The sequence below is a fragment of the Arthrobacter sp. SRS-W-1-2016 genome, assembly GCF_002009585.1.
Lineage (GTDB): Bacteria > Actinomycetota > Actinomycetes > Actinomycetales > Micrococcaceae > Arthrobacter > Arthrobacter bambusae_A.
The window spans coordinates 1-56779 of record NZ_MTPV01000034.1 but is presented as its reverse complement, the minus strand read 5'-3'; the positions used below and the strand labels follow the sequence as shown (position 1 = coordinate 56779).

General features: G+C 63.8%; 51 protein-coding genes, 3 tRNA genes and 2 pseudogenes (1 of these 56 cut by a window edge). 31 read left to right on the top strand and 25 right to left on the bottom strand.

Annotation, left to right across the window (positions count from 1 at the left end; genetic code table 11):
- Window positions 1-615 carry the end of a PEP/pyruvate-binding domain-containing protein gene (locus BMF89_RS08070; RefSeq protein ID WP_078106574.1) on the top strand. Its footprint begins 1968 nt before the window's first position, so 615 of the gene's 2583 nt are visible here — the last part of the coding sequence; its start codon lies beyond the left edge, outside the window; the stop codon is at window positions 613-615.
- 1 nt (window position 616) lies between these two features.
- Window positions 617-1222, top strand: coding sequence for a TetR/AcrR family transcriptional regulator (locus BMF89_RS08065; RefSeq protein ID WP_078106573.1), 606 nt, complete (start codon window positions 617-619; stop codon window positions 1220-1222).
- Window positions 1223-1270: 48 nt separating this feature from the next.
- Here BMF89_RS08065 and BMF89_RS08060 read toward each other — a convergent pair whose 3' ends face one another.
- The 4 genes from BMF89_RS08060 to BMF89_RS08045 all read right to left on the bottom strand — a co-directional run bounded on the left by BMF89_RS08060 (window position 1271) and on the right by BMF89_RS08045 (window position 4956).
- Window positions 1271-2431, bottom strand: coding sequence for a globin domain-containing protein (locus BMF89_RS08060; RefSeq protein ID WP_078106572.1), 1161 nt, complete (start codon window positions 2429-2431; stop codon window positions 1271-1273).
- A gap of 152 nt (window positions 2432-2583) precedes the next feature.
- A complete protein-coding gene (locus BMF89_RS08055; protein ID WP_078106571.1) occupies window positions 2584-3033 on the bottom strand; it encodes an Rrf2 family transcriptional regulator in 450 nt (149 codons plus the stop codon).
- Window positions 3034-3057: 24 nt separating this feature from the next.
- Window positions 3058-3510: a hypothetical protein gene (locus BMF89_RS08050; RefSeq protein ID WP_078106570.1), complete on the bottom strand. Its 453-nt coding sequence runs from the start codon at window positions 3508-3510 to the stop codon at window positions 3058-3060.
- A 27-nt stretch (window positions 3511-3537) separates the two neighbouring features.
- The gene (locus BMF89_RS08045; RefSeq protein WP_078106569.1) at window positions 3538-4956 is read right to left on the bottom strand and encodes a phosphomannomutase/phosphoglucomutase; all 1419 of its coding nucleotides are present in this window, start codon (window positions 4954-4956) and stop codon (window positions 3538-3540) included.
- Window positions 4957-5080: 124 nt separating this feature from the next.
- Here BMF89_RS08045 and BMF89_RS08040 point away from each other — a divergent pair, with 124 nt between their 5' ends.
- Both BMF89_RS08040 and BMF89_RS08035 read left to right on the top strand, forming a co-directional pair.
- Window positions 5081-7252 carry a RecQ family ATP-dependent DNA helicase gene (locus BMF89_RS08040; RefSeq protein ID WP_078106568.1) on the top strand — a complete coding sequence of 724 codons (2172 nt, stop codon included), beginning with the start codon at window positions 5081-5083 and terminating at the stop codon, window positions 7250-7252.
- Window positions 7249-8685: an MFS transporter gene (locus BMF89_RS08035; protein WP_253190753.1), complete on the top strand. Its 1437-nt coding sequence runs from the start codon at window positions 7249-7251 to the stop codon at window positions 8683-8685. Before BMF89_RS08040 ends, BMF89_RS08035 begins: the two co-directional genes overlap by 4 nt.
- A 123-nt stretch (window positions 8686-8808) precedes the next feature.
- Here the strand turns inward: BMF89_RS08035 and BMF89_RS08030 are convergent.
- Window positions 8809-8896: transfer RNA gene (locus BMF89_RS08030), tRNA-Ser, on the bottom strand.
- A gap of 140 nt (window positions 8897-9036) precedes the next feature.
- Window positions 9037-11298: a prolyl oligopeptidase family serine peptidase gene (locus tag BMF89_RS08025; protein WP_078106566.1), complete on the bottom strand. Its 2262-nt coding sequence runs from the start codon at window positions 11296-11298 to the stop codon at window positions 9037-9039.
- A gap of 59 nt (window positions 11299-11357) precedes the next feature.
- Between BMF89_RS08025 and BMF89_RS08020 the strand changes: the two genes are divergently transcribed.
- Window positions 11358-13361 carry an FAD/NAD(P)-binding protein gene (locus BMF89_RS08020; RefSeq protein ID WP_078106565.1) on the top strand — a complete coding sequence of 668 codons (2004 nt, stop codon included), beginning with the start codon at window positions 11358-11360 and terminating at the stop codon, window positions 13359-13361.
- 120 nt (window positions 13362-13481) lie between these two features.
- Here BMF89_RS08020 and BMF89_RS08015 read toward each other — a convergent pair whose 3' ends face one another.
- The 4 genes from BMF89_RS08015 to BMF89_RS08000 form a co-directional block, all read right to left on the bottom strand.
- Window positions 13482-17981 carry an ExeM/NucH family extracellular endonuclease gene (locus tag BMF89_RS08015; RefSeq protein ID WP_078106564.1) on the bottom strand — a complete coding sequence of 1500 codons (4500 nt, stop codon included), beginning with the start codon at window positions 17979-17981 and terminating at the stop codon, window positions 13482-13484.
- A 278-nt stretch (window positions 17982-18259) separates the two neighbouring features.
- On the bottom strand, window positions 18260-19039 hold the full coding sequence (locus BMF89_RS08010; protein WP_078106563.1) for a VOC family protein: 780 nt from the start codon (window positions 19037-19039) through the stop codon (window positions 18260-18262).
- 111 nt (window positions 19040-19150) lie between these two features.
- Window positions 19151-20035 carry an undecaprenyl-diphosphate phosphatase gene (locus BMF89_RS08005; protein WP_078106562.1) on the bottom strand — a complete coding sequence of 295 codons (885 nt, stop codon included), beginning with the start codon at window positions 20033-20035 and terminating at the stop codon, window positions 19151-19153.
- A 148-nt stretch (window positions 20036-20183) separates the two neighbouring features.
- A tRNA-Ser gene (locus BMF89_RS08000) sits at window positions 20184-20271 on the bottom strand.
- Between the two features lie 114 nt (window positions 20272-20385).
- Between BMF89_RS08000 and BMF89_RS07995 the strand changes: the two genes are divergently transcribed.
- The 6 genes from BMF89_RS07995 to BMF89_RS07970 all read left to right on the top strand — a co-directional run bounded on the left by BMF89_RS07995 (window position 20386) and on the right by BMF89_RS07970 (window position 24577).
- Window positions 20386-21369 carry an NAD(P)H-quinone oxidoreductase gene (locus BMF89_RS07995; protein WP_078106561.1) on the top strand — a complete coding sequence of 328 codons (984 nt, stop codon included), beginning with the start codon at window positions 20386-20388 and terminating at the stop codon, window positions 21367-21369.
- A 35-nt stretch (window positions 21370-21404) separates the two neighbouring features.
- Window positions 21405-21986, top strand: a complete 582-nt coding sequence (locus BMF89_RS07990) for a PadR family transcriptional regulator (protein ID WP_078106560.1) — start codon at window positions 21405-21407, stop codon at window positions 21984-21986.
- Window positions 21987-22020: 34 nt separating this feature from the next.
- Window positions 22021-22479 (top strand): GNAT family N-acetyltransferase, encoded by a 459-nt coding sequence (locus tag BMF89_RS07985; RefSeq protein WP_171983435.1) that lies wholly within the window; start codon window positions 22021-22023, stop codon window positions 22477-22479.
- A gap of 26 nt (window positions 22480-22505) precedes the next feature.
- Window positions 22506-23159 (top strand): bacterial proteasome activator family protein, encoded by a 654-nt coding sequence (locus BMF89_RS07980; protein ID WP_078106558.1) that lies wholly within the window; start codon window positions 22506-22508, stop codon window positions 23157-23159.
- An 8-nt stretch (window positions 23160-23167) separates the two neighbouring features.
- Window positions 23168-23620: a hypothetical protein gene (locus BMF89_RS07975; protein ID WP_078106557.1), complete on the top strand. Its 453-nt coding sequence runs from the start codon at window positions 23168-23170 to the stop codon at window positions 23618-23620.
- 117 nt (window positions 23621-23737) lie between these two features.
- Window positions 23738-24577 (top strand): aldo/keto reductase, encoded by an 840-nt coding sequence (locus tag BMF89_RS07970; protein ID WP_078106556.1) that lies wholly within the window; start codon window positions 23738-23740, stop codon window positions 24575-24577.
- 289 nt (window positions 24578-24866) lie between these two features.
- On the opposite strand, the gene BMF89_RS07965 is transcribed toward BMF89_RS07970, so the two are convergent.
- A complete protein-coding gene (locus tag BMF89_RS07965) occupies window positions 24867-25904 on the bottom strand; it encodes a LacI family DNA-binding transcriptional regulator (protein WP_078106555.1) in 1038 nt (345 codons plus the stop codon).
- A 227-nt stretch (window positions 25905-26131) separates the two neighbouring features.
- On the opposite strand from BMF89_RS07965, the gene BMF89_RS07960 reads away from it, so the two are divergent.
- The 5 genes from BMF89_RS07960 to BMF89_RS07940 all read left to right on the top strand — a co-directional run bounded on the left by BMF89_RS07960 (window position 26132) and on the right by BMF89_RS07940 (window position 31484).
- Window positions 26132-27499 carry an extracellular solute-binding protein gene (locus BMF89_RS07960; RefSeq protein ID WP_078106554.1) on the top strand — a complete coding sequence of 456 codons (1368 nt, stop codon included), beginning with the start codon at window positions 26132-26134 and terminating at the stop codon, window positions 27497-27499.
- 8 nt (window positions 27500-27507) lie between these two features.
- Window positions 27508-28467, top strand: coding sequence for a sugar ABC transporter permease (locus BMF89_RS07955; RefSeq protein ID WP_253190757.1), 960 nt, complete (start codon window positions 27508-27510; stop codon window positions 28465-28467).
- 158 nt (window positions 28468-28625) lie between these two features.
- On the top strand, window positions 28626-29414 hold the full coding sequence (locus BMF89_RS07950; RefSeq protein WP_241710608.1) for a carbohydrate ABC transporter permease: 789 nt from the start codon (window positions 28626-28628) through the stop codon (window positions 29412-29414).
- 49 nt (window positions 29415-29463) lie between these two features.
- Window positions 29464-30309, top strand: a complete 846-nt coding sequence (locus BMF89_RS07945; RefSeq protein ID WP_078106553.1) for a sugar phosphate isomerase/epimerase family protein — start codon at window positions 29464-29466, stop codon at window positions 30307-30309.
- Window positions 30306-31484 (top strand): Gfo/Idh/MocA family oxidoreductase, encoded by a 1179-nt coding sequence (locus BMF89_RS07940; RefSeq protein WP_171983434.1) that lies wholly within the window; start codon window positions 30306-30308, stop codon window positions 31482-31484. The genes BMF89_RS07945 and BMF89_RS07940 overlap by 4 nt, the downstream gene beginning before the upstream one ends.
- Here the strand turns inward: BMF89_RS07940 and BMF89_RS07935 are convergent.
- Together BMF89_RS07935 and BMF89_RS07930 are read right to left on the bottom strand one after the other, a co-directional pair.
- Window positions 31481-31975, bottom strand: coding sequence for a hypothetical protein (locus BMF89_RS07935; RefSeq protein WP_078106552.1), 495 nt, complete (start codon window positions 31973-31975; stop codon window positions 31481-31483). The two genes, BMF89_RS07940 and BMF89_RS07935, sit on opposite strands and share 4 nt — an antisense overlap.
- A gap of 207 nt (window positions 31976-32182) precedes the next feature.
- Window positions 32183-32359, bottom strand: coding sequence for a CsbD family protein (locus BMF89_RS07930; RefSeq protein WP_078106551.1), 177 nt, complete (start codon window positions 32357-32359; stop codon window positions 32183-32185).
- Window positions 32360-32556: 197 nt separating this feature from the next.
- Here BMF89_RS07930 and BMF89_RS07925 point away from each other — a divergent pair, with 197 nt between their 5' ends.
- Entirely contained in the window at window positions 32557-32760 is a 204-nt protein-coding gene (locus tag BMF89_RS07925; protein ID WP_078106550.1) for a tautomerase family protein, read from the top strand.
- Window positions 32761-33226: 466 nt separating this feature from the next.
- On the opposite strand, the gene BMF89_RS07915 is transcribed toward BMF89_RS07925, so the two are convergent.
- The 3 genes from BMF89_RS07915 to BMF89_RS07905 all read right to left on the bottom strand — a co-directional run bounded on the left by BMF89_RS07915 (window position 33227) and on the right by BMF89_RS07905 (window position 35681).
- Window positions 33227-34345 carry a hypothetical protein gene (locus BMF89_RS07915; protein ID WP_078106548.1) on the bottom strand — a complete coding sequence of 373 codons (1119 nt, stop codon included), beginning with the start codon at window positions 34343-34345 and terminating at the stop codon, window positions 33227-33229.
- A 193-nt stretch (window positions 34346-34538) separates the two neighbouring features.
- Window positions 34539-35207, bottom strand: coding sequence for a hypothetical protein (locus BMF89_RS07910; RefSeq protein WP_078106547.1), 669 nt, complete (start codon window positions 35205-35207; stop codon window positions 34539-34541).
- A 165-nt stretch (window positions 35208-35372) separates the two neighbouring features.
- Window positions 35373-35681 carry a DUF4190 domain-containing protein gene (locus BMF89_RS07905; RefSeq protein ID WP_078106546.1) on the bottom strand — a complete coding sequence of 103 codons (309 nt, stop codon included), beginning with the start codon at window positions 35679-35681 and terminating at the stop codon, window positions 35373-35375.
- A gap of 139 nt (window positions 35682-35820) precedes the next feature.
- Here BMF89_RS07905 and BMF89_RS07900 point away from each other — a divergent pair, with 139 nt between their 5' ends.
- Complete coding sequence (locus BMF89_RS07900; RefSeq protein ID WP_078106545.1) at window positions 35821-36117, top strand: hypothetical protein; 297 nt, start codon at window positions 35821-35823, stop codon at window positions 36115-36117.
- Between the two features lie 153 nt (window positions 36118-36270).
- On the opposite strand, the gene BMF89_RS07895 is transcribed toward BMF89_RS07900, so the two are convergent.
- Window positions 36271-36343: transfer RNA gene (locus BMF89_RS07895), tRNA-Thr, on the bottom strand.
- A 222-nt stretch (window positions 36344-36565) separates the two neighbouring features.
- Here BMF89_RS07895 and BMF89_RS07890 point away from each other — a divergent pair.
- Complete coding sequence (locus tag BMF89_RS07890; protein ID WP_078106544.1) at window positions 36566-37309, top strand: phosphonatase-like hydrolase; 744 nt, start codon at window positions 36566-36568, stop codon at window positions 37307-37309.
- A 309-nt stretch (window positions 37310-37618) separates the two neighbouring features.
- Here the strand turns inward: BMF89_RS07890 and BMF89_RS07885 are convergent, their stop codons facing one another.
- The 3 genes from BMF89_RS07885 to tmk are packed head-to-tail and all read right to left on the bottom strand — an operon-like array spanning window position 37619 to window position 41053.
- Window positions 37619-39214, bottom strand: coding sequence for an alpha/beta hydrolase (locus BMF89_RS07885; protein ID WP_078106543.1), 1596 nt, complete (start codon window positions 39212-39214; stop codon window positions 37619-37621).
- Between the two features lie 49 nt (window positions 39215-39263).
- Window positions 39264-40412 carry a DNA polymerase III subunit delta' gene (locus BMF89_RS07880; protein WP_078106542.1) on the bottom strand — a complete coding sequence of 383 codons (1149 nt, stop codon included), beginning with the start codon at window positions 40410-40412 and terminating at the stop codon, window positions 39264-39266.
- On the bottom strand, window positions 40409-41053 hold the full coding sequence (tmk, locus tag BMF89_RS07875; protein WP_078106541.1) for a dTMP kinase: 645 nt from the start codon (window positions 41051-41053) through the stop codon (window positions 40409-40411). Before tmk ends, BMF89_RS07880 begins: the two co-directional genes overlap by 4 nt.
- Window positions 41054-41230: 177 nt before the next feature.
- Between tmk and BMF89_RS07870 the strand changes: the two genes are divergently transcribed.
- A complete protein-coding gene (locus BMF89_RS07870) occupies window positions 41231-42415 on the top strand; it encodes an aminotransferase class I/II-fold pyridoxal phosphate-dependent enzyme (RefSeq protein ID WP_078106540.1) in 1185 nt (394 codons plus the stop codon).
- Between the two features lie 10 nt (window positions 42416-42425).
- Window positions 42426-42764, top strand: a complete 339-nt coding sequence (locus BMF89_RS07865; protein ID WP_078106539.1) for a DUF2516 family protein — start codon at window positions 42426-42428, stop codon at window positions 42762-42764.
- An 8-nt stretch (window positions 42765-42772) separates the two neighbouring features.
- Here the strand turns inward: BMF89_RS07865 and BMF89_RS07860 are convergent, their stop codons facing one another.
- The gene (locus BMF89_RS07860; RefSeq protein ID WP_078106624.1) at window positions 42773-43582 is read right to left on the bottom strand and encodes a class I SAM-dependent methyltransferase; all 810 of its coding nucleotides are present in this window, start codon (window positions 43580-43582) and stop codon (window positions 42773-42775) included.
- Window positions 43583-43712: 130 nt separating this feature from the next.
- On the opposite strand from BMF89_RS07860, the pseudogene BMF89_RS07855 reads away from it, so the two are divergent.
- Window positions 43713-44423: pseudogene (locus BMF89_RS07855) on the top strand (phosphoglyceromutase); the annotation flags it as partial.
- Between the two features lie 15 nt (window positions 44424-44438).
- Here BMF89_RS07855 and phoU read toward each other — a convergent pair.
- Window positions 44439-45092: a phosphate signaling complex protein PhoU gene (gene phoU / locus BMF89_RS07850; RefSeq protein ID WP_078106623.1), complete on the bottom strand. Its 654-nt coding sequence runs from the start codon at window positions 45090-45092 to the stop codon at window positions 44439-44441.
- 206 nt (window positions 45093-45298) lie between these two features.
- On the opposite strand from phoU, the gene BMF89_RS07845 reads away from it, so the two are divergent.
- A complete protein-coding gene (locus tag BMF89_RS07845) occupies window positions 45299-46501 on the top strand; it encodes an ATP-binding protein (protein WP_253190756.1) in 1203 nt (400 codons plus the stop codon).
- Window positions 46498-47178 carry a response regulator transcription factor gene (locus tag BMF89_RS07840; protein WP_059388662.1) on the top strand — a complete coding sequence of 227 codons (681 nt, stop codon included), beginning with the start codon at window positions 46498-46500 and terminating at the stop codon, window positions 47176-47178. Before BMF89_RS07845 ends, BMF89_RS07840 begins: the two co-directional genes overlap by 4 nt.
- 130 nt (window positions 47179-47308) lie before the next feature.
- Here the strand turns inward: BMF89_RS07840 and BMF89_RS07835 are convergent, their stop codons facing one another.
- Entirely contained in the window at window positions 47309-47887 is a 579-nt protein-coding gene (locus BMF89_RS07835) for a hypothetical protein (RefSeq protein WP_078106538.1), read from the bottom strand.
- Between the two features lie 295 nt (window positions 47888-48182).
- Between BMF89_RS07835 and BMF89_RS07830 the strand changes: the two genes are divergently transcribed.
- From BMF89_RS07830 to rlmB, 5 genes are all read left to right on the top strand, one after another.
- A complete protein-coding gene (locus tag BMF89_RS07830; protein ID WP_011690592.1) occupies window positions 48183-48665 on the top strand; it encodes a CarD family transcriptional regulator in 483 nt (160 codons plus the stop codon).
- An 84-nt stretch (window positions 48666-48749) separates the two neighbouring features.
- On the top strand, window positions 48750-49532 hold the full coding sequence (gene ispD, locus BMF89_RS07825) for a 2-C-methyl-D-erythritol 4-phosphate cytidylyltransferase (RefSeq protein ID WP_078106537.1): 783 nt from the start codon (window positions 48750-48752) through the stop codon (window positions 49530-49532).
- A gap of 23 nt (window positions 49533-49555) precedes the next feature.
- Window positions 49556-50065, top strand: coding sequence for a 2-C-methyl-D-erythritol 2,4-cyclodiphosphate synthase (gene ispF / locus BMF89_RS07820; RefSeq protein WP_139359602.1), 510 nt, complete (start codon window positions 49556-49558; stop codon window positions 50063-50065).
- Window positions 50066-50122: 57 nt separating this feature from the next.
- Window positions 50123-51586 carry a cysteine--tRNA ligase gene (gene cysS / locus BMF89_RS07815; RefSeq protein ID WP_078106535.1) on the top strand — a complete coding sequence of 488 codons (1464 nt, stop codon included), beginning with the start codon at window positions 50123-50125 and terminating at the stop codon, window positions 51584-51586.
- A 79-nt stretch (window positions 51587-51665) separates the two neighbouring features.
- Window positions 51666-52661, top strand: coding sequence for a 23S rRNA (guanosine(2251)-2'-O)-methyltransferase RlmB (gene rlmB / locus BMF89_RS07810; protein WP_078106534.1), 996 nt, complete (start codon window positions 51666-51668; stop codon window positions 52659-52661).
- A gap of 143 nt (window positions 52662-52804) precedes the next feature.
- Here rlmB and BMF89_RS07805 read toward each other — a convergent pair whose 3' ends face one another.
- The gene (locus BMF89_RS07805; RefSeq protein ID WP_078106533.1) at window positions 52805-53617 is read right to left on the bottom strand and encodes a carbon-nitrogen hydrolase family protein; all 813 of its coding nucleotides are present in this window, start codon (window positions 53615-53617) and stop codon (window positions 52805-52807) included.
- A 282-nt stretch (window positions 53618-53899) separates the two neighbouring features.
- Between BMF89_RS07805 and glgX the strand changes: the two genes are divergently transcribed.
- Window positions 53900-56008, top strand: coding sequence for a glycogen debranching protein GlgX (gene glgX / locus BMF89_RS07800; protein WP_078106532.1), 2109 nt, complete (start codon window positions 53900-53902; stop codon window positions 56006-56008).
- A gap of 5 nt (window positions 56009-56013) precedes the next feature.
- Window positions 56014-56373, top strand: coding sequence for a barstar family protein (locus BMF89_RS07795; RefSeq protein ID WP_078106531.1), 360 nt, complete (start codon window positions 56014-56016; stop codon window positions 56371-56373).
- A gap of 44 nt (window positions 56374-56417) precedes the next feature.
- Here BMF89_RS07795 and BMF89_RS07790 read toward each other — a convergent pair.
- Window positions 56418-56779 (bottom strand): annotated as a pseudogene (locus BMF89_RS07790) (DUF3417 domain-containing protein); the annotation flags it as partial.

The following is a 56779-nucleotide window of genomic DNA, read 5'->3' as shown; positions in this document are numbered from 1 at the left end:
TACGCGACCAAAGCCATCCCGCCGATCCGCCGGGCCTACCGGGAGCTAGGCCGCCGGTTGGTGTTGGCCGGCGTGCTCGATGAGCCCGACGAAATCTATCACCTGCGGTTCGAGGAACTTGAGTCCATCAAGGACAACGACGACGGCGCGCTGCCGGCTTCGCTCCGTGACCGATTCCGGCCGCTGGTGCTGGCGCGCGCGGCGAAGCGGCGCGGGCTCGAAGGCATCCCGTTGCTCGATCCGGCTTTGCTCTTCGCCCGGAACCGCAAGGTCGAAGGGGCCCTGGTCTCCGGCACTCCGGCCAGCCGGGGCCAAGCGACCGGTCCGGTCCGTGTGATCCGTGGACCGGCGGAGTTCGGACGGTTGCGCAGTGGAGAGGTCCTCGTCTGCCCGTATACCAACCCGGCCTGGACGCCGCTGTTCCAGAGGGCCGCCGCGGTTGTGGTGGACGCCGGTGGGCTCGGCTCACATGCGGCGATTGTCGCGAGGGAATACGGCATTCCGGCCGTCATGGGAACCGGCTCTGGCACGAGTATCCTGGCCGACGGCCAACGGGTATTCGTGGACGGAACCCGGGGAGTGGTCCTGCCGGCCGCTTCGGCGGAGAGGCCTTGAGATGCCGCAGCAGCGGGATCACCGGAAGCTGCCGCGCCGCCGCGGGGCGGCCCTGAACAGCGCAATCTTCAAGGCGGTCCGGGAAGAGATCGCCGAATCCGGCTACGCAGGGTTGACCATGGACAGCGTTGCCGAGCGCGCCAGGGCGAGCAAGGCGTCGCTCTACCGGCGGTGGCCCGGGCGCGCGGCCCTGGTCCTCGAAGCAGCCTACGATGCCATGCCTGGTCCGGCGTCCGCGCCCGATACCGGTAGCCTGCGCGGGGATGCCCTCGCGATCCTGCGGCTCGTGGCCCAGCAACTGGAAGGAGCAGTAGGGCAAGCCATGCGCGGGCTCTTGGGGGAGGCGCTGCAGAATCCGGCGGTGGCGGCTGAGATCCGGGAGTACGCCCGCGGCAACGTGGCAAAGATCATGCGCGCGATCATTGAGCAGGCCGCGTCCCGCGGCGAATGCGATCCGAGCGTAGCGACGGAGACCAGGATCGAGGCCGGCCCCGCCTTGTTGCGGCAGCGGTTCATCTTCTCGGGCGCGCCGATCGACGACGAATTCCTGGTGCACGTGGTGGACGAGGTGATGCTGCCGCTGCTAAAGGCCGGGCCGCCCAACTGACTCGCAGTAGGTGTCGTTTTGGGGCCTCTAAACGACACCTACTGCTTGCTAGTTGGCGAGCCAGATGTCCGGGCCGAAGACCTCGTAGTGAATCTTTGTGGCGGGGATTCCGGCGTTGATCGCTTCGTTGCGGATGTGCTTCATGAACGGCAGCGGTCCGCACAAGTACAGTGAGGCGTCGGCCGGAAGGTCCACCTCGCGCAGTGACATGAAGCCCGCTTTGGCCCCGGCCTGTGGTTCTTCTAGCCAGAGCTGCAGCTCGGCCGCGTCCAAGCGCTCGACGTCGTCCGTCATCTGGCCGCGAAGCGCCCAACTGTCCAGATTGCTCTCGGCGTGGAGCACCAGGATCCGGCGGTCGGAGCCGGAATCGGCGAGCGAACGCAGGATGGAAGCCGTCGGCGTGCAGCCGATGCCGGCCGAGGCGAGGACGACGGGACCGTTGCCATCTTTGAGCGTGATTTCGCCGTAGGGATTGGAGATCCCCAGGACATCGCCGACCTCGACGTCGTTGTGCAGCACGGGCGAAACCTCACCGCCGTCGTCGATCTTGGTCGTGAAGCTGCGGCTGGTGCCGGCGTCGCCGGAAAGCGAGTACTGACGGACCTGGCGCAAGCCGTCCGGGAGCGTGACCTTGACGCTGATGTATTGGCCCGGCAGTGCTTCGGTGATGGGGGTGTCGTCGGCCGCCTGCAGGATGAAGGTCATGGACCCGGTGCCGGCGGGAGTCTTGGACGCCACCTTCCATGGGCTCCACATTTCGCCATTGGCCTGCGCCGCGTACAGTCCCTTTTCGAGCTTGATCAACGCGTCCGCCATGAGCCAATAGACCTCTGTCCAGGCTTCGGCGATTTCAGGGGTGATGACCTCGGCCAGGTCCTCCGCGATCGCGGCGAAGAGGTGCTCATAGACCACGTGGTACTGCGGCTCGGTGATCCCCAAGGATGCGTGGCGGTGTGCAATGCGTGACAGGACTGTCTCCGGTAGTGTGCCGGGGTTGCTCACCAGATGGCTTGCGAAAGCAGCGATGCTTCCGGCCAATGCCTGCTGCTGGCTGCCGGAGCGCTGGTTCGAACGGCTGAACAGCCCGTCGAGCAGCTCGGGGTGCGCTGCGAAGAGGCGGGAGTAGAACTTGGGGGTGATGTCACCAATCCGGGAGCCGACGAGCGGCAAAGTGGCCTCGATGACGGGGAAGGACTTGTCCGAGAGCATAGGTACTCCTGTCTTAATGGCCCGCGGTTGCATGCGGACCGGCCAATACTTGTATTTGAAATGCAAGTATCTATAGCTAAATTTCTACACGCCGTAGAAGGATTTGGCTAATCGGCAGCCCACCGACCGTCGGCGGGCGCTCCAACACGGTCTTACAGTCCGGGTCGCAACCCGATCGCCTGGAATACAGGCGCCATTTGTCGCAAACGCGGAAGGGAAGAGACGACGACGTCGTCCAGCTCCCGGTAAAAGGCCTCCCTCGCGCGGGCCAGGGCGTGGCGCAAGCCGCATTCAGTGATCAGAGGGCAGTCGCCATGGGCGGATTGGCACTCGGCGGGGTCGGGTCTGGTATTCAGTTCCCGCAGAATCTGGCCAATGGTGGCTTTCTGTCCGGCGGCACTGAGCCTGGATCCACCGTTGCGGCCGCGCTCGACGTCGATGAGGCCCAGCTCCCGCAGCCGAACAATGGCCTTGCTGACATGGTGGTACGGAGTTCCCACGGCGTCGGCGATGTTTTGGGTCGTCAGGAGTTCACCTGCGGGCGCGGACGAGAGAACCAGGAGCGCACGCAGGCTCACATCCGCGAAGGCATTGATCTTCATGCCCTCAAGCTTACGGAGTAAGGTCTAGTCCACCCATACGAGGGGTTCATTGGTGTCGGCTTCGGCGTTGTCGAAAGTGAAGCCTTCGGCAGTCCGGACATAGGGGACAACGGCTGCCATCACTCGGCCGCCGCGATGCTCAGCTGCGGCGTGGATCCCGTCAGAGCCGTGTTCCGGAAGGATTACGTCGCTCGCAATCGCCACCGCACGGTATTCGTCACGGCCTTGGCGCAGCAATTCGAGGATGTCCGCCAGCATCAAGTCTGTGTCGACGCTTCCCTCATCGTCAGGCTCTCCAGGGGTTACGAAGACGATCCGAAGTTCGTCATCCTCATCGAGAGTGACACCGAATGGCAGGAATCCTCCGTTTTGCTCCAAGTGTTCCTGTGCCGTTGCCAAGGCGGCACCCAGGGTTTCACGCACTTCACGGAGTTCGTGTTCCTCAGTGCTTTCGAGGCCTTTGGTTGTGGTGCTCATGCTGCTGCTCCCTTCCGGGGCCGCCTGCTAGGACCGGACCAGCGCGAGGACGCGGTCCCGGACCTTTTCCATGGTGGCAACGTCCTTCGCCTCGGCATTCAGGCGCAAGAAGGGCTCCGTGTTGGACGGACGAAGATTGAACCACCAGCTGCCGTCTTTCGCGGTGAAGGTGCTGCCATCCATGGTGTCCACGTCGACGTCTTCGCCGTCGAAATCGACGCGGACCCGCTCAATGGCCCCTGCCTTGTCTTCGATTTCGGAATTGATTTCACCGGAAGAGACGTAAGGCTCGTACTGGCGGCCAAGCTCAGACAGCGGACCGTCCTGCTCGCCCAATGCCGCCAAGACGTGCATGGCTGCGAGCATACCGGTGTCGGCGTTCCAGAAATCGCGGAAATAGAAGTGTGCCGAGTGTTCGCCGCCGAAGACGGCTCCTTCTTCTGCCATGACGGCCTTGATGAACGAGTGCCCCACGCGCGTGCGCACAGCCCTGCCACCATCCATCGCCACGAGTTCCGGGACTGCCCGCGAGGTCAGCAGGTTGTGGATGATCACGGGGGTCTCTTCACCGGCGGCCTGTGCGCGGGCGATTTCCCGGCGGGCAACCATCCCGGTGATGGCAGACGGAGATACCGGTTCGCCCTTCTCGTCGATCACGAAGCAGCGGTCGGCGTCGCCGTCGAACGCCAGGCCGATATCCGCGCCGTGCTCGATGACTGCGGCCTGCAGATCGCGCAGGTTTTCGGGCTCAAGGGGATTGGCCGGATGATTCGGGAAGGAGCCATCCAACTCAAAGTACAGGGGGACGATCTCGAACGGCAGGGCGGGAAGCAGCTGATCGCCAAGCACTGCCGGGGTGGTCAGCCCGGCCATGCCGTTTCCGGCGTCGACGACGATCTTCAGCGGACGCGAGCCGTTCAGGTCAACCAGACTGCGCAAGTACTCCGAGTAGTCCTTCAGGACATCGCGGGTGCTGATCTTGCCCTGCACCTCTGCGGCCGGAATGCTTCCCGTGTTGAGGTACTCCTCAGCCAGTGCCTGGATTTCCTTGAGGCCTGTTTCGGACGAGATCGGCTGGGCGCCGGCCTTGGACATCTTGATGCCGTTGTACTCGGCTGGGTTGTGGCTTGCGGTGAACGTGGCGCCGGCTGCATTGAGGGCGCCGCACGCGTAGTAGAGCTCGTCGGTGGAGATGAGGTCCAGGAGCTGGACATTGGCGCCGCGACGGGCGGCGCCGTCGGCGAATGCCTTGATGAATTCGGGGGATGACGGGCGCATATCGCCGCCAACCAGCACAGTCTCGCCAGCGAGGCCGAGGGTGTCGACGAAGGCCGCGCCGACGGATTCCACGATGTGCGACGTGATGGATTCGCCGACGATTCCCCGGACGTCATAGGCCTTGAAGGAAGCCGAGAGGTCAAATGTCTTGTTCTGCTCGCTAGTCACGCGCTCAATCTTACTGTGGAGCGAGGTCGTCGCGACGCCGTGGCTTCATCTATGTGGAAAACGTTTGTCCACATAGATGAAGTCACGGGTTCTGGCTGTCTGTGGGGGCTGGAATACTGAAGCCATGCCCAACAACCCGGATGCTGCCCTACTCGCAGCAGAACAGTCCACCACCCGGCTGCAGGCCCTTGAAGTACTGAAAGAGCTGGTCGGAAACGCGGACGCCCGATTCCACGACGGCCAGTACGAGGCGATTGAGGCCCTCGTCGACGCCGGAAGGCGCGCCTTAGTGGTGCAGCGGACGGGCTGGGGCAAGTCGGCTGTGTACTTCGTCTCGTCGTTGTTGTTGAGGCGCCGGGGCGCAGGTCCCACCCTCATCGTTTCGCCGCTGCTCGCACTCATGCGGGACCAAGTGGCGGCAGCCGCACGTGCTGGCGTGAGGGCCGTTGCGATCAACTCCGCCAATCAACTTGAGTGGGACAACGTCCGGGAGCAGCTGGCCGCGGACGAGGTTGATGTACTCCTGGTTTCGCCGGAGCGGCTCACCAATCCTTCGTTTCGGGAGAACCAGCTTCCCGAGCTCATTCGGCGCACCGGTCTCCTGGTGATTGACGAGGCACACTGTATTTCGGACTGGGGACACGATTTCCGCCCCGACTACCGGCGCATCTCCGACCTCATCGAGCAACTGCCGGGCAGTGTTCCAGTGCTCGCCACCACAGCCACGGCCAACTCCCGGGTGGTCCACGACATCGAAGAGCAGCTCGGTGCCGGAGTATTGACCATCCGCGGGGAGCTCGGCCGTGAGTCCTTGCGGCTGGGGGTCTTGAAGCTCGCCGATTCGCGGGATCGCCTTGGCTGGTTGCTGACCCACCTTGCAGACATGCCAGGCAGCGGAATCATCTATACGCTGACCGTTTCGGCCGCTGAAGACACCGCCAGGCTCCTCTCCGAGGCAGGCCACAACGTCTTGTCCTACACCGGACGGACGGACCCCGCGGATCGCGAGCGGGCCGAGCAACTCCTTAAGGACAACGAGGTGAAGGCACTGGTTGCCACGTCGGCGCTCGGCATGGGCTTCGACAAGCCGGATCTCGGGTTCGTCATCCACCTTGGCGCGCCGTCATCCCCGGTGGCCTACTACCAGCAAGTCGGCCGTGCCGGCCGTGGCGCAGCAAATGCCGATGTGCTCCTTCTGCCCGGATCCGAGGACCGCGAGATCTGGCAATACTTTGCGACTGCTTCAATGCCGTCGGAGGAAAAGGCCGCCGCCGTCCTCGACGTCTTGGCCGAATCCGGCTCTGCCTTGTCCACCGTGGCGCTCGAAGCGCGGGTGGACCTGCGCCGGACTCCCTTGGAACTCCTGCTGAAGGTCCTGGCCGTGGATGGAGCGGTGGAGCGCGTAGGCGGTGGCTGGAAATCCACGGGACGTCCCTGGATTTACGACGCCGAACGCTACGCCCGTATCGCCGAGGCACGGGTGGACGAGCAGGATTCCATGGTGATCTACCAGGACACCGCCGGGTGCCGCATGGAATACATCACCGCTGTCCTGGACGACGAGTCCGCGCGTGAATGCGGCCGCTGCGACAATTGTGCCGGCAAGTGGTTTCCGGCGGACGTGGCAGCAGCAGCCGCCGACGCCGCCGGTCAAACCCTGCGGCGAGCGGGTCTTGCGCTCGAACCCAGGCTTCAATGGCCCAGCGGCATGGACCGGCTGGGCGTGAGCGTGAAAGGCAAGATCAAGCCGGAGGAGTTGCTGTCCGAAGGACGCATCCTGGCACGCCTGACCGACCTCGGCTGGGGTGGCGCCCTCCGTGAACTCTTTGCCGCCGGGGCGGCTGACCGCGAGGTTGAACCTGCCATGTTGCAGGCCTGCGTACAGGTCTTGCGAGAATGGTCTGCCGGAGACGGCCGATCCACCGGGTGGAGCGGTCAAGGGCGCCCGGCTGCCGTCGTGAGCGTTCCGTCCAGGAACAAACCGGTGCTGGTCGAATCCCTGGCCCGCGGCATAGCCGGAATCGGCCAGATGCCGTATTTGGGCTCCCTCCAACTCCAACACGGGGGACCAACGGGCGGGCGCGGCGGCAACAGCGCCTATCGGCTGGCCGGCGTCTGGGAGCGCCTTGTTGTGGGTCCCGAACTTGGAGAGAGCCTTGCCTCGCTCGGCGGTCAAGGCATCCTCTTGGTCGATGACCTGGCGGACAGCCGATGGACGATGACCGTTGCCGGCCGGGCCCTCAGGCAGGCGGGAGCCGGATCAGTGCTGCCTCTCGTCCTCGGTCAAGCAGCGTGACCGGCTCCGTCCCGGACGTCCAGTCCGAATCCAAGTGGCAGCCGCGGCTCGCTTTGCTCGTGGCCGCCACCTTTTTCATGGAGTTCCTGGACGGAACAGTCCTGACTACTGCCATGCCGAGCATCGCGGCCGACTTCAAAGTGGTCTCGGCCGACGTCAACATCACAATGACTGCCTACTTGGTGACAGTGGCCATGGGGATTCCGCTCAGCAGCTGGCTCGCGGAACGCTTTGGTGCGCGTCGGATTTTCTGCCTGGCGATCGCCGTGTTCACCTTGGCTTCGCTGCTTTGCGCCGCGAGCCAGGACCTCACCCTGCTGACCTTGAGCCGCGTGGCACAGGGTGCTGGCGGGGCCATGATGGTTCCGGTAGGGACTCTCGTAGTGTTGCGGGGCACGCCCAAGTCGGAACTCCTCCGAGCCACGGCATTCCTTGTCTGGCCTGGGTTGCTGGCGCCCGTTTTAGCGCCGCTTGTGGGCGGAGCTTTCACTACTTATCTATCCTGGCACTGGATCTTCCTGATCAACGTGCCGCTGGGCCTCGCAGCGTTCATTGCAGCCCTGAGGCTGGTTCCGCGTACGGGCGGCGATGCTGGCCGACGGCTCGATTGGCTCGGGCTCACGCTCACCACCTTCGGCGTCGGGTCGCTTGTTGTGGGTCTTGAAGGGATTGGCGGTCATGGCGGCGGTGTGGTCCCGGGGGTCGTGCTGTTGGCCGGTGCATTGGCATTGGCCGGAGCGGCCTGGTGGATGCTCAAGGCCAAGGCTCCGCTCTTCGATCTCCGGGTTTTCGCCACGCGCACGTTCCGGGCCACCTCCACCGGGGGATTCATCTATCGCCTGACCATCAGCTCGGTGCCTTTCCTGCTGCCATTGTTGTTCCAGGACGGCTTTGGCTGGGATCCGCTCAGGTCCGGAGCCATGGTGGCCGCGGTATTCGTCGGCAACATCGGCATCAAGCCCGCCACGACGCCCATCATTCGACGGTTCGGCTTCAAACCCGTGTTGGTCTTCGCCTCATTTGCCTCGGCCGTCACCTTTGCCGCTTGTGCAGCGCTCAATGCGGGGACTCCGGAGCCGCTGATTATCGCTTTGCTCCTGGCCAGCGGGGCATTCCGTTCGATCGGATTCTCGGCGTACGCCTCCGTGCAGTATGCGGACATTGTTCCGGGGGAGCTTCCCTCTGCCAACGCGGTGTCGGCAACATTGGTTCAACTGGCCGCGGGTGCCGGTATCGCAGTGGGTGCGCTCTTCCTGCGTCTCTTCGACCATGTGTCGCTTTTCGGCGGCGGCCCATCCTCCGCGTACCGTGGCGCCTTCCTCGCGATGGCTGCCGTGATGCTCCTGAGCACGGTGGACAGCCTCACCCTGCACCGGCACGCCGGAGCCGAAGTCAGTCGCAGGGTTATGAGCAAGGCCCAGAAGCGGCGCTAGGGCTGCGCAAAATTCAAGGACCTTGTCAGCGGCTTCTCGCACTCGCGGTCCCTCGGTCTCGCGGTCCGGCCAGAGGACCCGGGAACGCAAAAAGGCCCCGGTCCGAAGACCGGGGCCAAAACGCGGAGACGGGGGGATTTGAACCCCCGGTGGAGTTGTGCCCCACACTTCATTAGCAGTGAAGCCCATTCGGCCGCTCTGGCACGTCTCCAGTTGCTATTGCTAGCCAACCAAGGATACGCAGAACTGGGCATCCAGTGCAAAACGGGGGTGCGGGCCGCCGTCGGGCGCCGCGCTGCCGCCTGTCGGAGGTGGTGCGGGCCGCCGTCGGGCGTTCCATCGTTGAGGGCTCTAGTGCCCCGAGCCCTCCTTGCCGGCAAGCGCCCGCCACAGGAAGTGCTGGCTGCGGGCTTGAAGTGAGGCCGCCTGGCGGTTGTCCGAGGCTCCCGCGTGACCGCCTTCAAGGGCTTCGTGGAACCACACGTTCGGGATGCCCATTGCCTGCATCCGGGCTGCCATCTTCCGCGCTTGGACCGGGCCGACACGGTCATCGGACGTAGCTGTCCAGATGAACGTCTCCGGGTACTCCACGCCGTCGCGCAGCAGGTGGTACGGCGAGAAGGTACGGATGTACTCCCACTGCTCCGGGACGTCTGGATCGCCGTACTCGGCAATCCAGGAGTAGCCGGCCGAGAGCTTGGTGTAACGGCGCATGTCCAGCAACGGGACGCCGCAGGAGATCGCTCCGAACAGTTCCGGGTACTGGGTCAGCATGTTGCCTACGAGCAGTCCGCCGTTGGAGCCGCCCACGCAGCCGAGCCGCCGCGGACTGGTGACGCCCCGCGAAATGAGGTGCCGCGCCACAGCAGCGAAGTCCTCGAAGGCGCGGTGTCGATTCGCCTGCAAGGCTGCGCTGTGCCAGGCGGGACCGTACTCGCCCCCGCCGCGGATGTTGGCTACGACGTAGACGCCGCCGCGTGAATGCACCGCGGAGCCGTCTTCGGAGGTGATGCTTTCGGTCCGGCGCTCCAGCCAGGCGCGCCCGATGGCTCCGCTGTAGGCCGGCGTTCTTGAGACCTCGAACCCGCCGTAGCCCGAGAGCTGTGTGGGGTTCTCGCCGTCGAGGTCCAGGTCTTTGGAAGCGATCTGGAAATAGGGCACGCGCGTGCCGTCTGCGGACGTGGCGAAGTGCTGCTGAACCTCGTAGTCCGCCTCGTTGAAGAACGACGGCGAGGACTTCACCGCTGCATGCGTACTGGCCACTCCGCCGTCGTGCCCTGCGTCGAGGCTGTAACTGGCAACGCCCGGGGAAAGGGTGCCGCGCATGAGCGTGGTGGGAGTGGTGAATCCGGTGGCCACGAGCCAGTAGTCGTTGCCGGCGTCGTCACCTTCCGCTTCGTCCTCGTCGTCGACGGCGTAGGCATTCACGTCGTGCAGCGGCGGGCACGCGTCCAACAACGTCGAGGCCCACCCTCCGGCCGAGTCCTTGCTGGCCGGGTCCAGCACCCTGATTTCGGAAGAGACGTCATGCAGCAGGTTCAGGAGCAGGTAGTTCCGCGTCCAACTCCACGACTGGAGGGATGTGTGCTCATCCGGGGTGAAAAGCACCGTGAAGTCGCGTTCCCCGGACAGATAGCCCTCGAAGTCGGCAGCCAGCAGGGACCCGGCGGGGTACGTGGTCCCGTCCACGTTCCAGTCCTGCCGCGGACGGAACATGAGCCATTCACGGTGCGAACTGAGGCTGACGTCGGTGGGGACATCGATCGCAAGCCACGCGTCGTCGCGCAGCACCGACGTGGTCCGGTTGAAGAAGTCGATCCAGTCCACGGCGAAAGTGCGTTCGAAGCCCGGGGTGGAGTCGTGGGCGACGAGCGCCATCATGTGGTCTTCGGGGATCTCGAAAATCCGCTCGGCTTCGGCCAGTGACTGGCCGCGGCGGAGCTTCACACCCGTGCGCGAGTAGGACGAACTGGTTTTCGGCAGGCCGTCGGCGGTCGTGGCAACCAGCAGGGTATCGCCGTCGAGCCAGCTCACGTTGCCCTTCGCGGTCGGAAGGTCGAAGCCGCCTGTTGCAGGGTCCACGAAGGTGCGGGTCTCGACGTCGAACTCGCGGTGGCGGTTGGCGTCGCCGCCGTCGGGGGAGAGGGCGATGATGGCGAGGCGGTGCGGTTCGCCTTCGGCCGGGCGCAGGAAGTTGGCGCCGTGGAAGACCCATTCTTCGCCTTCAGCGGCCGCCAGTGCGTCGATGTCGAGCAGCACGTCCCATTCCGGGGCGTCGCTGAGGTAGCTTTCCCACGTGGTCCGGCGCCAGAGGCCCTTGGGGTTCTGCTGGTCCTTCCAGAAGTTGTAGTAGTGCTCGCCGCGCTTGTTGACCATGGCGATCCTGTCCGTGGAGTCCAGGACCTCCAGGATTCCGGCTTCCAAAGCGGCGTATTCGGCGTCATCCAGCAAGTCTTCGGTGCGGGCATTTTGCTCCCGCACCCAGGCCAGCTGTTCCTCGCCGTGAATGTCTTCGAGCCAGATATTCTCGTCGACAGGTTCGGGGGCGATTGCGGTTCCCTGGGCAGTTGCGTTGTCGGGCGCGGGCGCTTGATCAGCTGCTGTGGTGGTCATGCCTCATCCTAGGGTGACTATCTGAGGAGGAAGCAAGTCACAAGAAGTTAGGCTTGGGCGTGGGTAAATCGCAGAACATTCGGGTCGGGCTGATCGGGGCAGGTCCCCGCGGCACCAGTGTGCTGGAGCGTTTGCTCGCCAATTGGGCTGCGATGGAAACGCAAACGCGCTCCCTTCACATCGACGTCGTGGACCCGTATCCCGCCGGTCCGGGGCACGTCTGGCAGCCCCAGCAGTCCCGGCTGTACCTCATGAACACGCAGTCGTTCTATCCCACGCTCATCCCCGAAGACGAGCGACTCGCGCCGCCCCTGGCCGGGGGCTCGTTTGAGCAGTGGCGGGCGAAACAGCGGTCCGACGGCGGCCCGGGCCTGAGCCCCGAGGAACGGGCCGAACTTGCCGGACTTGCCTCCCACGACTTTCCCAGCCGCGCCCTTTACGGGCGGTACTTGCGCTCTACGCTCGAGGAACTGCTGGACCGTGTCCCGGCCGGCGTGGAGATCGCCTTCCATCGGAGCAACGCCGTGGCGGCGCATCCCCTGCCGGGCGCCCCGGCGGACGGCGCGCGTGACGGTTCGCCAGGCAATCCCGCGGGCGGAGGGTTCGACGTCGAACTCGACGACGGCGGCAAGCTCACCGTGGATTCCCTCGTCCTCGCGCTGGGGCACCTGGAGTCCAGGCTCAACCCGGAGCAGCGTTCGTTCAGGGAGGTCGCGGCCGAACTCGGGCTGCTGTACGTGCCGCCGGCCGCACCCGCCGACGTCGACTGGGCTCTGGTTCCGGACGGGGAGACGGTCCTGGTGCGGGGCATGGGCCTGAATTTCTTCGACGTCATGGGCCAGCTGACCGAAGGCCGCGGGGGACAATTCGTGCCCGCAGAAGATGGTCTCCAAGGGGAGCTCAAGTACCTGCCTTCGGGCCGCGAACCGAAGATCATCGCGGCATCGAGGCGAGGCACCCCGTACCGGGCCAAGGCCGGGCTGGACGGTTACTATCCCAAGTCCGTGCGCTTGCGGTACCTGACCGAGAGCGCGGTGGAACGCTTCGACGCGGCCGGCATCCAACCTGGCTTCGACCACGACCTATGGCCCCTTCTGCATCGGGACGCCCTGTGGGCCTATTACTCAACGCTGGTCGTGGCCGAACCCGTGGCCGTGACTGACGCGACGGAGTTCCTGGCTGCCCTCGAAGATTTGTTGCAGCCGCATGCACACGCCACAGGACGATGGGAGAACCAGGTCGGGGAGTTGGTCACCACCCATGTTGCCGCGTCGCGCCGCCTTGACCTGCTGGGTCTCGCGGCGCCCTTGGCCGGGCATTCCTTCGCGTCCAGGAAGGAACTCGACGCGGCCGTCGTGGACTACCTGGACGACGACGCCCGCCGTTCCGCGCTCGGAGAGTCTGATCCTGTGAAGATGGCCATCGGGGCCTTGCACGCCGGACGGGCAATCCTGAAGAGTGCTGTGGCCGACGGCGGGATCACGGACGAATCGTGGGTCGGTGAGCTGCGCGGCTGGTTCGAATCCTTCGTTGAGGGGCTCGCGAGCGGTCCTCCTGCTCTGCGCGCCGAACAGTTGGCCGCTTTGGCGCGCGCCGGCGTCGTGAGTTTCGTGGGGCCTGATCCGCGATTCAGCGTCGACCGCTCCAACCGTGTCTTCCGAGCGGTGTCTGCTTGGGTGCACGACCACGCCGTGGAAGCCAGGACGCTGATTGAAGCCATGTCTCCCGCGAACCGGGTGGGCATGAGTGTTTCTCCGTTCCTCCGCCAGTTGCTCGCCGACGGGTTGGTACGGCCGAAGGTCATGATGACCGCCGAGGGAACGCCCGTGCAGACCTCCGGCTTGGACGTCCAACCGCATCCCTACCGTTTGGTGGGCGCCAATGGTTCGGTGACTCCGGGGATGTACGCCCTTGGCCTGCAGCTTTCCTCCACGCAATGGGGAACGGCCATTGCCGCGGAGGCCCGGCCTTCCGAGGGCGCCAGCTACCGAAGCGGCCAACGGACCCTCCGCGACGCGGACGAAATCGCCAGGGACATGCTCGGCCTTCCGCTCCAAAAATGAGCATGCTCCACCAACAAAAATGAGCATGCCCCCCGCCCGTTCCGACGAGTGGACATAAACCTGATATGTCCACTGGTCAGGGCCGGGGGAGAGCATGCTCATCCGGGGTTGGCGCTGCGGCTAGCCCTTAAGGCACTTCTGGTACTCGAGCCACGCGAAGGCGTGCTTGATCCAGCCGATCACGTCGTACCACTTGCTCGGCGCTACCGGCGCGGTGCACTTCGGAGGCAGTGGGGCGGCAACCTTGACGGCGGCCTTCACCACGGTCCCGGACTCGACGGCGGTCAGCACCAGGGTTCCTGTTCCGGCCGCCGCTCCGGCGGGTACCTTGAGGTTCACCGAGGCAGCACCGGAAGCTACGCCGACCGTTCCCAGTTGTGTCGCGAGCCCCTTGGCATCCGTGAAGACTGCCTTGAGCGAGGCGTTTTGCGGGCTGCCGAGCGAGGTCAGGTTCAGCTTGGAGACGGCCAGGGTCATGGCGTCGCCCCTCTTCACCTCCGCCGCCGTGGTGTTCACTACGGCAACCGAACGGCGGGCGAAGTCCGGTGACACCGGATGGTGCGCACTCAAGAACTTGATCCACGCGTCGCGATCCACCAGTCCTGAGTCCTTGGTGTTGCTGCCTTCCTTGAAGACCCGGAAGTTGTCGCCCCCGGTGGCCAAGAAGCTGAAGGTTCCGATGCGGTACGACTTCGCGGGGTCGATGAGCGCACCGTTCACCCAAATGGAGGTGATCCGGTCGCCTGCGGGGCGGGCGGCGTCGAACGTGTAGTTCACGTTCTTGGACACGCCCAGCTGCAGGTACGGACGGCTCGGCACGGAACCATCGGCGTTGGTCTGCCACTGCTGCTCAAGAAGCGACTTGAACTTGGCGCCCGTCAGGGAGGTAGTCCAGAGGTTGTTCACGAAGGGCAGTACAGCGTTGGCCTCCGCGTAGGTGATGGTGCCGTCGGGTGCGTAGTAGAGCTCGTTGCGCAGTCCGCCGGGGTTCACGACGCCGATCTCGGCACCGCCCAGTTCCGGAGCCTTGAGCGTGTCCACGAGGGAATCCGCCACCAGGTTGCCGAGGGTGGATTCGCTCGCGCGGTCATCACGCTTGGGGGTCCCTCCAGCGGGGTCCGGCGTGAACGCCGTGGTGATATCCGCGGTGACAGCGCCCACCGGCTGATTGCCGACGACGGCGGCGTCGGCCAGCGCCTTGTCGACGATGGCCTTGACCTGTGCGGCACGCGGGTAGGTTCCGGACATGTCCGTTCCTGACCGCTTGACGTTGCCCGCGGTGTAGGCGGTCACGGCCATGCTCTTAGTGTCCACTGTCAGCGTGATACGGCCGATGTTTTCGCCGTAGTTTCCGGTCTGCACGATCGGGCGGGTCTTGCCCGTCGGCTGGCCGTTGGCGTCGAGGATCGGTGCGTCCCAGGCGTATTCCTTGTGGGTGTGGCCGGTGAAGATGGCCGAAACATCAGGTGTGGTTTCCTTCACGAGTTTGGCGAACGGCCCGCCCGCGGCGACTTCCTGTTCGATGGTCGCACCGTCCGCTGTACCGGCTCCGGCGCCGTCGTGGACTTCCGCGACGATCACATCGGCCAGCTTTCCGGCCTTGATCTTGGCGGCAACACGGTTGACGGCGTCCACAGGGTCACCGAATTCAAGGTCGGCGATGCCGGCCGGGCTGACCAGGGACGGGGTTTCCTGCGTCACGGTGCCGATGACGGCCACCTTGACGCCGTTCATGTCCAGGACGGTGTACTCCGGCAGTACCGGGGTGGTGGTGCCCTTCTGGTAGACGTTGGCACCCAGGAGCGGGAACTTCGCGTTGTTGCCCCCGGCGATGACGCGGTCCCGCAAGTCCGACCATCCGCCGTCGAACTCATGGTTGCCCACTGCGGACGCCTTGACTTCAAGCGCGTTGAGCACGTCGATTGTCGGCTGGTCTTTGGCCACCGCAGAGGCGAAGAGCGACGCACCGATGTTGTCTCCGGCGGAGATGAAGGCAGTTGAACCGGCCGCGGCGCTGGCCCGGAGCTGTTCGATGGTGCTGGCGAACAGGACGGTGTTGCTGTCGATGCGTCCGTGGAAATCATTGATGCCCAGGAACTGCAGGTCCACGCTGGCCCGTGTGGTCGGCAGGTTCAGGCCGACCACCACGGGATCGTGGTCGCTTGCCCGGAATTGGTCCGGGGCGTAGTAGTTGCCGACGTTGTTGTTGTACCTGCTGTACTCAAAGGCGACCGACTCCACCGAGTTGATGTTCCAGATGTCAGTTCCCGTGACCACCTCATGGGCGGCGGGAGAGGCAAGGATGTGGTCGAGGGAGCCGACCATTCCACCGAACAAGTACGAGTGCTTCCCGGTGCTTGTTTCCAGATCTGTGTAGCCTGCCCCGGTCAGGACGTTGATCGGGTCTTCTTTGGAATACGCGTTGAAATCGCCGATGAGGAACACTTTGTCGGTGCCCTTGGAGGACTTCAACTGATCGGCGAAGGCCAGGAGCGATTGCGACTGCTTGGTGCGGGCGAGGTTGGAAGCGCCTTGGCCCTTGTCGGTGTCGTCCGGTGTTACTGCTGAGCCCTTGGACTTGAAATGGTTCACGATCGCGATGAACTTCTTGTCATCGCTTGCCCCCACGGGCTTGAATACCTGGGCGAGGGGCTTGCGTGCGCTGGCGAAAGCGATGGTGTCGTTGTGGATGATCGACTCACCCAGTGGTTCGGCGCTGGCCTTCTTGAAAATGAACGCCGTACGGATCATGTCCTCGTCGCTCAGCGGGGGAGCGTTGGCAGGCGTGCGGACGTAGTCCCAGATTCCCGGGGTCTCGATGTTGAGGGAATCCACCAGCTTCGCGAGGGCATCGTCGCGGTTCTTGCCGAATTGTGCCGAGTTCTCGATCTCCTCCAAGGAGACGACGTCGGCGCCGGACTTGGTGATCGCAGCGATGATCTTTGCTTGCTGGCGCTGGAGGTTCTCGGCATTCGCCGCACCGCGGGCGTTGCAGCCGTCCTTGACCGTGATCGGGTTACCGTCCCGGTCCGTGTAGTAGGTGCAGCCGCTGAGCTGGTCACCGGTGGTGGGGAAGAAGTTCAACACGTTGAAGGAGGCGATCTTCAGGTTGCCGCCCACGTTCGCCGGGGCCTGGGGGCGGCTACCGGTGAAGCTGACAGGCTGCACCGAATCCGCGGTGGCCGGGGTCAGTTGGGAGAGCGGCTGGAATTTCCAGGAGTTGTTCCCGTAGCCGAGGATCACGTTGGTACGGAAGGCCGCAGCCGATCCGACCCGCACGGGATCGCTCGTTGCCAGGTAGGGAAGCGCCTGTGCCTTCGTGGAGGCGTCCTTGAGGAAGTTGGTGGACGCGCCGTCGTCGAGCTTGATGCCGCGAAGTGCGTTGTCCGCAACCACCGCGTTGTATTCGGCTGAGCCGTAGTTTGCGACGGCAGTGGGCTGGACCAAGGGAGAGGTCCCTGCAGCCAAGCCGATTTCGCCGTACTGGTTCAGTGAATAGTTGTCCGTCACGGTGAAGGCGCCCTGCGGTGCCACGAGCATGCCTTCGTAGCGCTCGCGGGTGGTTTCGTCGGCCGGAAGCGCGAAGTTGCTCGGCTTGACTTCAGGTGAGGCTTCGCTGAGTTTCTTCACTCCGCTTGCGTCCGCGGTGAGCTGCGTCTGGTTGGAGAACTCGCTTACCGTGCCGGTGAGTTCGAGGTAGTCGCCGGTCCGGGTGCTTTCAGCGGTGGACGGCGAGTAGACGAAAATAGCGTCCGACGCCGTCCTGGCCGCCGGATCGGCGTCGCCGCCGGTTCCCGGGGTCTGCACGTAGTAGCCGTTGAAACCGCCCGTGGCGTAGACGGCCGTGACTTTGCCCCGGGTGGTCACAGTGGCACCGGTGAACGGGCTGGCCGCCCCGGTGCCTTGGATTTCCGCGATGGTCTTGGTCCCGGCGTCGGTGGGCGGAGGGGCAGTGGCCCCGGCCGCCGTCGGGGTGATGGCGGCGCTGAGGCTTAAGTCGGCGGCGTTGTTGTTGGTGTCCGCTCCGTTGGTCCGGTTCAGGCTCCTGACATCGGTGTTGCTTGCCGGTGCCAGGGCCGCCGCGGTCTCGAAGGTATTCGTGCTGCCGTAACCGAGGAGATCGGCTACGGCGGGGTTGCTCACGACGGAACCCGTGGGGAGGGGGTTCACTGCAGTGCCCTGCTTCGCAAGGACGATGGTTCCGGCACTTCCGCTCGGGTTGAGCGTTCCGGAACCGTCGACGTCGCCAGCCGGCAATTCTGCCGCCGTCGAGCTTGCGCTGTTGCTGGCGCCCTTGACGAGGAAGAATCCCTTGGCCGGGATGGTGCCGCTGAGGGGGGTGATGAAGGTGGGCGGATTGACGTTGCCCGCCGCGCGATATTGGAGCGACCAACCACCCAGGCTGACGGCGGAGTCGGAGTTGTTGTACAGCTCGACGAACTTGTTCCGGAACGCAGCGCCGGCGCTTCCTCCGCTGAGGTAGGCCTCATTGATCACCACCGACGGGCCTGTAGCGGTGGGCGTATCGGCTGCCACGGCCGGAATGGTGGCGAGCGGGGGTGCAAGCAATCCCGCCGACACCACCAAACCGACTAGAAGTTTCCCATTTTTAAAATGCATTGGCTCTAACTTTCAATTGGCCCTGTAGGGCGCAGTGGAAGACACCCGCCGTGTGCGTCGGCGGGCGGTGAACCGGGCTTTACTCCGGTGGGGATATCACGCTCGGCATCACATCAGGCGTGGATGAATACCGGGTTGCCGACTGGTGACGGCACAAACAAGAGAGAGCATGCCCTCCCTTTGAGGCGGGGAGTGGACATAATCGCAATATGTCCATTCCCCGCGTCGTGGGGAGAGCATGCTCTCTGGTGGGTGGCGGCTGCGCCTAGCGGTTGGGCTTATGCAGCCTGGTTTTGGATGAGCTTGAAGATCGCACCCGTCGGATCGGTCAGGGTGGCCATCCGTCCGTAGGGAGTGTCCTCAGCCGCTTGGATGACGGTGGCGCCCAGGGCGGTGGCCTGCTCGATCGTCGCATCGACAGTATCCACCGCGAAGTAGACGCCCCAATAGGACGGCACCTCGGCGGGGAGGAAACCGGAGGCATCCATGATGCCTGCCTTGGAGTTGTCGCCCTCCCCGAGCGTCGTGTAGCGGAACTCCGGGGTATCGCCCACGACGGTGGTTTCCCAGCCGAAGACATTCTGGTAGAAGGAAACTGCCGAGTCGTATTCTTTGGCGAAGAGCTCGTGCCAGGCGGGTGCGCCTGTTTCGGCAGCCAGCTGATAGCCCTTCATCTCGCCGAACTGCCAGGCGCCGATTGCTGCTCCGGAGGAGTCCGCGTACATGGCCATGGTTCCCTGGTCCGGCACTTCCATGGGTTCCATGTAGACCTGGCCGCCGTTGGCGACGGCCGCTTCGGTGGTGGCCTTGATGTCGTCAGTGCGCAGGTAAGTGGACCAGACATCGGGCATCTGGCCCATGTCCGGCTGCTTCTGCATGATCCCGGCCACCATCTTGCCGTCCTTCGACGCCGTGATGTAGCCGCCGTACTTTTCCTGGTCCCCGGTCTCGTAGGTCCAGCCGAAGAGGGTGTTGTAGAAGGACTTTGCCTTCTCCGTGTCCGAGGTCATCAGGTCGATCCAGCAAGGTGAGCCGGGGGTGATGTCAGGCGTGGGCATGTTTGCTCCTGTGTAGTTACCGCGATTTCATGAGTGGGTGGTGGAGACAGACCAAACCCTATGCGGGGCCCCTGACAGTTTCAATGGCTTCGCACAATGCCGGCAGGGAACCTAGCCCATGACGAGCATCAAGACGAAGTAGATCACTCCGCCGACGACCGAGTAGACGGCAAAAGGCGTCAGGGTCCTGGTCTCAAAGAAACGAAGCAGGAACTTGGTGGCGAACCATGCGGCGACGGCCGCGCACAGTGCGCCGACCAGAAATACGCCGCGCTCGTCGGCCATAGCCGGCGTGAAGAGGTCGGGCAGTTTGAGCACTGCGGCAGCGCCGATGATCGGCGTGGCGAGAAGGAAGCTGAACCGCGCGGCGTTCTCGTTGTTCAGCCCGGACAGCAGGCCGCCGGCCATCGACGAGCCCGAGCGGGAAATGCCGGGAATGAGGGCCGCAGCCTGCGCGGTTCCGATTCCGAGGGCGCGTTTCCACGACAAAGTGGCGATCTCGGCGTCGGAAGCCGTTGCCGTTGCATTCACATGGCGCGCGGACGTGAGCTGCCTTTCGCGTGTCCGCAGTCGCTCGGCACCAAACAGGACCAGGCCGTTGACCACAAGGAAGACGGCAGCGATCAGCGGGGAACCGAAGAGGTTCCGGATGGGCTTTTCCAGGACCAAGCCGATGATCCCGGCAGGCACGGATCCGACCACCAGCAACCAGCCGAGCTTGGCATACGTGTCCGACGGAGCGATCTTCCTGTCCCGGATGGACCGGCCAAGACCCTTGGCGATTTCAATCCAGTCCCGGAGGAAGAAGAAGAACAGCACGATTGCCGTTGCCAGGTGGGTGGCTATGAGGAAGTTCAGGAATTCCGGCGCCTTCTGGTCCAGGCCCCAACCAAACAGCTTGGGCAAAATGACGCTGTGGCCGAGGCTGGAAATCGGGAAGAGCTCGGTGATTCCCTGCAGCAGGCCCATAATGATGGCCTGGATCATATTAATCATGGGTTCGATCCTAGCCAGTACCGGTTACTGAGAGATGAACGTTTGCTGGGAGCTGGCCGAGTGCCAGCCGGTGAAAGCGCAAGAGGCCGGCCATGGAATCCGAAGATTCGCATGAACCGGCCTCTCGGCTGCGCTGTGTCGCGCCACGCGGAAGGTAAGGGATTTGAACCCTTGGTGCGGGGTTACCGCACACTGGTTTTCAAGACCAGCTCCTTAGGCCGCTCGGACAACCTTCCCTGCCTAGTAGTGTTTCATAGGGAGTTGGCTGCGCCAAAAACCTGCCGCCGCGATTAACGCGGTTAAGGTGTCTGAAAGGCCAACTGCATTGAGCGAGGGATCGGGAGCACTCTATGAAAGCCGTCTTCATCTCCGAACCGGGCGGGCCCGAGGTTCTGGAAATCCGCGACGTCCCTGCTCCGGTTCCCGGCCCCGGCGAGGTTCTCATCGACGTCGTCGCCGCCGGCCTGAACAGGGCGGACGTCCAGCAGCGCCGCGGCTTCTACCCGCCCCCACCGGGAGCATCCGACATTCCGGGCCTTGAGGTCTCGGGCAGGATTGCCGCGTTCGGGCCCGAGGTCAGCAAGCCGTTTTCCGTGGGCGACAAGGTGGTGGCCCTGCTTTCGGGTGGCGGCTATGCGCAGCAGGTTGCTGTCCCGGCGGAGCAGGTTTTGCGATTGCCCGACGGCGTGGATCTGGTCACCGCCGCATCCTTGCCTGAGGTAGCCGCAACGGTTTACTCGAACCTCATCATGACTGCGCAGCTGCAGGCCGGTGAGACGGTACTGATCCATGGCGCCACTGGGGGCATCGGCACCATGGCCATCCAGCTCGCCAAAGCGTACGGCGCTACGGTCGCGACGACGGCCGGTACGGCTGAAAAGGTCGGCACCGCGAAAGCCTTCCTTGGCGCCGACATCGCCATCAACTACGCGGAAGAAGACTTCGCCGAAAGCCTCAAGGCACAAAACGGCGGCAAGGGCGCGGACGTGATTCTCGACGTCGTCGGCGCCAAGTACCTGCAGCAGAACGTGGAAGCACTCGCGGACTACGGCCGGCTGGTGGTGATCGGCTTGCAGGGTGGTGCCAAGGGCGAACTCAACCTCGGCCAGTTGCTCAGCAAACGGGCCGCGATCATCGGCACGGCGCTGCGCCCGCGGCCGGTTGCGGAAAAGGGTGTCATCATGAACGCCGTCCGCGAATCGGTCTGGCCGATGCTGGCCGACGGCCGCATCAAACCGTTCGTGGCCAAGTCGTTCCCCCTGGAGCAGGTCCGCGAAGCCCACGAATACTTCGATTCCGGCGAGCACATGGGCAAAGTCCTGCTGTTGCTCTAGCGGCGCCCGCCAAACCGGCAGCACGAAGGAGGCGTATGTCCATCCGGTACAGCATCCTGGCGTTGCTTCAGGAGCAACCTCGCTATGGCTACCAATTGCGGGCAGCGTTCGAGGAACGCACGGGAGCCGTCTGGCCGTTGAACATCGGGCAGGTGTACACCACCCTGAACCGTCTGGAGCGCGACGCTTTGGTCCGCAAGGAGGGCGACGACGGCCGCGGCCACGTGCTTTTCAGCATCACCGACGCCGGGACCGCGGAAATCCGCCGATGGTTCACAACAGCGGTGGACCGTGGAGCTCCACCAAGGAACGAACTGGCCATCAAGCTTGCGCTGGCCGTCACGACGGCGGGCACCGATGTTCCCGCGCTCATCCAGGCCCAACGTGAGATTTCCCTGCGCCAACTGCAGGCGTATACCCAGGACCGCAAGGATGTCGCAGCCAACCAAAGGGTCACGGATACCGCCCGGCTGCTCGTTCTGGACTCCCTGATCTTCCATGCCGAGGCGGAGGCCCGCTGGTTGGATCTGTGCGACGCGAGGCTGGTCCAGCAGGCCAATGGCGCCAGCAACGGCATGATGGGAACCGTCCGCGGAAACGGGACAGCCACCGCATAGACTGCTCCGCAGGGGAGGTGCTGGCATCGAAACATTGACGAATGCCGACGTCCGGATCCGGCTGATCGGCCCCGACGACGCCGACGCGCTGATCCGCCTGGCGGAGACGGATAACTTGTTCGACGAGGATCCGTCCGTCGCGCCGTCAGGGGCATTGGCGTACGACGCCGCCCGCTCCTTTCTGGGCGACCCCGCCGTTCTGTTTTGGCTGGCCGAGCTCGGTGGCGAGACGGTGGGATTCCTCCACTGTTGCGTTCAGCGCCGGCGCAACGCCGGACCTTGGGCCGAACTGCTCCTCATGGAAATGGGGACCCATGTGGAGTGGCGCCGCCGCGGTATCGGCCGGTCCCTTTTGGCTGTCATGGAGGAGTGGATGCGGGAACACGGGATGGAGGAGGTCTGGGTCCCCGCCAACCTGTATGCCACCGGATTCTATGAAAAATGCGGTTTCGCTAAGGATGAAGGCGAAATACTCGTCAAGGCTCTGGGCTGAGTTGCGGCCCATGAGAGTATGAACGCATGAGCGATCAGGACGACACTCAACCCAGTGGCGAGAGTTTTGACGACATCCCGGTGGAGGGCACAACCTTGGACGCTGGCGCGGCACAGAGCACATCGGAAGCAGGTCCCAAGGCCGACGGGAAGGCTGGCGCCAGGAAAGGCACCACCCTGCAGGACCTCGTCGACGAACCCGCCAAGGTCATGCGGATCGGCACCATGATCCGCCAGCTCCTCGAAGAAGTGAAGAGCGCCCCTTTGGACGAGGCAGCACGCGGACGCCTTGCCGAAATCCATGAACGCTCCATCAAAGAGCTGGAAGAGGGCCTCGCTCCTGAACTTGTGGAAGAACTGGAACGCATCAGCCTCCCGTTCCCTGAAAACGCCACGCCCTCCGACGCTGAACTCCGGATCGCCCAGGCGCAGTTGGTTGGTTGGCTCGAGGGACTGTTCCATGGAATCCAGACGGCGCTTGCCGCGCAGCAGGCAGCCCGGGAACACGCTGTTGCCCAGTTGCAGCTTCGCCAGTTGCCACCCGGAACCATGATCGCCCCAGGCGTCGTTATTGGCGAGAACGGTGAGCCCCAGCGTGCCCACCTTCCCGGCAAGGAAGCGGAGCCCGGCAAGCCGGCTCGCGTGGAAGATCCGGACCACGGTCCGGGCCAGTACCTCTGAGCGCTGGCTTGGGATTCTTTGGGGCCGTCCGGCAGGGGCGGAAGGATGACGCTGAACTAGGCAAAGGATTGTGGCGGCGTGCCCACGACCGTTTTCATCGAGGCCTGGATCGGTATCACCAAGTGCTGGAGGGTGTCGAAGACGAACAGCTCTACGGCGAACTCGTAGTCATTGCCAACGAACTGGCGGACTTGTCGTCCCGGGTACGTGCGGTCTGCGTGGCGGCCCAGCTCCGTTCGCCCAGCGACGGGCTGGACATTCCCGGATCGCTCGCCGGCGTCCATCGGGCCTTGTCCAAAGCCGGGAACTCACTTGCCACGACGGCGGAGGCCGCCGCGATGCTGCGTCTCGCCGTCGGGCCCGTCCCGGTAGGAGCGGCGTCGGTGCGACGACGCGCCGAAGCCGTTTACGAGCATGTCGAGGAAGCCGAACGGCTATTGAGGGCCGAAGCCGGGTCGTAACCCCTGCCGGCAAAGTAGCTGCAGGCGCGTCTATTCCCACATGGCAACTATTAAGCGCCTAGCTTAGAGGCGCGGAATCCGTAGCCCCTGCGGGTGCGCGCTGGCAGGATGGAAGCCATGACTTCGTCACCGAACCTTACTTTTAACGACGGCAACTCCATTCCCCAGCTCGGCTACGGGGTGTGGCAGGTTGAGGACGATGTAGCCGAAAAGGTGGTGCGACAGGCATTCGACGCCGGCTACCGCCACATCGATACCGCCAAGATCTACGGCAACGAGGCAGGCGTGGGACGTGCCATCGCATCCTCCGGCCTCAAGCCCGAGGAAATCTTTATCACCACCAAGCTGTGGAACGCAGACCAGAGCTATGAGTCCACTCTTGCGGCTTTCGAAGAGTCCATGAACCGCCTCGGCTTGGAAACCCTTGACCTGTACCTGATCCACTGGATGCAGCCCAAGCAGGACAAGTTCGTGGACACCTGGAAGGCCCTCATCGAGCTCCAGAAGCGCGGACGCATCAAGTCGATCGGCGTCTCGAACTTCAGCAAGGAAGGCCTGCAGCGCCTGATCGAGGAAACCGGCGTTGTTCCGGCCATCCACCAGATCGAGCTGCACCCGTTCTTCAACCAGTCGGAACTCCGCGAGTTCGCTGCCGCCCGGGGCATTTTGACCCAGGCATGGTCGCCTTTGGGCCAAGGCGGCGAGCTCCTTGAGAACGCCACCATCGCCCAGATCGCTGCCAAGCACGGGGCCACCCCGGCACAGGTGGTCATCGCCTGGCACCTGGCGATCGGCAACGTCGTGATCCCCAAGTCCGTGACCGAGTCCCGGATCCAGGAAAACTTCGCAGCACTGGGCGTCACTTTGGATGAGGCTGACATCGAGGCCATCAACGGCCTGGACCGCGGTGCCGAAGGCCGCATCGGACCGGATCCGGCAGTCTCAGACTTCGCATAGTTCTCCACCGGAAAACCCCGCACCTGACAGGTGCGGGGTTTTCTTGTCATAACTGCTACGTGGGCTGATGATCGTAGGGTGTTGGGGTTTGTCCTTGCCGCAATAGGTACCTTGATCGGCGGCTTGGCCTACAACGCTAGGAAAGTGGTGCCCTCAGCCAATAGGCGAGGTTGTAATACTTCTCGGGATCGGGTTTATCGTCCGCGACTTCCTCCGGACGGGCCGGTTCCTGGCACGCACGGACGCGATCCACTAGGTGCGGAGCGTAAGCACGGCTGGCAACGCTGGTTCACCTCGCGGGGCGGAGGGGCGGGCCCGTGGATGCCCGGATCGTCAGATGGGTGGGGAGTTCGACTTTCACGCGCATCTGGGACCGGCCCGGTCGAAGCCTGCTGACGAGCATGTCCGTTGCGACCCGTCCGGCTTGTTCGATCGGGGCCGTGAGGGTTGTCAGGGGCGGCTGGCAGAAATCAGCTCCGAAGATGTCATCGCACCCGACCACGCTCATTTCATCGGGTACGTCGATGCCGCGTTCCCTCAGCCGGACGAGGACGCCGATGGCAACCAAGTCGTTGAACGCGATGCAGGCAGTCGCCCCGCTGTTGAGCAGGGTGTCAGCGGCGGCAGCCCCGGACCGCGTACTCGGGTGATACGGGCCAAGGCGCCGGATGGTGATACCCAACAACTCGGATCGCTCCTGCAGGGCCTCCCACCGCCGGCCGTCCGACCAGGAGTTCGGCGGCCCTGCGAGATAGGCAATATCCCTGTGGCCGAGTGAAAACAGATGCTCCATGGCCTGCTGGACCCCTGAAGGGGTATCAATGATCACGCTCGGTACGCCCGGTGTGCTGCGGTTCAACGTCACCAAAGGGGATTTGGCGGCCGCGCTGATGAGCTGATCGTCGCTGAGGCGGGTCGCGGGAAGAAGGAAGCCGACCGCAGAGCTCCGGAACTCGTCCAGGTAGTTTGCTTCCAGTTCGACATCCTCTTCGGTGTCGACAAGCAGCTGGGTATAGCCGGCAGTCTTGAGCTGATGCTGAGTGCTGCGGATGAAGTCAAAAAAGAACGGGTTTGTGATGTCCGGAACCAGGACGGCGACGGCTCCGGACCTTCCCGGGGCGGTGCTGCGGGGATATGCGGACGGCACGTATCCCAGTTCGCGGGCAGCCGCTTCGATGCGTTCCCTGGTGGCTTGGTTGACGCGGTGCGGCTGAGATAAAGCCCGCGAGACCGTGGACGCCGCTACACCGCTGAGAGCGGCGACGTCCCTGATAGTCGGACCCCGCCCCAGCGCGCCGGTTCCAATGCTGGCCTCGCTAATGCTCATAGTGCTGCCCCCTCGCGGCCCCGCAATGCGTTCTGAGAGTCCATCTTCCCTCATCCGGGATGTCCCTTCCCATCTGTGACAGGCCAATCCCAAAAGCAACGATGGCAATTTTTGGCAACCGTTGCACTTGTTGCAGCAACTGTCATAGTGTTCCAGCTAACATCCGGTCTGTGTGGCCGGTTCCCCCGAAGATTTCGGGGCGACTCAACGAGGAGCATAAGAAAGACATGAACAACTCAAGGACGCGACTTATTGGCGCGGTCGTTCTCGTTTCGCTGGGAGCACTAGGGGTAACCGGTTGCGGTGCCGACAACGGCTCGTCGAGCGCGAGCGGGGGCGCCCCCAACGGCCAAGGCAAGACCCTGGATGTCCTGGTCGGTGCCAACACCAACAAGTCCGATCAGTTCAAGGCCTGGCAGGCCCACATAGCCGATGCATTCAAGAAGCAGACCGGCGCCGACCTGAAATTCGAGACGTTCGCCAGCGCCAACGATGAGCTCTCGAAGATCCAGACCTCTGTGGTCGCAGGCCAGGGCCCGGACGTCTACGCAGTGGGTACCACCTTCACCCCGACCGCGTACTCAACAGACGCCTTCGTCAAGTTCGACTCGAATATGTGGAACAAGGTGGGCGGCCGCGACCGCTTCGTTCCCGCGACGTTGGGAATTTCGGGGCCGGACACCCAGAATGAAGTGGGCGTCCCGTTTACCTCCAGGCCCTACGTTCTGGCCTACAACACCGAAATGTTCAAGAAGGCCGGGCTGGACAAGCCTGCTAACACCTGGGACGGTCTGCTGGACCAGGCCAAGAAGCTGACCACCGGATCCACCTACGGGTTCGCGACCGGATACGCGGACAACTACACGCCGTGGAAGTTTGCCTGGGCCATGGCCAACCAGTCGGGCAACCCCTTGGTGGATGGAAAGACTGCCCGCATCGATGACCCCACCGTGCTCAAGGCCTACGAAACGTACTTCGGTTGGCTCACCAAGGACAAGGTGGTCAACCCGGCCGCCGTCGGTTGGAACGATACCCAGGCTGCCGCTGACTTCGCCGCGGGCAAGTCCGCCATGATGTTGATGACCACCGCATCATCAAAGGTCACTTTCGATGCCTCCGCCGTGAAGGGTAAATACGCCTACGCCGTGATGCCGACCGTACCGCCGGGACAGACTTCCGCGCCGTCCGGTGGCCAGCCGGTCAGCTCCATCATTTCCGGCGACAACCTGGTGATTGCCAAATACTCGCAGAACCAGGACCTCGCGGCTGCTTACATCAAGCTGCTCACCAGTGAAGACGAGCAGGTCAACTACAACAAACTGTTCGGAGATCTTCCCACCAACGCTGCGGCCGCAAAGAAGGTCCAGGATGCGGATCCTTCGCTGGCGCCGATCATTGATTCAGCGTCCAAGTCCAAGACCACACCGTTCACCGGCGCGTGGGGCGACATCCAGCTGGCGATGACCAACGTCGTGGTTCAGTCCCGCCCCGATCTTGGCAATGGCAGCTTCAATGAGACCAACCTCAAGGCTGCGCTGGCCAAGGCCCAGAAGGACTCCCAGGCCTCCCTCGACAGGGCGTCGGCAAACCAGTGAGCACCACCGTGAAAAAAGCCGCCGCCTTGCGGCGCGCCCCGGAGCTTGGCGGGCAACCGCCCGCCAAGCGCCGGCGGACTGTGAGCGAACGAAACCGGCCACTATGGATGCTCACCCCTGGTGCCCTCCTGATCGGCCTGATAATCGTCGTCCCCCTGATCCTGGGCATCTACATCGCGATGCTGCAACTGGATCAGTACACGATCCGGAAATGGATCAGTGCCCCCTTCGTAGGATTGAAAAACTTCGTCGAAGCGTTCACGTCCACTGACTTGGTCCATGCCTTCGGCAACAGCATCGGCTTCTCCTTGATCGCCACCGTCATCACGGTACCGATCGGCATCTACGCTGCACTGGCGACCCAGAATGCCTATCGCGGCAGGTCCTTGGTGCGCTCGATGTTCCTTATTCCCTACGTCCTTCCATCGTTCGTCGTGGGAAGCTTTTGGCGCACCATGCTCCAACACGACGGCATCGTCAACAAGGTGCTGACCGCGTTCGGACTGCCTGCCGGTCAATGGCTCACCGGTCCGGCCAGCTTCTGGGTCCTGATCCTGGTCGAGGTATGGGCGGCCTGGCCGTTCATCTATTTGATGGCACTTTCAGGCTTGCAATCCGTGGACCAGGAAGTCCACGAGGCAGCGGCCATCGATGGCGCCTTGTGGTGGACGAAGCTGCGCTACGTGATCTTCCCGTATTTGCGCGGGCCGGTCGCCTTGGCGTGCCTTATCGCGACGCTCCACCACATGAACAACTTTTCGCTGACCTTCTTGTTGTTCGGCGTCCCGGCTCCCTTCGACGTGCAAATACTGCCGACCCTTGTCTACAGCATGAGTTTCACCAGCCTGCGGTTCGGCATGGGAGCAGCGATGGCACTGATCTCGCTTCTGCTGATCGCCATACCGCTCTACTTCTACTTGAAAGCCGTTCGGCTCGACACCGGCGCGGACGCGGGAGGCAAGAAATGAGCAACAAAACGCCCGACGTCGTCATGGAGGTCCCGCTGGAGGCCTCCAGCCCGCTTCGCACTGGAAGCGCGCCCCGCAAGACCGGACGGCAGACTGCCGCGGTATACCGCCTGCTCCCGACCCCGCTGCTGGTCGGAGGCACCATCGTGCTGTGCGCCATGGTTGCGATTCCGTTGCTCTACATCGTGTTTTCCTCGATGAACTCCGATGTGGAAGTGGCACGGGGGGCATTCTTCCCCACCGAATTCACCCTCGCCAACTACACGAAGATCTGGAGCACCCTGCCCTTGGGCACTGGCCTGATCAACAGCGTCATGATCGCCGGTGCGGTTGCGGTGGTTTCCTCATTACTGGGCATCATCACCGCTTACGTGCTGGTCCGTTTCGAATTCAGGGGCCGCCTAAGCATTCTCCGGGGGCTCATCGGCCTGCAAAGCGTTCCGGGCGGTCTTTTGCTGCTTCCGGTATTTGTTCTCTTCGCCTCGGCGGGCAACTATCTGGGAATCACCGTCATCGGTACCTACTGGGGCCTGTTCCTGGCGTACTTGACGTTTGCCCTGCCGTTTTCCATCTGGGTCATGGTCACGTATCTGCGGGGCTTGCCCAAGGAACTGGAGGAAGCAGCCCGTATCGACGGATCTTCCTCGATGGGGGTTCTCTTCCGAATCATCTTCCCCCTGAGCTGGCCCGGGCTCGTGGTCGCCGGCGTCTTTTCCTTTCTGCTTGGCTGGAATGACGTCATGTTCGCTTCGGTACTGACCCGTCCGAATACCCAGACCGTAGCGGTAGTGCTGCAGATCTTCGGGTCCTCCTCGGAAGGTGGGGCGCTGCCCCTGTACGGCCAGATGATGGCCGCATCCTTGGTCTGTGCCGCACCTGTGGTCATCCTCTATCTCATTTTCCAACGATTCCTCGTCGGCGGCCTGACTGCCGGCGGTGTCAAATAGGCCAGCCACGCCGGCTGCCAACCATGTATTACTTCAAGGAGAAAACGACGTGACCGTCAAGCAACCCCAGTGGACACTGTCTGGATTCGGCGACGAAATAAGCCCGGACCCGCTGATCCAGATCGCAGTTCTGCAGGCCTTGGGCGCCAACCACATCGAAGTCCGCAGCGCTTGGGGCACCAATATCGTGGAGCTGTCCGAAAAGGACCTCGCCCGGCTGGACCAGATACTGCGCGAGCAGAACATGGGTGTGTCGGCCATCGCCTCTCCCATCGGCAAAGTGGACATCACCACACCTGTCGCATTCGAAGTGGATCGCCTCCACGCGGCCATTCGGGCCGCGAAGGTCCTGGGCACCCGTTACATCCGGATCTTCTCGTTCTATCGGGCCGAAGGCCTCAGCGCCGAAGACATCCGCGACGCCGTCATGATCCGCATGCGAGCCTTGGCCGCAGAGGCCCAGGCGCACGACGTGGTACTCCTGCATGAAAATGAAAAGGACATCTACGGCGACACGCCTGAACGCGTCCTGGACATCATCACGACTGTTAATTCCCCGGCGCTGCGGATTGCCTGGGACGCCGCGAACTTCGTCCAGGTGGGCGTCAAGCCCTTCAGCGAGGCCTACGACATGCTCCGCCCCTACCTGGAATATCTCCAGGTCAAGGATGCCCGTGCCGATGACCGCCTGGTGATGCCGGCGGGGGATGGCGACGGCCAACTTCGCGAAACCATCAACGCTTTGAAGGAAGACGGTTTCGAAGGCTTCGCTTCCCTGGAGCCCCACCTGGTCAACACCCACCACCTCGGAGGATTCTCGGGACCGGCAGCGTTCGGAGTTGCCGGCCGCTCCTTCAACCGCCTCCTCGAAGAAGCCGGAGTTACCACCAAATGACCATCGCGAACACAGCAACCACGCCCAAGCGGCGGCTGCGCACCGCCGTCGTCGGCTGCGGAGTCATCGGCCGTCAGCATGCCAAGCTCATCACCGCGAATGATGACCTGGAACTCGTCGCCCTCGTTGACCCGCTTGAACCGGCCGCGACCGCGCTGGCAGACACGGTCGAGAGTGAGCTGCACAACCCTCGTCCCGCAACGTACTCGTCGCTGGCGGCCGCACTGAAGGGCGCGGACATCGATCTTGTCGCTGTCTGCACGCCAAGCGGCCTGCACGCGGACCTGGCCGTCGAAGCCCTGAATGCCGGCAAGCACGTCATCATCGAAAAGCCGATCGACGTGGATTTGCCGAACGCCCGGCGCGTTGCAGATGCGGCGGCCGCCGCGACAGGGCAGGTCGTCTCCGTGATCAGCCAGCACCGCTTCGATCCGGCGAGCGTCGCGGTGGCCCGGGCGGTCCGGTCCGGACGCTTCGGCAGGATCACCTCGGGAGTGGCTTCGCTGGCTTGGTGGCGGGGCCAGAACTACTATGACTCCGGCCAGTGGCGGGGCACTTGGGAGCTCGACGGCGGCGGCGCGGTCATGAATCAAGGCGTCCACAGCGTGGATCTGCTTCTTTGGTTCCTGGGAACCCCCGTCCAGATCCAGGCCCACACTGCGCTGCTCGCCCACGAGCGCATCGAAGTTGAGGACACTGCCGTTGCGACGGTCCGATTCGCCTCCGGCGCTTTGGCAGTGATCCACTGCACCACCGCGGCCTATCCCGGACTCACCGCCCGGATCCAGGTCCACGGCGAGAGGGGCTCGGCCGTCGTCGACAATGATCGGCTGCAGTACTTCCACGCCGCTGACAATGCTCCCGCAGAAGGAGAATCTTCCTACGGCATGGCCGGGGCCGGGAACCAGGCCGAACTTGAGGTCGGGGCGCATGATGCGGCAGCCAATACGGACGGATCAGACGATCTGCAGACCGCGCACCAAAAGCAGTATGCCGACGTCGTGGAAGCCATCCGTTCCGGAAAGGATCCGCGGGTCGGAGTCGAGGAAGCAACCGCGGCACTCGCTACCGTGCGGGCCCTTTATGTGTCGGCAACTCTCGGCTCGGCGGTGTACTTCGAAGACGTCCTGGCCGGCAAGTACGACGACCTCGTCGTCCACACGGGCCGCGCCTAAGTCTGCTTGGCTGCCGTGCTGGTGCCGCTCTCTGCGGCGCCAGCACGCAGTTCGCGCAACCACCCCAAGGCTTCTTGTTCATCGGAGAAATACTGGGTGGGGCACTGCGGTGCGGGGAGCCCGTGCCTGCCGTGGGCGATGACACGGTCCACGGGCGTGCTGCCCAGAATCGCGAAGGCCGTGATGGTGGCTGCTTCGCTGAAAAATCTGACGGCGTCGCGGCTGACGTACTCGACGCCGATGACCTGAAGCAGTACAGCGGCGCCCATTCCGCCCGTCAGAGCCAGGTATCGCTCCTTGACAAGGGCTCCGTCCTCTGCCGTGATCCGGCCTCCCGGGCGCAAGGTGATCCGGAGGATCCCCTCACCCGCATCCTCAATCCTGACATTTTCATGTTCCGAGCTGAGCCAGTCCCCGCCCTCCGCATCGGAAACGGTGTTGGCCTCTGCGTCGGGGCGTAATTCGCCCTCCGACTGAACCAGCGTTGTCATCAAATCCCCCAGATGTGATTTCGCTGCGACTCCATTGACGCAGTCCCGGATGAGCACCATTCGGGTGTGATCACACTACCGGTGAGGTTGCCCGGCGTCCATGATTAGTAAGTATGCGGTGTGTTCCCGCGGGAACACGTCTGGAATCAAGTACGGCACGACGAAGGGCGCACCCCGATGGGATGCGCCCTTCGCCAGACGGTCGGATCAGTCCTTCTTGAAGGCGTCCTTGACCTTTTCGCCGGCCTGCTTCAAATCGCCCTTGGCCTGGTCGGCCTGGCCTTCCGCCTTCAGGTTTTCATTGCCCGTGGCGTTGCCGGCAGCTTCCTTGCCCTTGCCGCCAGCCTTCTCTGCAGCGTTCTCAATCTTGTCGCCTAGTCCCATGGTGTTTCCTCCTCTGGTTCGGCAGCCGATCGATACGGCCGTTGTTACATACTAAGCATGCTTCGGGTTTGGATTTCAAGTCCGAATGGGTTGCCGGGCATGAAACTGTGGTGTGTTCATCCGGCGGTCGCCCGTCAACAAAGGGAGAACCGTGGAAGCCAAACGCACAACCTCATGGGCCGTGGCAGAATCGTCTGATGCCCCTGATCCAGGTTTTGAACGCTTCGCCGGCATCTACCGAGAAGAAGCGAGAGCTGCTGGCAGCGCTGACTGCGACCTACGCCGACGTCATGGGGATCCGGCCGGACACCATCCGCGTCGTCCTCCACGAAGTCCCGCGAGAGAACTGGTCGGTGGCCGGAGTGACCCTCGCTGATTCAGGTCAGAACGAAGCGGTTTAAGCTCCTCCAGGAACCGCTTCCTCGATCGCGGTCAGCGCGGCTGTGAAGGCGATCGTCGGCTACGGTGACGCCCGTGGTCAAGGAGGACAGGGAAATGCGGACGATGATCCGGGTTGTCAGGCACACTCATCTTCCTCGTCGGACCGTGGAGGACCTTCGGACCGTGTTCGACGTGGGCCCGGTCGGGGTCCTGGTGGGTGGCACCGTTCTATGAGTCCTTCGGTTGGCGCCGGATCCGTGCTCAAGAACGGTGCCTATCAAGACGGGAGAGGACCACAGTCGTCGAATCCGTGGATACTCCGATCATGATTTGCTCCGCCGCCAAGAACACCGCATCGTGGCCCGCCGGACTGATCGATCTAGGGGGAACCCCTTGGTAGAGCGTCGCGGGATGGAGGTCCCGATCGGGCCCTTTGCCGGCATGTCCCGCGGCGCCTTCCATCATCTGGGGAAAGCCGCGCATGTCCTATCCCGCGATGAGTTCCTTGACCGGCCCTTCGTGGAGGGCTAGGTAAACCGCGTTCCGGACCTGGTTGGCCTGTGAATCCGTCATGGTCCGGGCGAGGGGGCGCAGCACCAAACGTATGAGCGCGTTGGCTTGTCCGTCGCAGATGCGGAGCCGTTCCCGCGCTGCCGCCGGGAGCTCTCCCCATGAAGTCAGCGCCAGGAGTTCGACGCTTTCCAGATCTTCGGCTTGCTCGCCCAAGGATGTCCGTACCCGGTCTCCGAGAACTTCGGCGTCCAAACCCGCGGGGACGACGATGGAAATATCTCTGCGGATGGAAGGCATCTGGGAGACCGGTTTCCATTGGGACAGGTCCAGCATCTGCTGCTCGATTCTTTTGTCCGTGGACCTGAGCAACCTGATGTCGGGGATGCCTTTGCGGAGCATCAGTGTACGGTCCAAGCCCATCCCTAGAGCCAGTCCCGACCACTTTGCGGGATTCAGGCCGGCCTCGGCGAACAGATGCGGGGCCATGAGTCCGCACTCCGCGAGTTCGAGCCATTCTCCTTCCATGAGAACATCGAGCTGCAAGCCCGCCTTGGTGTAGGGGTGAACTGCCGGAACTGCGCGCCATTGTGCTCCCGGAAGGACCGCTTGCACGAGGGAAGAAAGCATTTCCTGGAGATCACCGGCGTCGAGGGCTTGACGGGAGCTGACGCGCCACAAGTCGACTTGGTGTGGGGTACCGACGTGGGTGCGGTCGATGGAATCGCGCCGGTAGACAAGACCGGGGATGGCCCAGAGCTCGTCGATGGATTGGTCTGAATCCAGTGCCCGCAGCAGGGACGGGATGGAAGCGGAGGTATGGCTGCGGAGCATCACCGTAGGGCTGACGTAGCGGGAGTATCTTTGATCCCGCGTGACATCCGATTCGCTGAACCCCAGGCGGTCATAGTTGTCGGTCACGCTCACCAGCGGGCTGTGCCGAATGATCTGTTCGGGCACGCCCCACTTGCTGCCGAGCGCGTCGGTGACACCTTGCAAGAGTGTCTGCATTGCATGGGGCCCGGCGTCCGGATTTGAGAGGTCCCGGATAATCAAAGCATCGTTGAGTTCGGAGGGGCCGAGATAAGCGGGCATTACTGGTCCTTATGTTCGGATGTGAGTGGCGGGTTCCACCCCCGACTCACATCCGGCGCCAGGACCTAGGCGCGCGCCTGAGAGCCCTCGCGACCGGAAACCGGTCGGGGGCAAGTAAATCGACGCGTGGAGAGCATGGGGCGACTATACCCCGGCTGACGACCCTGCTCGTCGGAGCCAGCGCTTCGCGCTGCTACAAACCGAGGTCTTTGACCGCGGTGACCCAGTTGTGGGCGATCGCCTTCTGGGCAGCCGACAGGGTGACCTTGTGAGTGCATACGGCCTTGTGCAGGGCGTTCTCCACCGCGTCTTTCGGGTTCGTGGTGCCCGTTGCGCTCGTCTTGTTCGGCTCAGGCCACAGATTCGATACGGAGTTGGTGCCGCCGAGCTCAAGACTGATGAGGTGGTCGTATTCCGTGGTCTTGACGGCGGTCTGGCCGTATTCGCGCAGGCTCTCGGCCTTAACCTTGTCCGTGTTCGAAGCGGGCGGGCGAACCGTGGCCGTGTAGCCGCTCGTGCAGATGGTCGAGTCGATGTTGTCCTGAGTGACCGCTGGATCTGCGGCGCCAGGAGTGCAGGCCGGGTCCGGCAGGTACTCGCCGGTGGCGGCATCGACAACCTTGGCGGAGCACTGTCCGGCACTAAGCTGTTCGTCGGTGGCGACGATGCCGGGGGAGTGGATGGACTTCACGGCTGCGGCCGACGCATCTGAGGATGCTCCCCCGGTAGCGGCCGCGATTGCCTGGGGAGCTGCCGGCGACATCGCTTCTGTGGCGGGACCGGATCCCTGCTGGCATCCGGTAAGGGCCAATGCGGCAAAGAGGAACGCGGCGGGCAGAGCGAAGTGTTTGCGGAAGTTCATGACCCTCATGTGTTCGGCGGCTCGGAAGACTGTCCCTGGAAACGGGTACAGACGGGCGGAAGATGGTAGTTCCCGCCCATCTTTTCTATCCTGTTGCCTGAACTTCGCAGCGCCCGACGCGCCGCGCCGCCTACTCGCCTCGGGTCTCACCTCGACGGCTGTGCATTAGGGGTTAAGGAGGTACCGGGCGACGAGGTAGAACGCAAAATCGGCGATACCGATGATCATCCCCGCGATGGCGAGCCCGCGTCCACGCAACCCGCGGTCTCTGGCCCGCCGGAGGCCTATGCCCGAGAGGGCGGTTCCGAGCGGACCCACCATGGCAAAGACAAAGAGTCCGACGCAGCTAATGATGAAACCCGCGATGGCAGCCTTGCTAAACGGTGCGCGTTTTTGGACCGGAGCGTATGGATGAGGAACCTGGGGGGCGCCGGACGGCCAGCGCTTTTCGGGAGGCGGAGGAACACTGCTCATGAGGTTTGTCCTTTCACCTGGATGGCGTTAGCCGAGCCTACGATATGGCGCGCAAGCTTGCCTCCAGGGTCCCGGTGTGTCGGAGCCTTGATGGGAGACATGAAACATGAGGCCAAACCGGACGGGCTTCTAACCGACTATGCAGAACGACGGCTTCGCCCTTCTTGCGCTGGTCGGCGTTGCCATGGCCGTCAGTACCCTCAGGAAGGAACGGCCCGCGCCCGAGGTGCTTCTTGAGGAGGAACATTTCGACGGCGGAGGGACCGTGCGCTCCAAAGGCACCATTTGGGGCGGCCTTTCCGTCAGCCGTGGGCGCAGAATGCTGGTGCTCAGCCCCACCACGGTAGCGCTCACCTTCAGCGTCGCATACGGCTTGGCGAGGTTCATCGGGCCATGGACCCTGCAACGGGCCGAAGTCAACAGGATCGAGCGCTAGCACTTGGTTCACCAATCACGACGTCATCAGGATCATCCCGGTCAGCGGACCGCCTTGGTATTTTCTGGCCGGATGGACTTCCGGCAAGAGCGCCGCGAATTTTGAACCTAAGAAGGAAGCCCCGCCAATCCAGTGGAATGGCGGGGCTTTTCGAGCTTCCTATCAGAATCGAACTGATGACCTTTTCATTACGAGTGAAACGCTCTACCGACTGAGCTAAGGAAGCACCGCGTTATCGTCCGGGTACCGGCTGAATCACGCAAGATACAACTGTAATAGAGTCACCTCGTCCGGGTCAAAACAGCACCGGGCAGGGCTCCCGTGGCGCCGTTGTTGCGGAATTCACCCGCTCGTCGCGCCGGGTTCAGGCCGCCGTCGCGGACCGGGGGCAAGCTGGGCGGACTAACGTGGCCGCACGATTTCGGCCATCAACCAGCGAAGGGGCGCCATGAGCATGGACAGCGGCAAGAGGATCAACGCGGACGACGCCGGGGCACATCGTGCGCAGCGGCTCCGGCTTGCTGTCTTGGACATGGTGGGCACCACGATCACGGACGATGGTCTTACGGAACGTGCGATGTCCCGCGCACTGCTGGAGACCGGCGTCGAGCCCGGTTCGACCCGCTTCGAAAGCATGCTCGGCTATGCCCGGGACACCATGGGCTTTTCGAAGTTGACCGTTTTCAGCCACCTTTTTGACGAAGCCCAACGGGCTGAGAGCGCCAACAAAGCGTTCGAACGCGCCTACGACGATCTGATTGCCGACGGCGGTGTCCGGGCTATTCCGGGCGCCGAGGAAACCATCGACTGGTTACGGGACTCCGGCGTGAAAGTGTGCCTGGCTACGGGATTCGGGCGGCACACCCAGAACATGGTGCTTGAGTCCCTGGGCTGGATGGGGAAGGCCGATCTCAGCCTGTGCCCCGCCGACGCCGGACGCGGTCGCCCTTATCCGGACATGATACTTACCGCCGTGCTTGCCCTTGACCTCGATGATGTCCGCGAGGTCGTCGTCGTGGGGGACACGAGCTCGGACATGCTCTCCGGTGTTCGTTCCGGTGCGTCCGCCGTGGTGGGCGTGCTCACCGGCTTCCACTCAGAGGCGGCCTTGCGCGCGGCCGGCGCCACCGCCGTCGTGCCCTCGGTCAAGGACCTTCCAGCGCTGCTTGAGCCCCGCGCGGCACGGCTCTAACGCCTGCCCCTCAACAATCCTCCGGTTTTGGCCTGGTCACAGCGGCGTGGATGCCGTCAATCCGCCACCCACGCTGCTGGGCCCGCGCAATTGCGCTGGAGGTGGAGCGTGGCAGCTCTTGCCGATGTCCTCGTGCATGCGTTGCGATGCCGGCCGGCAGTCGAAGCGTTGGTCATGGTTCAATGCGCGGTTGCACGTGGCGACATAACCGTGGAGTTCCCACGCGGCGTAACACGTTCAACTGCCCGGGTCAGCTCAACCCGGCTCCAAAAATGGTCAGAACTGGCGGCCGGCCAAAAACGGCCACGCTCAGCACATGGTCCCGTCCGAAGGCACCTTTCCGTCCACGAAGTAGTTGTCCACGGCGTCGGACACGCACTGGTTGGAGCGGCCGTAGGCGGTGTGGCCTTCGCCCTTCCACGTCACCAGGGAGGCGTTGCCGAGCTGCTTCCGCAGTGAACCAGCCCAGGCCACCGGTGTTGCCGGATCCCCGGTGGTGCCGATAACCACGACCGGAGCGGAGCCGGTGTACTTGACGGGAGCCGGCGTGTGCACGGGCTTATAGGGCCAGTCCTTGCAGTTGATGCCGCCATAGGCGAAGTAGTACCCGAAGGTGGGGGAGAGCTGCTTCAGCCGGGCTTCCTCGGAACGCATCCCGGGCGTATCCGTGACCATGGGGTAGTCAAGGCAGTTGATCGCGTTGAACGCGAACTGGGTGTTCGAGGTGTAGGTGCCGTTCGGGTCCCGGTCCGCGCCAAAGTCGGCAATCCGGAGCATGAGCGACACATCGCCCTTGAACGCGGCCACGAGCGCCTGGGTCAGGACAGGCCACGATTCGTTGTCATAAAGCGGGGTGAAAATGCCGCTGACAAACGCGGCTCCCGTCACCAGCCGGCCGTCCTTCGCCCGCTTGGGATTCTGCTCGACGTCGGCAATGAGGTCCCGGATTTGCTGCACACCATCGTCGACGCTGCCTATCATGGGGCAGCCGGGCTTTGCTTGGCAATCCGCCACATAAGTGTGGAGCTCCTTTTCGAATGACTCTGCCTGCCCCGCAGTGAGGTCCTCGTTGTTGAGGGCCGGATCCACTGCGCCATCCAAAGCAAGCTTGCCGACGTTGTTCGGGAACAAGGACGCATAGGTGGCGCCAAGCGAAGTTCCGTAGGAGAAGCCAAGGTAGTTCAATTTTGCGTCGTTCAGCACTGCGCGGAGGATGTCCATGTCCTTGGCAGAGCTGGCGGTGTCGATATGTGCCAGGGCGGGGCCGGATTTTTCCACGCACTTGGCATTGATGGCCTTGGTGTCGGCAAGTGCCGCCGCGAGGCCCTGGTCGGTGTCATAGTTGTAGACCTTCTCGCGGGAAGCGTCCCGCTCGGCGTCGCTGAGGCACGTCACCGGCGCCGAGCGCTTGACGCCGCGGGGATCGAAGCCCACCAGGTCGAAGCTGGACCGGAGCTTGCTGGTGAAGTGCGTCTTCCCTGCGTCCCTGACGAAGTCATAGCCAGACGCGCCGGGGCCGCCGGGATTGACCAGCAGCGAGCCCTTCTTTGTGCCCTGGGCCGGGAGCCGAATCGCCGCGATGGAGATGCTGTCACCGTCGGGTTTGGCGTAGTCCACCGGCACTTTGATGTTGGCGCACTGGAATCCTTGCTCGCAGGACGTCCAGTCCACTTTCTGGGAGTAGAAACTCTCCAGTCCTGCCGGCGCCGCGGCTGCGATGGACGAGTCGGCGGTGCTGCCCGACCCGTTGCTCGCGCCGTCGTTAGGCACCGGCACGGAGAACACGCAGCCGCTCAGCAGCAGGCTGGCGGAGACCGTGGCAGCGACTGCCGCTGCCGCCCGCCGCAGTGATGGGAACCGGGTCCTGGAACTGGACCCGGCGGTCCGGCGTCGTGCGGGGGTCATGCGTTTCTCCTCAAGCTGGGGAAGCGTGTTGTACTTCTAAACTATCCGGCTATTGCTGAATCAGGCTGCTCGCCATGGACTCGACGGCCAACAGGGGTGCCACGTTGGTGGTGGTGATCCGCACACGGGCCTTGTTGATGGCATCCATGCGCGCCAAAGTGATCTCGGGCGTGGAGTTTGCCGCATAGGCTTCCAGCTCGCTCCTGAGTTCAACGTTGACCAACTCCACGGCGTTTCCCATCTGGATGACCAGGACGTCCCTGTAGAAGGACAGCAGATCGGTCAGCGTGCGGTCGAGGGAGTCCGTGATGGATCGCTTGGCGCGCCGTTTCTGGTCGTCTTCAAGCTGCTTCACCTGGCTTCGCATCGACGGAGGCAGGGTGCCCGACTCCGGAGCGCCAAGGCTCGTGAGCAGGGCCACCTTCTCGGCGGCGTCGCGTTCGTCGTTGGAGCTGTTGGCCTCATCGCTCGCGATCTTGACCAGCTTTTCGGCCATCATCACGGCGGCAGTGACGCCCCGCAGGCCCAGCGGGAAGCGGACCGTCTCCATCCGGCGTTCCCTCGCCTCCGGGTCGCGGGCCAGCCGACGCGCAATGCCGATGTGGCTTTGGGCAGCCCGGGCGGCCCGGTCCGCAATGGCGGGATCGACGCCGTCTCGCCTCACCAGCAGGGCGGCGACGTCGGCAGTCGGCGGAATCCGGAGGCTCACCGGGCGGCAACGCGAGCGGATGGTGACCAGCACATCGGCGGGCGACGGCGCGCACAGCATCCAGATGGTCCGGGGCGTGGGCTCCTCGATGGCCTTGAGAAGGACGTTGGTGGTGCGCTCGGCCATGCGGTCCGCGTCCTCCACCACAATGATGCGCCAACGGCCCGACGCCGGCCGGTCGCCCGCCTTGGACACCAACTGTCGGGCTTCCTCGATGGTGATGGTGACCTTCTCCGTGCGGACAAAGGTCACGTCGGAGTGGGTCTCGCCGAGGATGGTCCGGCACGATGCGCATTCGCCGCAGCCTCGGAGTGCCACGTCGTCCTGTTCGCAGTTCAAGGCAGCCGCGAATGCCTTGGCCGCGTTGGAGCGGCCTGAACCCGGCGGTCCGGTGAACAGCCAGGCGTGCGTGAGGCCTTCGCCTTGGGCGGCGGCCCGCAATTGCGCGACGACGGGCGCCTGGCCCTGGAGCTCATCCCACACGGTCACGTGCGGCTCCCGAGCAAGTCCTGCACGCGCCGGAGGATTTGCGCGGCGAGATCCTCGATGGCGTCGTTGGCGGGCAACACGAGGTACGTGTCGGGGCGGGCCCCTGCCAGTTCGAGGAACGCCGCACGGATGCGGGCGTGGAAATCGTCCGGTTCCGACTCGAGCCGGTCCTCGGCAACGTTTCCGGCAGTTCTGCGGTCCCGGCCATCGCCCGGGTGGACGTCGAGGAGTACCGTCAGGTCCGGTTCGAGGCCTTCGGTGGCCCATTCGTTGAGCCGCCTGACATCCACGGTTCCGAGGTCCCTGCCGGCACCCTGGTAGGCCACGGAGGAATCAATGTAGCGGTCCGTGATAACCACTGAACCTTGCGCCAAGGCCGGGCGGATGACCTGGCTTGCATGGGCGGCCCGGGAGGCTGCGAACATGAGCGCTTCGGTGCGGGGATCGATCGTGCCGTGGCCGTGGTCCAGGACGAGGGACCGCAGTTTCTCGCCGATCGGCGTGCCCCCGGGCTCGCGGGTTCGCAGTACTGACAAACCGAGGGACTCGAGCGACTCGGCCAGGCGGGCGGCCTGCGTGGACTTGCCGGCCCCGTCCCCGCCCTCGAAGGCGATGAAGAGTCCCCGGCGCTGGTCCGGCATGGGGCTCTGGTCCTGCTTGAGGGGCTGCGTAGTCACGGATCTAAGCGTACAGATGATCACTGACAGTGCCCGACGACGGCGCACGCCCACCCGCGCGGGACGCTCACCCCGGCGCTCGGCAGCGGTTCGCCCGTAACACCTTTCCAGCGCCCGCACCCCTCGCCGTAGGCTGGTGGAATGAGTCTTTCCCGAGAACATGCCGCAGATCTGTCCCCTGACACTGTGGTGGTGGCGGCAGGCCGTCCCGAACGAAGCCATGACCAGCCCGTCAACCCGCCCATCGTTCTGTCCTCCACCTATTTCGGCACAGGAGCACTGAGCGACGGCGACCGCGGCTACGGACGCTACGCCAACCCCACCTGGGATCCGTTCGAGGAAGCGCTGGCCCAGCTGGAAGGCGCCGAGCTGCCCGGTCTGCTCTACGCCTCGGGCCTGGCTGCCGTGAGCTCCGCGTTGTCGCTCGTGCCCGCCGGCGGCGTGCTCGTCATGCCCACGCACAGCTACGCGGGGTCGCTCGTCATGGCCACCGAACTCGCGGCCAAGGGCATCCTTGAGTTGCGGACCGTTGACATCGCGGACACCGATGCCGTCAAGGCTCAGCTCGCCCCCGCGGATGGAAAGCCCGCCAGCATGCTGTGGATCGAAAGCCCCACCAACCCGATGCTCGGCATCGCCGATGTCCGGGCACTGGCCACCGCAGCCCATGAGGCCGGCGCGATCGTGGTCACGGACAACACTTTCTCCACGCCCCTGGTTCAGCAGCCCCTCAGCCTGGGCTCCGACGTCGTGCTGCACTCGGTGACCAAATACCTGGCAGGCCACTCCGACGTCGTACTCGGCGCCTTGGTGACCTCGAATGCCGGGCTGCGCGCGGAACTCCTGCACCACCGCATCATCCACGGCGGCATCGCTGGTCCCTTCGAGGCCTGGCTTGCGCTCCGCGGCCTGCGCACGCTGGCACTCCGGATCGACCGCTCGCAGGCTTCTGCCGCAACGCTGGCCGAGAGGCTGAGCACCCACCCGCGCGTCGAGTCCGTGCGCTTCCCGGGCCTGCCCAACGATCCCGGCCATGAGCGCGCCAAATCCCAAATGAAGGGCTTTGGTTCCATCCTGTGTATCCAACTGGCCGGAGACGGAACCCGCAGCGGTGCCGACGCAGCGGATCAGCTGGTGCGCGCATTGCAGTTGTGGATCCCCGCGACGTCGCTGGGCGGGGTCGAATCCCTGATCGAACGCCGACGCCGGCACACTGCCGAGCCGCTCAGCGTTCCGGACAACCTGGTCAGGATGAGCGTCGGGATCGAGAACGTACAAGACCTCTGGGCGGACTTGGAGCAAGCACTCAAGGCGCTTGACGGCTAGGCTTGAGGGCGTGGACGGAAAAATTTTGATTTCATACATCCAGAATGGGATTTGGGTCATTCTGGGACTGGTTGCCTTCGCTTTGGAGCTGTGGGCGCTGGTGGATTGCCTGCGCCACAAACCCTCGTCATTCGAAGCCGCATCCAAGCGGACCAAGACCTTCTGGCTCGCCCTCACCGGTATTGCAGCCGCGATCGGTGGCATTTCCGTCCTCAGCGGCGGCGGTGGACTGGGCCTCTTTGGCATCGCCGCCGTGACCGCGGCGTGTGTCTACCTGGCGGACGTGCGTCCGGCCGTGAAGGAAATCGGAAACAGCGGCCGCAACCAGGGGCCGTACGGTCCCTGGTAGCAGTGAGCTCAGGCCGGAGCCACCGCCGACCAGTCGACGGTAAGTTCCCCCAAGCGCCAGCGTGACGTTCCGTCCTGAAGCGGCCAACCGGCGTCGCGCATTGACTGGCACATGGCGGTCCACCGCTGCCTGCTGCCAAAAGACGCAAGAGGTGCGGCCTCCAGCCAGGCCTGGTCCAAGGCATTCAGGAAAACATGGATCCGTTCCCCTGGGATATTGCGGTGGATGAGTGCCTTCGGGAGGCGTTCGGCCACGTCGGAGGGCAGCTCGAAGCCGCCGAACCGCATGGACAGGCTCAGGCTCAACGGTCCGTTCGGGTCCAATGCAACCCACGTCACCCTGCGGCCGATTTCGTCACACGTGCCGTCGATGAACAATCCCTGCGGAGCCAACCGAGACTGAACGAGCGCCCAGATCCCGGGCACATCAGATTCCTCGTATTGGCGCAGCACGTTGAAGGCCCGCACCAACACGGGATTGCCCGGAACAGGAACCTCGAAACCGCCCACGTGGAAGCTGAGCCCGGGCCTCTCCAAGGATTTCGCGATCCGGACGCGCTCGGGTTCGATCTCGATCCCACACACGCGGACGTCCGGGCGGACGGCCCGGAGCCTTTCGAAGAGTTCGACGGCGGTGGCCGGGGAAGCGCCGTAGCCGAGGTCCACTACCAAGGGGTCGACGGCGGAGCGCAGCCGCCATCCCTGCGGGCCAGCCAACCAGCGGTCGAGGCGGCGCATGCGGTTGGGATTCGTGGTGCCTCGGGTGATGTTGCCGACGGGTTTGCCGCGTCTTCCCTGCACCCGCTCCGCTTTTTGCACCACCGTCCCACTTTATCCTCCAACGCGGGGTCACGTACGGCCCATCCGCGGAGCAAACACCGGCGCGAAGTGACCCTGCGTTGCCGTAACGCCCGGCAACGGCAGGTCCTCATCGCTTAGGATGAAAACCATGACTTACAAGCTGATTCTGCTGCGCCACGGCCACAGCGACTGGAACGCCAAGAACCTGTTCACCGGCTGGGTGGACGTCGACCTGAACGACCAAGGCCGCGAGGAAGCAGCGCGCGGTGGAGAGCTCCTGGTCGAGAACAACGTTCTCCCGGACATCCTGTACACGTCCCTGCTCAAGCGGGCCATCAACACCGCGAACATCTCCCTGGACAAGGCCAACCGCGGCTGGATCCCGGTCAAGCGTGACTGGCGCCTCAACGAGCGCCACTACGGTGCGCTCCAGGGCAAGGACAAGGCCCAGACGCTCGCCGAGTTCGGTGAAGAGCAGTTCATGGAGTGGCGCCGCAGCTACGACACCCCGCCGCCCCCGCTCTCCGACGACAGCGAGTTCTCCCAGGCACACGATCCCCGATACGCGGACCTCGGCGACGCCCTCCCGCGCACCGAGTGCCTCAAGGACGTCCTCGTGCGCCTCCTCCCGTACTGGGAATCCGACATCAAGGAAGACCTCAAGGCCGGCAAGACCGTACTCGTGACCGCCCACGGCAACTCGCTCCGCGCCCTCGTCAAGCACCTCGATGGCATCAGCGACGAGGACATTGCTGGCCTCAACATCCCCACGGGCATCCCGTTGGTCTACGACCTGGACGAGAACTTCCAGCCGATCAACCCCGGCGGAACCTACCTCGACCCCGAGGCCGCCGTCGTTGTTTGTGAAGCCTGGCTAGAAGCCTTCAGGCTGCCATTCACCGGTGACCAGGTAAGTCACCTTGCGGGCAACCGAGACGCCGTGGTCGGCGAAGCGTTCGAAGTAGCGGCTCGCGAGGGCCACGTCCACTGTGGTGGCGGCCGTCTCTGCCCAGGCAGGATCCGCGATGGCCCTGAAGACGCTCAAGTGCAGATCGTCCACCCGGATGTTGAGCTTGAGGATGTCGCGGGCAACTTCCAAGTCGCGGGACTCCAGGAGCAGGGTGACCTTCTGGACGATTTCGAGGTCGAGGCGGGCCATGTCCTTGAACGTGGCCGTCAGCTGCTCGGGGATGACGGTGGCCGGGTAGCGCAAGCGTGCCAGCTGGGCTACGTGCCGGGCGAGGTCACCCATGCGCTCCAGGGATGCGCTCATCCGCAGGGAGCCGACAATCATCCGGAGATCGCTCGCCACAGGACCCTGGAGTGCCAGGATGTCGATGGCGCGCTCGTCGAGGCCGTTCTGCAGGAAATCGATCCGGGCATCGGCGGCAATGACGTCCTGGGCGAGATCGACGTCCGCACCTTCGAACGCAGTAGTCGCGTTCTGGATCGCCTCAGTGACCAGTTTTGAGATCTCGATGAGGTCCTCACCGACCTGGATGAGCTCCTCCTGAAAAACCTTGCGCACGGTGGCGTCCTCTCCTTGGAATTCTCCTCCGCACCCCTCTGACGGCGCGAAAATCATCACAGCTAACTATGGTCCAACTAGTAAGGATGGCAGTGGTCAATGAACGATTGCGCACCTTTAGGTGAACGTTAGCTGAATCGGGGCGGTTTGGTGACCGTTCCATATTTTGCAGTGTTTCGAGCGCATAAGCTAGATCCGTGGATCCAGTGCTCATCGGTGTCATCGCAGGTCTAGTCGGCCTGTCGTGCGGCGTCTTTGGCGTGCTCGCGTTCAGGCTGAGTGAACGGCAGCGGAAGATCGTGGACCTGGACGTCACGGAACCCCTGCTTCCGGAGGGAGCCGCTGAGGTGCTGTCCGTCGTCGGGCGCGCTTTCGTCGTCGTGGACGCGATCGACGGCGTCGTCCGGGCCAGTCCCGCGGCCTACGCCTACGGGCTCGTGAGGGGCCACACGGTGGTCCACAAGCAGTTGCTGGACATGACCGCAAAGGTGAGGCGCGACGGCGTCATCCTGGAAGAGACTTTCGAGTTGCCCCGCGGTCCGTTGGGCAAAGGAACCATTGTGGTGCAGGTGCGGGCAGCCATGCTCGGATGGGAATATATCGTCCTGCTGGCCGATGACCGCACCGAAATCACCCGGACCGAAGAGATCCGCAACGACTTCGTCGCGAACGTTTCGCACGAACTCAAGACGCCGGTGGGCGCCATCTCGCTGCTGGCCGAAGCGCTCGAGGCGAGTCCCGACGACGAAGAAGCCGTGCGCCGCTTCGCGAAGCGCATGCATAAGGAGTCGACACGGCTCGCCGCGCTGGTGCAGGACATCATCGAGCTGTCCCGGCTCCAAGGGGCCAATGTGGCACAGCAAGGGCACGCCGTGGATATCAATACAGTGATCGCCGAAGCCGTGGATCGTTCGCAGCTCCCAGCCGAACTCAAGAACATCAAGATCGTCGTCGGCGGCCGCACGGAAACAATGGTGTTCGGCGACCAGGACCTGTTGGTGACCGCCTTGCGGAACCTGATCGACAACGCGATCCGTTATTCGCCCGAGAACACCCGTGTGGGAGTGGGGGTCCGCGCCAAAGAAGGCGTGGTGGCCATTTCCGTCACGGACCAGGGTGAGGGTCTCAGCCCCGAGGACCAGGAGCGCATTTTCGAGCGCTTCTACCGCGTGGATGCGGCGAGGTCCCGGCAAACCGGTGGAACCGGCTTGGGCCTCAGTATCGTCAAGCACGTGGTGTCCAACCACGGCGGCGAGGTCACCGTCTGGTCCCAGCCCGGCCAAGGATCTACTTTCACCATCCGCCTTCCGGAAATGGAAGGCCAGGACGACGACGCCGGGGCGAAGCCCCGAAACGTGATTCAAACGACGGGCGCTGTGCGCGCCCTAGAGCAAGGAGCTGGCGCTTGAGCAGGATTCTGATCGTGGAGGACGAAGAGTCCTTCAGCGACCCCCTGTCCTACCTATTGGGCAAGGAAGGCTTCGATGTCCAGGTTGTGGACAACGGCAGTGACGCCTTGGTGGAGTTCGACCGCAACGGGGCCGACCTGGTGCTGCTGGACTTGCAGCTTCCGGGGACCCCTGGCACCGAGGTTTGCCGGCAACTGCGCCAGCGTTCCAGCGTCCCGGTCATCATGCTGACCGCCAAGGACTCGGAAATCGACAAGGTGGTTGGCCTGGAGCTCGGCGCGGACGACTACGTCACCAAGCCCTACTCCTCGAGGGAACTCGTGGCCCGGGTGCGTGCCGTGCTGCGCCGCCAAGGCGAGCCGGAGGAACTCATCACGTCCACCGTGCAGGCCGGTCCGGTGCGGATGGACATCGAGCGGCATGTAGTGAGCGTCAACGGCGAACAAGTATCGCTTCCGCTGAAGGAATTCGAGCTTCTCGAGATGCTGCTTCGCAATTCCGGCCGGGTGCTCACCCGCGGGCAGCTGATCGACCGTGTCTGGGGTTCCGACTACGTCGGCGACACCAAGACCTTGGACGTCCATGTGAAGCGCTTGCGGAGCAAGATCGAGCCCGATCCCTCCGTTCCCCGCTATCTCGTGACGGTGCGGGGCTTGGGCTACAAGTTCGAGCCGTAGGCCGGCGCGGACAGGAACAGCAAGGGCAACAGCAAAAGGAAGGGCTCCCGTGGGGGAGTCCTTCCTTTTGTCTTGGTAAACCCTTTTGACTTGCCAAGCCGGCTCGTTGCCGAGCAGGCGGCGGTGGCCCCTAGTGGCCTGTGCTGCTCGCGCTAGGCGTGGGGCTGGCGCTGCTGCTCGAAGTCGAGCTGCTGCTCGGGGTGGCCGAGCTGCTGGCGGAGGGGCTCGGTGAAGCGGAAGGAGTGGGAATGTACTTCGCGTATTCCTTCAAGGAAGCATCCAGGACCGGGAACTGTACGGTGCTGGAATCCGATCCGCTCTTGATGGTCACGGGAACCACCGAACCCGGGACTCCGCCGGTGGTGCTCAGGATAACGGCGCTCGTGGTGTCGTTGAGGTAGGTCTCGGAGTTTGCCTTCACCGGAATGGTCGCCTGTGACCCGCCGGCGCCACTGAGGGTGAGGGTGGCATCGCTCGAGGAAGTGTTGAACACGGCACCAATGACGCGGCCCGGCTTGTTGGCATCGGTGGAGACGATGAGCATGTTTCGCAGCTGCAGTGAACCGAGGTCCGCCCTGACGCCGTCAGACGGTGAATACTGCTGATTCGTCTGCTGGGGGTTGATATAGCCACAGCCGGTCACGGACAAGAGACCGATGCTGATGGCGGCCGCCGCCATCGCCAGTTTGCCGCGCTGGACACGGTTCATCGCAGTAATGCGCACGACACGTACTCCTCTAAGAGTCATTGGAACACTTTTCAGCCATAGCCTATCGGCAAACCGGCAAGAACAAGGATTCCGATCACCATTGTGGCGGCCCTCCAGAAGGAGTAGGGTCATCCGGAACGCTCTCTCATATGCACTTTTATGCCCTCCCGTCAAGAGGGTGCCGGAGGGCTGAAAAGGCCATTTTCCGCGTATTTACAGGGCTCAGGACCCCTTTCCGTGCCAATCGTATGCCTTAAGCGTGATAAACTGGTCTGCGGGAAAGGGGAAAGTCCACATGGTTTTTGAGGTCGGCGAGACAGTAGTTTACCCTCACCACGGTGCAGCAAAAATTGAAGAAATCAAGATGCGCACTATCAAGGGCGAAGAGAAAATGTATCTCAAGCTCAAGGTGGCTCAGGGTGATCTGACCATTGAAGTTCCAGCAGAAAACGTAGACCTTGTTGGGGTTCGCGACGTAGTGGGCAAGGAAGGCTTGGAGCACGTATTTGACGTTCTCCGTGCCGAGTTCACTGAAGAGCCCACCAACTGGTCCCGGCGCTACAAGGCAAACCTGGAGAAGCTTGCTTCCGGCGACGTCATCAAGGTTGCAGAGGTCGTCCGCGACCTTTGGCGCCGTGATCACGATCGCGGCCTTTCCGCAGGTGAAAAGCGAATGCTGGCCAAAGCCCGTCAGATTCTGATTTCAGAACTGGCATTGGCTGAGAAGACCGACGAAGAGAAGGCCGCAAGCGTTCTCGACGAAGTTCTGGCTTCCTAACAGAGATTCAAAGATTTGAACCCCGGTAGCAACCTGCTGCCGGGGTTTCCTTTTGCCCGGTGGGCACCACGTAGGCTTGGGCGCATGACTACACCATCCCAGCGCGAGGCCACCGCCGTCGTCGTCGTCGCAGCAGGCTCGGGGGAGCGCCTTGGCTATGGCATGCCCAAAGCAAAAGTGCCGCTGGGCGGCGAAACGATTCTGACCCATGCCCTTCGCGGCGTCGCGACCGCGGACGTCGCACGCCAGATTTGCGTGGCCGTCCCCGCAGGCGATCTGGAGCTGCGCGAGCTGTGCGAGGCATTCCGCCAGGAGCTCGGCACCGACGGTCCGCTGATCACAGTGGTCGACGGCGGATCGACCCGTGCCGCTTCGGTCCGCGCCGCACTGGGGGCAGTTCTTGAGGGAACGCGTGCAGTGCTGGTTCACGATGCCGCGCGTGCGCTGACACCCGAACGGGTCTTCCACCGTGTCGCCGTGGCGCTTTCGTCGGGCGCCAAAGCTGTCATCCCCGCCATGCCGGTGGTGGATACCGTCAAGATGGTCGCGGAAACGGACGGGGACGACGCCGGAATCGCGCCGGAGATCGTCACCGGCACCGCCCCGCGCGAACAACTTCGTGCCGTGCAGACTCCGCAGGGATTCGACTATGAGACGTTGTTGCGCGCCCACTCCGCCGCGGCGACGTTCGACGACGAGCAGTCGGCGGCCGTCACGGACGACGCCATGCTTGTCGAGCTCCTGGGCGTCCCCGTCCACGCAGTGCGGGGCGCCAGCCAGTCGCTGAAGATCACCACGCCGCTGGATCTCATCATCGCCGAAGGCCTCCTGGAAGGGCCGCTCGGAGTCCGCTGGGTGGAAGGCTGATGGCCGCACCGGAGAACACCGCGATGATTCTGCCGCGCACGGGCATCGGGGTTGACGTGCACGCCTACGCACCTGAGAACGATCCGCAGCCGTTGTGGCTCGGCGGGCTGTTCTGGGAGGGGGAACGCGGACTTGCAGGGCATTCCGACGGCGATTGCGTCGCCCATGCGGCCGCTGACGCGCTCTTCTCCGCTTGCGGCATCGGTGATCTGGGCACGCATTTCGGCACGGACCGTCCCGAATTCGCGGGTGCGTCCGGGGTGAAGCTGCTGGGGGAGGCTGCGAGGATCGTCCGTGCCGCCGGTTTCGAAATCGGGAACGTGGCGGTGCAGTTCGTTGCCAACAGGCCAAAGTTCGGCCCGCGCCGTGAAGAGTCGCAACGTGTCCTCAGCGCCGCCGCGGGAGCCGCCGTAAGCGTCACGGCGACCACCAGTGACGGCCTGGGTTTCACCGGCCGGGGCGAGGGCATTTCCGCCGTGGCCACGGCACTCGTCTACGCCGTGCCCGCAGCACCCCAGGGCGATGGCAGCTAAACAGGGATACAGGGTGTGCGACGAAGCCAGTCGGTGCGCATCCGCTAATCTGGAGCGGTGACCCTGCGCTTTTACGACACTGCATCCGCCGAAGTCCGCGACTTCGTTCCCCTTGAAGCCGGCAAGGCCAGCGTCTACTACTGCGGTGCCACGGTGCAGGGTATGCCGCACGTTGGACATGTCCGCTCGGCGATCGCCTTCGACCAGTTGACCCGTTGGCTTGAATACCGCGGTCTGCGTGTCACTGTTGTCCGCAACGTCACGGACATCGACGACAAGATCCTCGCAAAGTCGGCACAGTCCTTCGGGCCGGACTGGGCCGAGGAACCCACAGCCAAGGCCGAGGAAGAATGGTGGGCCTTGGCCTACCGCTACGAGCAGGAATTCGAACAGGCCTACGACGTCCTCGGCGTTTCCCGCCCCACCTATGAACCTCGCGCCACCGGCCACATCCCGGAGATGCACGCCCTCATTCAAAGGCTCATCGACCGCGGCCACGCCTACCCGGCCCTGGACGACTCGGGCGACGTCTACTTCGACGTCCGGTCCTGGAGCAAGTACGGCTCGCTGACCCGACAGAACATCGACGACATGCAGGGAGCCGCCGACGTCGAGCCTCAATTCAGCAACAGGAAGCGCGACCCGCGCGACTTTGCGCTGTGGAAAGGCTACAAGGACGGGGAGCCGACGACGGCGAGCTGGGTTTCGCCGTGGGGAACCGGGCGGCCGGGCTGGCATCTTGAATGCTCCGCCATGGCCACGAAGTACTTGGGCCAGCAATTCGACATCCACGGCGGCGGATTGGATCTCCGCTTCCCGCACCACGAGAACGAGATGGCGCAATCTCAGGCTGCGGGTGACGGATTCGCCAACTTCTGGCTGCACAACGGGATGGTCACCTACGAGGGCGAAAAGATGTCCAAGTCGGTAGGCAACACGGTGAGCCCGTCGGAAATGCTCGAGCTCGCTAGCCCGCGCGTTGTCCGGTACTACCTTGGGCAGGCGCAGTACCGCTCCATCCTTGACTACCGGCCCACCTCGCTCCAGGAAGCTGCTGCTGCCGTGGAGCGCATCTATGGGTTTGTCGCGAAGGCCTCCAAGAAGTTCGGTGGCGATTTCGCCGCCCACCCTGTGTCGAGCCCAGTGCCCGATGCGTTCGCTGCCGCGATGGATGACGACCTCAACGTCCCGCAGGCCCTGGGCGCCCTGCACGAGACTGTCCGCGCCGGAAATACGGCGCTGGCGAACGGGGACGACGCCGGGGCCGAGCAGGCGCTCCAGGCCGTGATGGCCATGACCACCGTGCTTGGACTGAACGACGTCCGCGGCGAGGCCCAGGAGAACTCCGAGACCGTCACGGCCCTCGAGGTCCTCGTGGAAGCCCAGTTGCAGGCGCGGGCCGAGGCGCGGGCCAACAAGGACTGGGCAGCTTCCGACGCGATCCGCGACACTCTTGCGGCAGCCGGTATCGCAGTTGAGGATGGCGCCGACGGCGCCAGCTGGAGCCTCAAACGGGACTGACATTCCGCCGTCGTCCCGATTTAAGTTGATTCAGTAGACTTGATTGCAGACGTACTCAACACAATCAAGGGTGGAATTCATGGCCAACAACGGTCGCCGGGCTGTCAAGAGCAAGAAGGGCCCCACCACCGGAACCGGTGGCCACGGTCGAAAGGCCCTCGAAGGCCGGGGTCCGACCCCCAAGGCTGAGGACCGCGAGTACCACAAGGCGTACAAGAGCAAGCAGCTCGCTGAACGCTCGGCGGCAAAGCGCGCGGCCGGGGGCACCAGCCGCTCGAACCCGGGCGCCCGCTCGGGCCCCAAGGGCCGCGCTACCGAGGAAGTCGTCACCGGGCGCAACTCCGTGGTGGAGGCGCTTCGCGCCGGAATCCCCGCGAAGGCACTGCACGTCGCCATCCGAATCGAGATGGACGACCGCGTCAAGGAGTCCCTCAAACTCGCTGCCGAACGTGGCATCCCGCTGCTGGAAACCGGCAAGCCCGAGCTGGACCGCATGACCGAAGACGCTGTCCACCAGGGCCTCGTACTGCAGATCCCGCCGTACGAATACCAGGACGCCTACGACCTCGCCGAAGAGACGGTCACTAAGTGGAAGAAGGGGTACATCCCCAACGCGCCCCTCTTCGTTGCGCTCGACGGCATCACCGACCCCCGCAACCTCGGCGCCATCATCCGCTCCGTTTCCGCCTTCAGCGGCCACGGCGTGATTGTCCCGGAGCGCCGCTCCGTCGGTGTCACTGCGTCGGCCTGGAAGACCAGCGCAGGCGCAGCGGTCCGCGTCCCCGTGGCCCGGGCTGCCAACCTGAACAACGCACTCAAGCAGTTCAAGCAGATGGGCATCTTCGTGCTGGGCCTGGACGGCGACGGCGACGTCTCGCTGCCGGATCTCTCGTTGGCCACCGATCCCGTGTGCATCGTGGTGGGTTCCGAGGGCAAGGGCCTCAGCCGCCTGGTCCGCGAAAACTGCGACCAGATCATCTCCATCCCGATCGACTCCGCCATGGAATCGCTCAACGCCTCCATGGCCGTGGGCATCTCCCTGTACGAAGTCTCAAGGCAGCGCGCGGCCAAATAGCCAGTCGGTTGGCGGCACAGCCGCCAACCCTCGCTCAGTTATACGGTGTTTCCGACGCACGCCCGCTCACTTATGGCGCCAAATACAGCAACGCTCGCTCACTAAGATGAACTGGTCTTAGTGAGCGAGCGTTGCTGTTCCCTTCAGAAGTCGCGGCGGTTGGCGAGGACCGGGAGCTTGACCCTCGCGTCCTCGACGACGGCGGCATCCAGCTCCGCGAACAACAGGCCGGGTTCGGCGTCGAGCTCTTCAAGAACGTTGCCCAAGGGGGACACGACGACGGAGTGCCCCACTCCGGTGGGCGCCGCCCCTTTGGGTTCGCGGCCCTGGCTCGCGGGATCGCCCTGGCCGCATGCCAGCACGAAGGTTGTGGTGTCGATCGCCCGGGCACGCGCGAGCAGCTTCCACTGTTCCACCTTGCCCGGCCCGGCTCCCCAGGAAGCGGACACGATGTTCACGTCGGCCCCGCGGTCGGCGTTGGCGGTGAAGAGCGCCGGGAAGCGGATGTCGTAGCACGTGGCCAAGCCAAAGGTGAGGCCCCCGGCGTCGAACGTCACTGGACCGGTGCCGGCGTCAACGGTGTCCGATTCCGCAAAGCCGAAGGCGTCGAAGAGGTGGATCTTGTCGTAGCTGGTGTCCACCCCGGGCCCGGTGGCGATCAGGGTGTTCCGGACCTTGCCGTTGCTGCTGCCGTCCGAGGCGAGGCCAGGGGTGAACATTCCGGCCACGATCACGATCCCAAGTTCTCGGGCGATCTCCCGCACCCGGCTGGCCCATGGCCCGTCCAAGGGCTCGGCGATGTCCAGCAGGGAATTCCCGAAGGCGCGCATGCTCGCTTCGGGAAACACCACGAGCTCGGCACCGCCCTCCTTGGCCTGGCGGGCATAGTCTTCCAACAGGGTCAGGTTGTCTGCCAGCTCGCGGCCACTGATGAGTTGAGCAAGAGCGATTCGCACAATTACCTCCGCATTGGTGTATAGCCAAAGTATGCAACGACATCGCCGAGGATACGAACCGCTCGGCGTGCGGCCGCGTGAATTGGGCCTAGTCGACATAATCCGCGCGAGCGACCGGTTTTGCGAAAAGCGTAACTGGCCGAACGATGCGACGTTTTAGCAGGTGAGCGGCTTGTTTGCGTTCGTAGGGGGCGCCGGCCGGGCTCTGACCGCCGGGCGTCCGTGCTGTCATATGGGCTGTGGGCAAGGGAGAATTGGCGTCGGAGACTAAACTCTCAAGTAATGGTTATGCCGATTTTTGACACAGCATCTACAGTGGACGCCTCGCGGCCGTCGCCGCTCGGGCTGAGTGTTCCGCGGCTTGGAAAGTCCGACGGACACACCCCCTCGCGCGACCGCGTCAACGTCGCCGTCTGGGCCCCAGGACTCACTCGGGTCGAAATCGCGTACATGGCCCCCGGGGACTCCTGGAAGGTCCACACGCTGCCCAAACTGGAGGACGGCGTCCATCACGGGATCGTGGACGGGCTGCCGCCCGGCACCCGGTACGGCTTCCGCGCCGCGGTCCACGAGGATGCGCTTCCGCTGTCCGTTCAGGCTCCGGACTTTGACGCCGACGACGCCGAGCAACTCCTGCTGGATCCCTACGGTCGGGCGGTGCACCAGCGCGGCGAGCTGCTGACCTCCGTGCGGATGGAATCGGCGTTTGATTGGGGCGACGACCGTGCGCTGCGCACGCCGTGGCGGGACACCATTGTCTATGAGGCGCACGTCCGCGGCCAGAGCATGCTGCACCCGGATATCCCGGAGCACCTCCGCGGGACCTACGCGGGCATGGCACACCCGGCCATGATCGAGCACTTTCACTCACTGGGAGTGACGGCAGTCCAATTGCTGCCCATCCACTTTCACATGGACGAGCAGCACCTGCAGTACTTGGGCCTGACCAACTACTGGGGCTACAACACCGCAGCGTTCTTTGCGCCGCATGCGGACTACGCCACGCAGGCCGCCCAGCTGGCAGGCCCCCACGCCGTCCAGGACGAATTCAAGGGCATGGTGAAGCTCCTTCACGCCGCGGGGCTGGAAGTGATCCTCGACGTGGTCTACAACCACACTGCTGAAGGCGGCACTGACGGCGACACCTTCAGTTTCAGGGGACTGGGCGAGCAGCGGTACTACCGCCACGACGCCCACGGCCGCTATCTCGACACGACCGGTTGCGGAAACACCCTCAATTTTGCCGAACCGAGGGTGGTGGATCTTGCCATCGATTCGCTGCGCTATTGGGCCGAAGAATTCCACATCGACGGCTTCCGTTTCGACCTCGCCGTGACTCTGTGCCGCAATGCGGGCAACGAGTTCGATCCTGACCACCCTTTCCTGAAGCGCATCGCGGAAGATCCGGTGATCTCCAAGACCAAGCTCATTTCCGAACCGTGGGATGTGGGCTACGGTGGCTGGCAGACTGGGCGGTTCCCCAAGGGGTGGGTGGACTGGAACGACCACTTCCGTGATGGCGTGCGCCGTTTCTGGCTCTCAGAGCGGGGTGCCGTGGAAGGCGGGATGTCCGGCAGCACCATGGGAGATCTGGCCGACGCTTTGACCGGCTCGGCCCGGGTCTTTGAATCCGCCGGACGTTCCAGGCTCGCTTCGCTCAATTTCATCACCGCCCACGATGGCTTCACCCTGACTGATCTGGTGTCCTACGACCGTAAGCACAACGAGGCCAACGGCGAGCAAAACCGCGACGGGCAGACCAACAGCCTCAGCTACAACCACGGATTCGAAGGCCGTACGGAAAATGAGACGATTCTCGCGGCCCGTGCCCTGTCCAAGCGGAACCTCATGACCACGTTGATGATTTCCATCGGCGTGCCCATGATCACCGCCGGCGATGAGCTTGGACGCACGCAGCAGGGAAACAACAACGCCTATTGCCAGGACAATCCCCTGACATGGATCGACTGGACCCAGACACCCGAATCGCATGACATGCTGAGGAGCACCAAACGGGTGATCCGCCTCCGCAAGGAGTTCCTGCAGGCCCAGGACGCAGGCTTCCCGGACAAGGGGACCGGCCTGGATTGGTTCGATGAGAAGGGCCAGCCCATGACGCCGGCCCGTTGGCACGATCCATCCCTGCGGATTGTGCAGCTCTTGGTGAGTTCGGAGGGCGGCGCTTACCGCGGCTTGATCGTTATCAACGGAAACAAGGATGACCACAAGGTCGTCCTGCCCAAACTGGTCGCCGAATCCGGCACGGGAAGCCGTATGTTCGAGCTGCGCCTCACGACGTCCGAACTCAATGACCGCAGGCAGGGAGCCCTGGTCGCCGCCGGCGAGCGGGAAGTGGTCCAAGGCAACACCATCAACATCTACCGCACTTAGGAACCATGAAGATCTATTCCGCAGACACGTGGACGCTCGAAGAACTGCAGGAACAAGTGTCCGACGCCGGCCGACGCACCGTGATGGTGCCGCCGGCAGCAAACAAGGCAGCCGTCCTCGAAGTGTTCGGCCAGGTGCTCGATTTCCCCGAGTACGACGGTGTGGACATGGATGCGCTCAACGATTCACTCCACGATTTCGCAGACAGTGTGTCCGACGACGACCAACCACCCGTCACCCTGATTTGGCAGGTCCCGGCGGCCTACCGGACTGATCGGTCCTTCGGCTTGGTTTGCGAGATCCTCCAGGACGCCGAGTTCTACTCGGGGCGGGACCTCGCTGTCATAGCGGTCTTCGAGCAGTAGGGCGACTGGCCCGGGCGGGCTATGCCCACCCAGCCGGGTTGCCGCTACGCGTTGACGATCAGCCCCAGTTCGGCCTTCGAGGCCAGGGAGGGGTGCTTCGGGAAGACCCGGACGGTGTAGCCGAAGGATCCGGAGCGGTTGATCAGGATGGACCCGGTGAACAGGTGGCGACCGTTGCCAAGGTCCTCGAACGAGTTCAGCTCGGCGACGGTGATGTCTTCCAGCTCATCGCTTTCTTCGGCACGCCCATAGGCGACCTCGACGCACACGTCGTCCGGTGTCAGGGTGTGGAGGGCGATGTAGGCGTTGACCTGGAGGGTGTCCCCGACCTGGGGTTCTTCGGAGACGCCCACGGAGTCCACGTGTTCCACGATGAGCTGCGGCCAGGCGTCGCGGACCTTGCTGG

Excerpts from the sequence above, each read along its gene's own strand:
- BMF89_RS07970 (WP_078106556.1), top strand. The coding sequence starts at position 23,738 with ATGACTTCGTCACCGAACCTTACTTTTAACGACGGCAACTCCATTCCC.
- BMF89_RS07885 (WP_078106543.1), bottom strand. The coding sequence starts at position 39,214 with ATGACCCCCGCACGACGCCGGACCGCCGGGTCCAGTTCCAGGACCCGG.
- BMF89_RS07900 (WP_078106545.1), top strand. The coding sequence starts at position 35,821 with ATGCAGAACGACGGCTTCGCCCTTCTTGCGCTGGTCGGCGTTGCCATG.
- BMF89_RS08060 (WP_078106572.1), bottom strand. The coding sequence starts at position 2,431 with ATGCTCTCGGACAAGTCCTTCCCCGTCATCGAGGCCACTTTGCCGCTC.
- BMF89_RS07960 (WP_078106554.1), top strand. The coding sequence starts at position 26,132 with ATGAACAACTCAAGGACGCGACTTATTGGCGCGGTCGTTCTCGTTTCG.
- BMF89_RS08040 (WP_078106568.1), top strand. The coding sequence starts at position 5,081 with ATGCCCAACAACCCGGATGCTGCCCTACTCGCAGCAGAACAGTCCACC.
- BMF89_RS08010 (WP_078106563.1), bottom strand. The coding sequence starts at position 19,039 with ATGCCCACGCCTGACATCACCCCCGGCTCACCTTGCTGGATCGACCTG.
- BMF89_RS07890 (WP_078106544.1), top strand. The coding sequence starts at position 36,566 with ATGAGCATGGACAGCGGCAAGAGGATCAACGCGGACGACGCCGGGGCA.
- tmk (WP_078106541.1), bottom strand. The coding sequence starts at position 41,053 with ATGCCGGACCAGCGCCGGGGACTCTTCATCGCCTTCGAGGGCGGGGAC.
- ispD (WP_078106537.1), top strand. The coding sequence starts at position 48,750 with ATGACTACACCATCCCAGCGCGAGGCCACCGCCGTCGTCGTCGTCGCA.
- BMF89_RS07965 (WP_078106555.1), bottom strand. The coding sequence starts at position 25,904 with ATGAGCATTAGCGAGGCCAGCATTGGAACCGGCGCGCTGGGGCGGGGT.
- BMF89_RS07870 (WP_078106540.1), top strand. The coding sequence starts at position 41,231 with ATGAGTCTTTCCCGAGAACATGCCGCAGATCTGTCCCCTGACACTGTG.
- BMF89_RS07950 (WP_241710608.1), top strand. The coding sequence starts at position 28,626 with ATGGTTGCGATTCCGTTGCTCTACATCGTGTTTTCCTCGATGAACTCC.
- BMF89_RS08050 (WP_078106570.1), bottom strand. The coding sequence starts at position 3,510 with ATGAGCACCACAACCAAAGGCCTCGAAAGCACTGAGGAACACGAACTC.
- BMF89_RS07990 (WP_078106560.1), top strand. The coding sequence starts at position 21,405 with ATGTCCATCCGGTACAGCATCCTGGCGTTGCTTCAGGAGCAACCTCGC.
- BMF89_RS08025 (WP_078106566.1), bottom strand. The coding sequence starts at position 11,298 with ATGACCACCACAGCAGCTGATCAAGCGCCCGCGCCCGACAACGCAACT.
- BMF89_RS07980 (WP_078106558.1), top strand. The coding sequence starts at position 22,506 with ATGAGCGATCAGGACGACACTCAACCCAGTGGCGAGAGTTTTGACGAC.
- BMF89_RS08015 (WP_078106564.1), bottom strand. The coding sequence starts at position 17,981 with ATGCATTTTAAAAATGGGAAACTTCTAGTCGGTTTGGTGGTGTCGGCG.
- BMF89_RS07835 (WP_078106538.1), bottom strand. The coding sequence starts at position 47,887 with ATGAACCGTGTCCAGCGCGGCAAACTGGCGATGGCGGCGGCCGCCATC.
- BMF89_RS07925 (WP_078106550.1), top strand. The coding sequence starts at position 32,557 with ATGCCCCTGATCCAGGTTTTGAACGCTTCGCCGGCATCTACCGAGAAG.
- glgX (WP_078106532.1), top strand. The coding sequence starts at position 53,900 with ATGGTTATGCCGATTTTTGACACAGCATCTACAGTGGACGCCTCGCGG.
- BMF89_RS07915 (WP_078106548.1), bottom strand. The coding sequence starts at position 34,345 with ATGCCCGCTTATCTCGGCCCCTCCGAACTCAACGATGCTTTGATTATC.
- ispF (WP_139359602.1), top strand. The coding sequence starts at position 49,556 with ATGATTCTGCCGCGCACGGGCATCGGGGTTGACGTGCACGCCTACGCA.
- BMF89_RS07930 (WP_078106551.1), bottom strand. The coding sequence starts at position 32,359 with ATGGGACTAGGCGACAAGATTGAGAACGCTGCAGAGAAGGCTGGCGGC.
- BMF89_RS07795 (WP_078106531.1), top strand. The coding sequence starts at position 56,014 with ATGAAGATCTATTCCGCAGACACGTGGACGCTCGAAGAACTGCAGGAA.
- BMF89_RS07830 (WP_011690592.1), top strand. The coding sequence starts at position 48,183 with ATGGTTTTTGAGGTCGGCGAGACAGTAGTTTACCCTCACCACGGTGCA.
- rlmB (WP_078106534.1), top strand. The coding sequence starts at position 51,666 with ATGGCCAACAACGGTCGCCGGGCTGTCAAGAGCAAGAAGGGCCCCACC.
- BMF89_RS08005 (WP_078106562.1), bottom strand. The coding sequence starts at position 20,035 with ATGATTAATATGATCCAGGCCATCATTATGGGCCTGCTGCAGGGAATC.
- BMF89_RS07940 (WP_171983434.1), top strand. The coding sequence starts at position 30,306 with ATGACCATCGCGAACACAGCAACCACGCCCAAGCGGCGGCTGCGCACC.
- BMF89_RS08055 (WP_078106571.1), bottom strand. The coding sequence starts at position 3,033 with ATGAAGATCAATGCCTTCGCGGATGTGAGCCTGCGTGCGCTCCTGGTT.
- BMF89_RS07905 (WP_078106546.1), bottom strand. The coding sequence starts at position 35,681 with ATGAGCAGTGTTCCTCCGCCTCCCGAAAAGCGCTGGCCGTCCGGCGCC.
- BMF89_RS08065 (WP_078106573.1), top strand. The coding sequence starts at position 617 with ATGCCGCAGCAGCGGGATCACCGGAAGCTGCCGCGCCGCCGCGGGGCG.
- BMF89_RS07935 (WP_078106552.1), bottom strand. The coding sequence starts at position 31,975 with ATGACAACGCTGGTTCAGTCGGAGGGCGAATTACGCCCCGACGCAGAG.
- BMF89_RS07995 (WP_078106561.1), top strand. The coding sequence starts at position 20,386 with ATGAAAGCCGTCTTCATCTCCGAACCGGGCGGGCCCGAGGTTCTGGAA.
- BMF89_RS07910 (WP_078106547.1), bottom strand. The coding sequence starts at position 35,207 with ATGAACTTCCGCAAACACTTCGCTCTGCCCGCCGCGTTCCTCTTTGCC.